Below are 47,698 nucleotides of genomic sequence, written 5' to 3'. Positions count from 1 at the left end.
GACGCCAACTGCGAGATCGAGAGGGTCGCAGTATTGGTGATGAAGATCGTTTCGGGCGGACAGAACTTATCCAGTCGTGCCAGCAAATCGCGCTTCAGTTCGATGCTTTCGGGAATGGCCTCGATCACGATACGCGCTTTCTTGACCATATTGATATCGGTGCTGGCTTTGACTCGCGAAAGAATAGCTTTTTTCTCGGATTTCGTGATACCCCACTTTTCGATTTCGCGGTTCAACGAGTCTGAGAGGGATTCAACTGAGTGTTTCAGGACTTCCTCGGAGATGTCGTTGAGGATGACTTCCGTACCGGTTTCCGCAATGGTTCGGGCGATGCCCTGACCCATAGTTCCGGCGCCAACGACCACGATTTTATCTAACGCCATTTTATCCTCTTTCCATCACGCGCCCATGGCCGGGCAAAGTTCTCATACAATGGATATCGGCCAAAACATTGTCGTGAATATAACCCAGGCAGTATTCTTTCGCAACGACTTTGTGAAATTTGTAACTATCTTGGCTTCAAAGTCTTGACGAGACAGGCGGGACGCGAAATCATTTTCGAATTCCGAGGATCTGCCGCACTGGTTTCCACTTGAGAGTTTCGAGCACGGCGACACTGGCGAGAGCAGCGATCAGACAGAGGATCAGGTCGGTAGCATGGAGTTTGTCGAAGCGGAAGAGATCCCGAAAGAATGGCACGAACAGCGCCAGCGACAGGAACACCGCCGTGCCGCCGACTACCCACCAGGTCGTGGGACTCGGCGTGGAGATCGTCTTGAGGATTGACTGAGATTGCGACCGGTTGGTGAGAATCAGGCCGAGGTTGCAGACGACCAGCGTCGTAAAGGCGAGAGCGCGCGCGGCGTTTTCGGTGTGGGAGTTTAGCGCCAAGCCATAGACCACGAGCACTGAAGTCAGGATAATCAGCCCTTCAAGCAAGCTAACGAGGACTGCTTTGCGGCCAAACAGCGGTTCGTTGAGCTTGCGAGGTGGCCGATCCATGACGTTCGTCTCGGCGGCCTCCGCTTCAAACACGATCGAGCACGCCGGATCGATGATCAGCTCCAGGAACACGATATGCACCGGAAACAGCGCCAGCGGCCACTTGAGGATCACCGGAATCAATGAGAAGCCGGCAATGGGCACGTGCACTGAGAAGATGAACATCATGGCCTTCTTGAGATTGTCGAAGATCCGACGCCCCATTTTGACCGCCTGCACGATTGAGCCGAAGTCGTCTTCGAGCAGTACAAGCGCTGCCGATTCGCGAGCCACGTCGGTGCCGCGGCCGCCCATGGCAATACCGATGTGAGCCGATTTCAGGGCCGGGGCATCGTTCACGCCATCGCCAGTCATAGCCACAACCTCCCCCATCTCCTTGAGGACTTTCACAAGCCGGAGTTTCTGTTCCGGGACCATCCGGGCGAAGAGATTGACGTGCTTGAGGCGCGCGCTGAGTTCCTGATCGCCGAGCGATTGCAATTCGGCGCCGGTGATGACCTCCCCGGGGTTTCTCAGCCCGATTTGATGAGCGATGTTCTGCGCCGTACCGGGATAGTCGCCGGTGATCATGATTGTCCGGATACCGGCGGCATAGCACTCCTTGATCGCCTCCTTGACCAGCGGCCGGACGGGATCTTCGAGTCCCAGCAATCCCACGAATTCGAATTCGAAGTCGTGCTGGCCCGGTGGCAATCCAACCGTATGGAATTGCGCCCGGGCAACGCCGATGACGCGCAGGCCGCGACTGCTCATATTGTCGATCACGCGCGCGAGGCCGTTGGTCTTGTCGATCGAGAAGTGGCAGAGATTGGCAATGGCTTCGGGGGCGCCCTTGGCCGCGACCACGTAGTCTTGCTTGTCGGGCGAGCGCCAGACCCGGGTCATGGCCAGGAGTTCGTCCGTCAGCGGGTATTCGCGCTCGAAGGTCCAGTCATCATGGAGGTGTTCCGTGTTGGCCAGTTTCCGTTGGCCGAGTTCGCGCATGGCGCGTTCCATCGGATCAAACGGATCGGCGGGGCTGGCGAGGATGGCGTATTCGACGACCTCGTGGAAGACTTCGGGAATATCAGACTTGGCCAGCTTCAGGTCGTGGTACTCGCCGTCGGCGTACAGTTCGCGCACCGACATGCGGTTCATGGTCAGAGTACCCGTTTTGTCGACGCAGAGGACGGTGGCGGAACCGAGTGTTTCGACCGCCGGAACTTTGCGGGTCAGCACGTTGGCGCGCGAGATGCGCCAGGCGCCGAGAGCGAGGAAGATCGTAAGCACCACCGGGAATTCTTCGGGGAGCATCGCCATGGCCAGGGACAGACCGGCGAGAAAGCCCTGCAACCAGTCATTGCGGGTGAGACCATAGACAACGACGACTGCACTGCAGAGCGCGATTCCCAGGAAGGCGAAGGTGCGCACGAGACGGCCGGTTTCTTTCTGCAAAGGCGTGCCCTCGGTATCGACCGACTGTAAAGCCCTCCCGATCTTCCCGATTTCGGTATTCAGACCGATCCCGACCACGCGGGCAATTCCCTGCCCTTTCACAACCAGGGTGCCGGAAAATACGAAGGGCAAGTCATCGCCGCCCGGAGCAGCGATGGGCGCATCGCCGGCGCCCGATTTCTTTCGCACCGGAATCGATTCGCCAGTCAGCAGGGATTCGTCGATGGTCAGGTTGTTGGCCTCGAGCAGAATTGCGTCGGCGGGGACGCGGTCGCCCTCGGCCAATAGCAGAAGATCGTCGCGCACGACGTCGCGGCCGGCGATGCGCTGCTTGGCGCCATCGCGAATGACAAGCGCCCGGGGGCTGGATAGATCGCGCAACGCCTCCAGCGCGCGCTCGGTCTTACGTTCTTGATAGAGGGTGATGCCCATGATGACGAAGACGAAGCCGAGCAGGAGGAGCGATTCGGTGATATCGCCGGAGATGAAATAGAGGAAGCCGCAGGCCAGGAGCAGCAGGAACATCGGTTCGCTGACGACCTCGAAGGCGATTCGCCAGAAACTTCGATGTTTCGAGGAGGGCAGCGCGTTGGGACCGTCGGCCGCCAGGCGGCGCTGGGCTTCAGCACTGGTGAGGCCACTCAACTTTTCCGTGCCGTTTCGAAGCGTTTCGATCATTGGCTGCCCAGTTCTGTCGAGTTCAGGGATTCACGGGAGTAACCGGAGACACGACGGAACGCGAATGACTGCAGGTTTGAAAAAAGAAGGAGCAAATTTTGCAGACTGAAACCTCCAGCACGCCGTCGTTATTCTTGGACAAAATATTCAGAGTTCGGTCTTGTTTCAAAGGATTTCTTTCGTAAGCTTCGAGAAACCGCACTCCAATCGAACGAAGTCTGGAGATACATGATGAGCCGCAAACTCAAGCTTGCGATGATTATGACCTCGCAATGGACACTGCTCACGGCGTTGGGAGTCGCCGTCGTGTTGACGCGGCCGATACAGCGATTCTCATATCAGACACTTGTTGGCGCCGTGGTTGCACTGAGCGGGTTTGCGGTGATGGCGGCCGCGCTGATCGTCTATCATAGGGCTAACCGCGACTCGATTATTAACATAGTGCCAACCCCGCACCAGAGGGCTCGGCTAGTGACAAACGGGATCTATGCCTACGTGCGGCATCCGATCTATCTTGGAGTCGTATTGGTAACGGCAGGAATCCTGATTTGGTATGCCACTCTTCCAATAACGATCCTGTGGGTGTTGATCGTTGCATTTCTCCAGATCAAATCCCGACATGAGGAGTCGTTGTTGCTTGAACGCTACGACGAGTACGAGGGTTATCGGCAACGGTCTGGACGGATACTGCCTCGCCTGATTGCTCGTCGGCATCGCTGACTTCTATTTTCTGTCGAATTGCACAATCGCGTGTATAATCAGTGTTCTCTGCACGACGAACTGGTATCCGTCGTGCGAAGAATCGATCAAATGTAAAGGGCTTTGTCTGATCGAAACAACAACATATATCTTTATTCAAGGGGTGTTTCAACATGTTCAAGTTTCTACAATCCGGGCTCGGTGCCGATGGAGTGAATCGTCGGACCGACTGGGACATCACGAAATATGGAGGCGGCCATGCTCAACAATAGCGGCGGTGTCAGCAAGACGCTGTTGACCAGCATCATTGCGGTGCTATCGCTGATCATCATTGTGGGAGTCATCTACATCGGTACCAGTGGCACCGGCGGCGACACGGTCAAGGTTGAGGCCTTCAGTCCCAGTGGCGAGGTGCCGCAGACGACGAATTTCACGGTGACATTCTCCCGTGAGGTGGCGCCCGATTCGCTGCTCGATGTGGCGCTCGAAGCTTCGCCGATTGCATTTTCACCCAAACTCCCGGGGCGTTGCGAGTGGATCGCCCGCGACAAGTTGCGGTTTTATCCGGAAGTCAAGCTGGCACCGTCGACGCGCTACACGGCGGAGGTGACATCGAAGCTGACATCCGAGTTCGGATTCGTCTTGCGTGGGGAGCGGCGCTTTGCTTTTGTGACGCCGCAGTTTCGAGTGATCTCGGCGATATTGAGCTATGATCTCAAGCCGGAGACTGATCAGCAAGCGGACCTGGTGGCATCGGTTGAGTTCAACTACGCGGTGGATCCAAGCGAGGCCGGGAGGAATATTTCCATCGTCGATGCCAACGGCAGCAAGATTCCCTTCGAAGTCGAAACACAGGACAATTCCGCCTTCCTGAGCCTGAAGGCGAGCAATGCGGCGCGCGGGCAGGAGGCGCGGGAGATTTACCTCAAGATCGCGAAGGGACTCAAGTGCCTCGGCGGCGACAGCGGGTTGCTGGAAGACCATGTCACGCCGTTGAACCTGCCCGGGCGCACTGATTTGCTGGTGGAAAGCGTTCTGCCGACCCCCTATGATCCGGCGACGCGGGCAATTCGGATCGAATTCAATTTGCCGGTGAGTCCGGAAGTTGCGGGCCGGTATGTTGCGGTCGAGCCGCCGGTGGCGTACAAAATCAGCGGCACCCATCGTCACCTCGATTTGCGAGGCAACTTCGATGCCACTACCACCTATCAGGTCAAGGTCACAAAAGGGCTGCGCGCGATCGACGGTTCGGAGTTGAAGCGTGACTTCGCCGGCGCGGTGATCTTGGCACGCGAGAATATCCCGCCGCAGGTAGATTTTGTCGGCCAAGGTTTCTATCTCACCCGCACCGGTGACATGAATGTCGGCGTAGCGACGATCAATGTGGACAAGGTGTCGCTCGAGGTACAGCAGGTGTTTGCCAACAATCTGGTTTACCTTCTCAACGCCAATGACCTGGCCGAAAGCGGGCGGTGGTACGATTGGGTTTACAACATGGAGGCGATGGGGCGCACGGTCAAAGAATGGGATCAGCCGGTCGAGAACCGACCGAATGACGAGGTGGTCACGCCGGTCAATGTTCGGGACTATCTCGACGCCGAACGTCCCGGTATTTACCGGCTCACCGCGCGCGACGGACAGAACCGCTGGAACGTCGCCGCCAAATGGGTAGTTGCCACCGACCTGGGAATTCTCGTCAAAAAATCGGAGAACGAGCTGTGGGTTTGGGTCAATTCGCTGAGCAAGTTGCAGCCGCTCGCCAACGCGAAGGTGACGCTGCTCAGCCGCAACAATCAAAAGTTGGCAGAAGTAACGACCAACGGCGAAGGAATCGCCGTCTTCGGTGATCTCGCCGCGTTGGGCAAGGGGCTGGAACCCTACTTGATTCTCGCGTCCCTGGGGCAGGACCTGTCGTTCGTAGAGATTACGCGCCGCCTAATTCCGACGACCGACTTTGATGTTGACGGCGCGCCGTTCCTGGTCGGCGGTTACGAGGGCTATCTCTATCTGGAGCGGGACATCTATCGTCCCGGCGAAACGGCGCACTTTGCGGCGATTGTGCGTGGCGCCAACGCCGAGGTGCCCCAAGCGTTCCCGGTGCGATTCCGCGTGACCGCGCCGGACGGCAAAATCATCAATGAGCAGAAGGCGACGCTCAATTCGCAAGGCGGTGCCGAATTCAGCGCAACGATTCCCGACTACTTGCTGACCGGACGCTACTCGGCAACGCTGTTGATCGGCGAGAATCTCGAGATCGGGCGGGCGCGCTTCAGCGTCGAGGAGTTCATGCCGGATCGGATGAAGGTGACGCTGAAGACCGACAAGACGACGTACAGCGCGGGCGAGTCGATCAAGCTGGATGTCGACGCGGTCACGCTCTTCGGGCCGCCTGCTTCCGGCCGCGCCGTCCGAGGCGAGATCACGGTAGAGCCGTTCACCTTCACGCCCGAGAAGTTCAAGAGTTTCAATTTCGCGGATGCAACCAAGCAGTTCAAGGAGCAGAAGTCGCCGCTGGCGGAGGCGAAGCTCAATGATCAGGGGCGATTCACCTATACGATCCCGACCAGTGCGCCGGTGACGCCGCCGTCGGCACTGCGCGGAGTCATCTCAGTGACCGTGCTTGAACCGGGCGGGCGGGGAGTGACAGCCTACACCGGTGCGCCGATTAATCCCTATCCGGCGTACGTCGGCCTGCGGCAGACACAGGAGGGATACGGCCAGCCGAATCGCCCGACCAAGTTTGAATTTGTGGCGGTTGACCCGATCGGTTCACCGATGGGCGGCCGCACCGTGGAAGTAGTCTTGCAGCATATCTATTGGCAGAGCATTCTACGCAACGACCCATCGCGCGGCTACTATCGGTATGTTTCGGAGCAGGTGGTGCAGGAAGTCGACCGCTTCACGGTCACATCGACGGGGGGCATAGGCAACTTCGACGTAACACCGGACCAGTACGGCAAGTACCGCGTCATCGCGACCGACAGCAAAGGCGGCGGTTCGGCGTCGCTGGAATTTTACTCCTCCGGCTGGGGCTATTCGCCCTGGGCAATGGACAACCCTGACCGCATCGAGTTGGATTTGGATAAAGAGGCTTATTTCCCGGGCGAGACGGCGATCGTGCAAGTGCGAGCGCCGTTCAGCGGCAAGCTGCTGCTGACGGTTGAGCGGGAAAAAGTCTTCACCCACCAGATTGTGCAGTTGAAGGAAAACACAGCCACGTTGCGTCTGGCGATCGCCAAGGACTGGAAGCCGAACGTGTACGTCTCGGCACACCTGATTCGCTCGACTGATAAGCTCGAACGCGATACGCCGGTGCGCGCCTTCGGCGTGGTACCGCTCAAGATCAACACCGATGCCCAACGACTGGCGATTGACTTGCAGACGCCGTCCGAGATTCGCCCGAATTCGGACCTCACAATCAAATTCGACATCAATGACATGGTGCCGGCGGCGCCGTATGTCACGATCGCTGCGGTAGATGAGGGCATCTGCCAATTGACCGACATGAAGACGCCTGATCCGCACGGATTCTTCTTCAGCAAGAAGAAACTGGCGGTGGAGTCATATGATCTTTACAGCGCGATTTTGCCGGAGGTCCTGCTGAAGAAATCGCCGGCCGGCGATATCGAGGCCGCACGGCGGCGCCAATTGACACCTTCGAGTCTGACCCGCGTCAAGCCGGTTGCCTTCTGGTCGGGACTGGTCAAAGCGAATGCCGACGGTACCGGTTCAGTGACATTCAAGGTGCCGCAGTTTAATGGTCAGTTGCGGATTATGGCGGCGGCATTTGGCGGTGATCGCTTCGGCAGCACTGAGAAGCGTGTTTACGTTCGCGAACCGCTGGTGTTGACACCGACGTTTCCCCGCTTCCTCAGCTCGACTGATGAGTTGATTGTCCCGGTGGGAATCTACAACGGCACCGGCCGAGATGGGCGGTTCACGGTCAGCGTGAAAGCCGAGGGTCCGGCAACGGTCCTGGGAGAGGTGTCGCAGACCTTGCAGGTTAGCGGCGGCCGCGAGGCGCAGGCGTACTTCCGCATCAAGGCCGGCGACGGCATGGGGGCGGTGAAGTTCACGGTTGCCGCCGGCGGCAACGGCGTCGAGGCGAATGTGACCGAGGATGTGCCGCTGCGACCGCCGGTTCCCTTCGTGACGCTTGCCGGCCAAGGTTCGGTAACGGCAGCGGCACCGGCGCTGTTCAAGCTGCCGGCAGATTTCATTCCCGGCACCGGTGACTACGCGTTGACCGTCTCATCATTCCCGGCTGTGCGGTTCGCCGGCAGCCTGCAATATCTGCTGAGCTATCCGCATGGTTGCCTGGAGCAGACAACCTCGAAGCTGTTTCCAATGCTCTACTTTGACGATCTGGCGCGACTGGCCGAGCCGGAATTGTTCAATAAGAACAGCGTTGATTACTTTATTGAGGAAGGCATCGCGAAACTGGCCAATATGCAGTTGACCTCGGGTGCGTTCATGTACTGGCCGCAAGGCAGCTACCAGCACAATTGGAGTTCAGTGTATGCGACGCATTTTTTGGTGGAAGCGCGCCGTGCCGGGTATACGGTGCCGGATCGTGTCTACGATCGCGCATTGAACGCGCTGCAGATCTTCGCGCGCAACTACCCGGCGCACAGCCCGGGACGACGCGAGCGTGACTACGGCGATGACAGCGGCGAATACTATTCCGACGCGCGCCAAGCCTCGTACGAGACGGCAACCTACGCCAATTATGTCCTGGCGTTAGCGGGCAAGCCGGATCGATCGACGATGAATTTCCTTCGTGCGGCGGCATTGGAGCGCTTGTCGCAGTACTCGCAATACCAACTGGCCGGCGCCTATGCCTTGCTGGGGGATTTGGTGACTGCGCGCACACTGATGCCGAACACGCTGGCGCCGCGCGACACCAGCGACCGCTGGGAGTCGGGCGGCAACTTCAATTCGCCGGTTCGGGCGCAGGCGATCATGCTCGACATCCTCGCCGAGGTGGAGCCGGCCAGTCCGTTGGTGCCGAAGCTGGTTGAGAGCCTGATGAAATCGGCCAACGACCGCTCGTGCTGGCACACGACGCAGGAAAACGCTTTCGCGCTGATGGCGCTGGGCAAGATCTTCCGCAAACAAGGAGATGCGAATTACACGGGCACGGTCAAAGTCGACGGAGCCATCATCGGCAGACTGACACCCGACCAGCACGATTTTCGCGCCAAGGACTGGGCCGGGAAGACGATCGAGATCACGCTGACCGGAAGCGGCACTGCTTATTTCTATTGGAGAGCGGACGGACTCCCGGCCGGTCTCAAGGTTGATGAGTATGACCGTGACCTGCAGGTGCGGCGGCGGTTCCTCGATGAGGACGGAAATCCGCTGACGGGCGGGAATTTCCGGCAAGGCGATCTGATCATCGCCGAATTGACGATCAAGGCGCCGACGGAGGCGGTGGAAAATGTGGCGATCGTCGATCTGCTGCCGAGCGCATTTGAGATTGAGAATCCACGCCTGCAATCGCGGCAGGCGATCAAATGGATGGGCGAAAAGGTGTATCAGCCGCGCTACATGGATATTCGCGACGACCGGATGATCATCTATGGGGACTTCGCCACCGGTCGGGAAGAAAAGATCTACTACGGCCTGCGCGTGGTGAGTGCCGGCACGTTTGTCCTGCCATCGGTGCGCGCCGAGGCGATGTATGCACCGATGATCAGCTCGGTGGCGTCCAGCGGGAAGATCACGGTGACGCAGCCCTGAGGAGCGAGCGGTGATAAAGAAACAGTGGCGGCGGGCGGCGGGCCGCGCGGGAATCGTGTTATTGGCGGCGGCAATCGTCTTGGTCGCGCTTGACCTGTGCTTTCCGCTGCCGCACGACCGTCTTTTCCCGAAATCCTCGACTCTCGTCCTTGACAACCAGGGCGAGCTACTGCGCGCATTTCTGGCGCCGGACGATATGTGGCGGTTGCGGGTGCGCCGTGACGAGATCGCACCGGCGCTAGTTGATGCCGTTCTGGCTTACGAAGATCGCCACTTCTTCCATCATCCAGGTGTCAATCTGGCAGCGCTGGTTCGGGCGGCAATCGCGAATCTTCGGGCCGGCCATGTCGTTCAAGGCGGCTCGACGATAACGATGCAGGTAGCGCGCATGATCGAGCCGAAAGAGCGCACGTTGATGAGCAAGCTGATCGAGATTTTCCGGGCGTTGCAGTTGGAGTTGCACTACTCCAAGGATGAGATACTCACCCTGTATTTCAACCATGCACCCTACGGCGGCAATATCGTCGGCGTCGGCGCCGCATCATGGGCGTACTTCGGCAAGGCACCGGCGCAACTCAGTCGCGGGGAAGCGGCGCTGCTGGCGGCGATTCCCAATTCGCCGAATCGGCATCGACCGGACGTAAACCCACAAGGAGCGCGGCGGGCGCGCGATCGGGTGCTCAAACTGCAGCAGAACAGCGGTGACCTGACTGCGGCAGAAGTGCTCGCGGCAGAGAGCGAGAGCCTCCCGGAGCGGCGGCGTGATCTTCCTTTCGGCACACCGCACCTGGCGGAATACCTGCGCCGGATCTATCCTGATCGCGAGCGGTTGGCGACCACGATCGACCGCCACGTGCAGGAACTCGCCGAGACAGCACTGCTGCAGCATGTCGCCGGCTTGAAAGGGCGCGACATCAACAATGGCGCCGTGGTGATCATTGACAATCGTTCCCACCAGCTGTTGGCGCTGGCCGGATCGCATGACTTCTTCGACTCAACGGCCTTCGGCCAGGTCAACGGTGCCCTGTCGCCGCGGTCACCGGGATCGGCGCTCAAGCCGTTCGTCTATGCCCTGGCGCTGGGCCGCGGCGTGATTTCTCCGCGCACTCTGCTGAATGATGTGCCGGTGGAGTTCGGAGGTTACAAGCCGGTCAACTATGACGAGAGTTACAGCGGTGTCGTCAGCGCGGAGGAAGCGTTGATTCGATCGCTCAATGTGCCGGCGATCAACCTGGCGGCGGCTGTCGGTGGCGAGGAGTTCTTCAAGCTCCTCAAGAACGGCGGCGTTTCGACACTCAACAAGCCGTGGACGCAATACGGTTTGCCGATCGTGTTGGGCGGGTGCGAAGTCACGCTGCTGGAGTTGACGAATCTCTACTCGGCATTAGCGGACACCGGCGTCTTCACTCCCTGCCGGGCGCTACTCGACCAGCCCGAGGTTGCCGGGAGAGTCCTGTTCGCCCCGGAAGCCACATACATTGTCACTGAGATACTGGCGGAACTGAGGCGGCCCGAGCTTCCAAGCGTCTGGGATGCCGCCGTGAATATCCCCAAGGTTGCCTGGAAGACCGGCACATCGCTGGGCAAGCGCGATGCCTGGTCGATTGGCTATAATCGCAACTACACGGTCGGTGTCTGGATCGGCAACTTTGACGGCCGCGGAAGTCCGGGGTTGGTCGGGGCCGAGGTTGCCGCACCGTTGTTGTTCACGCTTTTCGAATCACTGAACACCGGTATGCAGGTTGAGTGGTTTGCGCGACCGGACCGCGTGTCGGTGCGCCAGGTTTGCGCAGTGTCCGGGATGCCGCCCACGGCGCTGTGTGTTGCGACGGAGCAGGAATTGTTCATTGAGGGCATCTCGCCGAATCGCACCTGCGATGTTCACGAACAGATTCTGGTCGATGCCCGATCGGGAGTGCGGTTGTGCAATCACTGTCGCGCCGGACACGAGATCGAAGAGCGGCTCATCTCGCGCTGGCCCGCTGACATTGCCACGTGGCTGGCGCGGCACGGTCACGCGATTGACAAGATCCCAGCACACAATCCGCAATGTCCAACGGTTGCCGAGGGCAGCGGACCGGTGATCGTGTCGCCCGCAGCGGATGCCGAATTCAAGATTCGGCCCGAGGTGGCGCGGGAGTACCAGAAGCTGCTGTTGGATGCTTCGGTCGCCAACGAGACACGGACGATCTACTGGTTTCAGAATCGCAAGCTGATCTTCTCGGGCGATCCGGCAAGTCGCGTCTTCATCACACTGACGCCGGGCCGGCACAAGTTGATCTGCATGGATGATGCCGGGCGCTCGTCACAAATCACGATCACGATTCGATGATGCAGTCAGCCAACTGATAACACTACGCCCTCCCGCTCTTGGCGGGAGGGCGTTCCCACAACACGATCAGATCACACTGAGGAGAAGTGATCAGCAGGCAACTCGCAACCAAGCGACGCTGTCGCGGCGCGAGCCGACTCTTTGCGTTAATGCCGTTGCATCCTGACCTTCATGCCGGGCGGAGCCGTTTCGGCGGTACGGCCGTCATCATGGCAGTCCTCGCAGACCGGGTCGACTTCATACTTGCGGTCTTTGTGACAATCGGTGCAATCCAGTTCCGCGTGGATTTCGTCCAGCTTGATACCGGTAATGGCGTGCTTGAAATTCTCGCTGTTCCAGCCGCTGTGGCAATTGACGCACATTCGACTCAGCTTGGAGATGCGTTTGCCGGTCGGATGGCAGGCCCAACAATCCAAGTTGGTATGATAAGGGTTGAGCGGCCAGCCGGTAGTATTGTGCGTGAAACCCGGCCGTTCGACGGTGTCGTGGCACTTGGCGCACTGGTCTTGCTTGTGGCAGTCATTGCACACGGCGTGGACTTGTTCCTGGGTTTTCTGGCCTTTCGCCGGCTGCTGGATATCATGACAGTTGCCGCAGTTCTCTTTCTCGTGGCAATCGACGCAGCGGAAGCCGAACAGATCGATATGTTCCTTGTGCTGGAAGGTGACGATCGGCGCCTGCTTGTACGGCGTGTCATAGACCTTCTTCGCCGGTACGGTGATCACCGGGTGTGGGATACCCATGATGTCGGTCGGGTCCGATACTTCTCCGGCCAGCGCCCCTCCAACCTTGGGGAGGTGGCAGACAATGCATTGGGTGTCATGGCTCCATTCGCGGTGGCATGACAAGCACTGGCGGTGGTAAGCGCCCTTGAGGTTGGGTTTGGCCAGATCGCGTGATTCGGCGGCGGTCGAATGGCACTCCTTGCAGGGCGGGATGCGTCCCGGCGGGCTGTAGTGATGACAGGTCGCGCACTCGGCCCCCATTTCGGCCATGGAAGCGTGGAGTTTGTGGCCGAAGCGCACCGGCTGGTAGAGATCGGCCAACTCGTCGATCAACATCGAGTCGGGTGCTTCGGTGACATCGTGGCGTCCCTGTTGATGCACCATCGTGGTGCGCGGGCACGATTTCAGGCAAGGTTCGGAGAGAGTCGGCACGGCACACGTATGACATTCGGAGCAGTCCACTTGCGGCGCGGCCGGCATAGTTGATTTTTGTGCGGTCAGCGGCAATGCGAGGCCAATCGCCAAGACGACAATCACGAAACCCCAGACTGCCGCGTGATGCTTGTTCATGAAACTGAGTCCTTTCATCAAGCCGCTTTCACCGCATGCGGCCGTTCGCGTTCGGCGGCTTGATCGGCCGGCTGCGCGATGACCGGGAAATTCAACGCGAAGAAGCGGTATACCAAAACGAGAGCCGCCACCAAACCAACGGTTACGGCAATCTCGAAGATCGACGGGAAGTAGGTATTTTCGGGATACAGCGGCTCGTAGGCGATCAGGAAGACGTTGATGCGATTCAGGAGCACTCCGAAGATCACCAGCGAGGCCGACACGAAGAGGCCGCTGACCGAGTGCCGGATTTTGCTCGACGATAGGAGCAGGATCGGCGCGACGACACCCAGCAGGATTTCAATCAAGAACATCGTGGATTCGACGCTGCCTTCGAAGAGATAGGGCCACGCGTTGCGCAGAGTCAGGTCACCAACTTTGACGGCGAGATAAGCACCGAGCAGCACGGGAGTATAGGTCGCGATCGAGGAGAGCACTTTGGTCTCCGGCGGCAATTTGAACGAGCGCGAGGCCAGCAGCGATTCGAAGATCACCATCGGGAAACCGACCGCGATCGCCGACATCAGGAACATCAACGGGGAGATCGGGGAATACCAGAGCGGGTGCATCTTGGTCGGCGCGATGACCATGAGTGTCCCCAGCGACGACTGGTGCAGGCACGAGAGCACCACGCCCATGATGATGAAGATCGAAATGAATTTGCCCAAGAACGTGCGGCAGATGCGCAACCAGCCGTCGATCAGCTTGTTAAAGACGCGCAGCGGGCCGGGCAGGTTGACCCGGCCGATGAACCGCTCCGATACGATCGGCAGAAACTCAATGTAAAGCACGGTCAAATAGACCATGACGCACATGCCGACTTCGAAGAGCACCGAATTGCCCTGCCACATACTCGGCAGCATCGGATGCCAGACATTGTAGTAGCGTCCGAGGTCGGCCAGCAGACCGATCACCACGAACGTATAGCCCAGCATCGCCGTCAGGAGTGCCGGCCGCGTGATCAAGTGGTAGCGTTCCTTATGGAAGATGTCAGCCAAGGCGGCGGTCGTGAATCCGCCGGCAGCGAGAGCGACGCCGGAGGCGACGTCGATGGCAATCCAGATCCCCCAGGGATACTGGTTATCAAGATTGGTGGCGGCCTCCAGGCCGAAGATCAGGCGGTAGATATAGGCAGCGATGCCAAAAGCCGCAACGGCCGCGACAATGATCGTGCCCTTGGTGAAGAACGGCACCCGGGTTACCGGCGCGGGGATTTCATGAGCGGTCATTTTCCGACTCCTTGTCTTCCTTATTGTCGCGCATCGAATACATGATCAGGCCGAGAAATCCGTACAGCGCCAGCGGCGGAACGAAGGACTTGAAGATACCGTGCTGGATGGTTTCAGTCGTTTCCGGAATGGGCCGGCTGTTGAGCTTGGGCAACTCGGTGTGGACGAAGTCGACCGGCGCGAGGTACATCCAACTGGTGCCGCCGGCTTCCGTTTCGCCGTAAATATGATTGTAGTAACGATCCGGCTTGGCCTTGATGCGTTCCTTGGCGACTTCGATCAATTCTTGTCGGGTACCGAAGGTCAAGGCCTCGTTGGGACAGATGCCGACGCAGGCCGGCATCTTACCCTCTTCCAGCCGGTGAGCGCAGAATGTACATTTCATCACGCGCGGCTTGAGGGCTTCACGGTACTCGTAAGCTGGAATTTGGAACGGGCAGGCAACCATGCAATAGCGACAGCCGATGCATTTCCACGCGTCGTAATCGACCGAGCCGCTCTTGTTCTTCTGGAGTGCGCCGACGATGCAGGCGGAGACGCAGGCCGGGCGATTGCAGTGCATGCACTGCACTTTCATAGTGAAGGCCTTTGATGTCTGCGGGTCGTGGAACTCATTGACGACAGTATAGGCATTGTCATTCGGGCGACGGTGCCCCTGAAATACCGATTTGTCGTCAAAAGCTGTCAGTGGTTTATTCGCGAGTTTGTGTTCATTATTGCAGGCCCACTCGCATTTGCGACAGCCGATGCAGACAACGGTGTCAACGAGCACGCCATAAGTCTGACTGCAATCAAGCGCAAACTCATCCTGTTTTGCTTCAAGCTTCCCTGCCAGGACGGAGACACTTCCCGCAGCAGCCAGCTTAAAGAGATCCCGACGTGTAAATGCCATACTGTATCACCTCTATTCCTGTAATCGTACGACACCGAACCAATACTATTTGTGAAATAATTCACATGATCGGCGCTTCTTCTCCTGTTTCTGCTCGCATAAATAGCTTCTGGGCATATCAATGTCAAGCAAAAAGTAGACAAATCATCCTATTTTGCTATTAGTGTCTATCGGCTCAGATCGTGAAAAATATAACAAATAGTATCAGATTTGGAGGGTAAAGAATGAACCTTGAAAGACGTCAAAAGCTATCGGAATTTGTCCAATAATGGCGAGGGCGGAGAACCATGATTCTCCGCCCATTCGTCGAAATAGTGAGGCAACAAGTCGTTAGCTGCAATTTGGACAGGCCGGTGCCGGGCCGCCGGCGAAGATGTAGTTAATGAGGTACACGGCATCGGAGATTGAGACTGAGCCGCTGACATCGGCGTCGCCGTTTAGCGGGGAGCACGGCGCCGGGCCGCCGGCAAAAATGTAGTTGATGAGGTAGACCGCATCGGAGATCGAGTATGCACCGCTGCAGTCGGCATCGCCGCACTTTCCGCTGACGGCCGGACCTTCATTGAGGTAGTCGGCAAACCAGAGATTTGTCCAGTTCATCATCCAATTGTTGGTGGCATTGAACGCCCCGGCATACGGTGCGGATTGGAACCAAGGATCTTCGGCCGGCGCGTCCTTTAGTCCAATCGAAAATGCCGGTCCGCCGACGGCCGGGCGCGGGTCCAGAGCGTTTTGTCCAGAGAAGCGGCTCTTGGCCCGATTATTGCCGGCGAAGATCGGGTTTTCGATGACGTTGTCCCAAGCTCCGCCGGGGACACCGGCGATAGCGCCACCGAGTGACGGATAATCAGTGAAGAGGCGCTGTTCGGTCCAGGATTGCGAACTGGCCACGAGGGTGGGCGTGATCGCCGCGCTGTTAATCGCACACCAGATGGTACCGAAGACATCGAAGTTGGACACTGCGAAGACTGGATTCTGATTGCTGTAACCCCCGACCCAATTCGGGTTGGTGAACGGGCCGGTGAGACAGCGGCTGTGATATTCGGCGTCGATCTGGCCACCGAGGATCGAGCAGTCGGGAATCGGATTCAGGCTGAACGACGGGCCGGATTGATCTTCGATGAAGATGCCATTACGCGGCCATTCGTAGAAGATCGAGTTTCGGAAGTGACCGGCATTGTTCTCTTTGGAATGAATGGCGGCATTTTGGTTAGACGGCGCGGTCGTGAGCACTTCCCCGCGACCGAACGCGGTCACATTGTAGACGGTCGGGCGGGCGTACGGCTGCGTATCGGCGTTGCCATCATCACTGTCGATTTCGAAGGCGCGATCGCCGTTGGTCGAGTCGTAGATGCAGAACAAGAATTGCAACTTGCCGGAGTAGCCTTGGTCCCAATCGAAAGCATCGTCGTCGTTGAAAGCCGAGATGAGATAACGGCAATTCACGGTTCCGCCGAAGAACTCGAAGCCGTCATCCAGATTGGCGAAGACTTCAACGTACTCGATCGTCGTTCCGGAGCCGACGCCGCCGAGGGTGAGGCCGTTGATTTCATTGGCGGCGCCGATGATCGAACCGCCGTGCTTGAGTTGCACGTAGCGCAGGATGCCGGAATTGTCGAAGGCATCGCAGCCACCATATTCGGTTTTTGGCGATGGTGGGATGCCTTCGATGAAGTTGGTCGCGCACGTATTCGGCGGGGTGACCGTGCCATTGATCGGGGCGTTGCCGAGGATGATCAGCGAGCCCCAGAGACCGCGATTGGAGCGATCCAGATCGGTCGGATCGTTCAGGTCGTCGGTGCAGGCGGTGAAGATGATCGGCGCTTGCTCGGTGCCATTGGCGATAATCTGCGCGCCGCGCTCGATGATGAGCGAGGCGACTGATCCGGCCGGCAGACCGGTGATGCCCTTGATCACGGTACCGGGCTGGATGGTTAGCGTGACGCCGGAGACCACGTAGGTCGGCCCTTGCAGCACGTAGACGTTGCCGGCAGTCCAGGTTTGATCGGTCGTGATGTCGCCGATCGGTACTAAGACCTGGGTTTTACCGGGCTCGATTATGCACTGTCCGAAGGCCCAACTCGCCATCATGAGGAGCAGAGTCAGTGGCAACAAGAACAGACGATACACGGATTTCCTCCTGTTCATAATTTTCCTTTCTTGGTTCGCAACTTGGGTCACAAATCGAAATCGAGTGGATGCGCGCGGCACCCGGAGATTCTTGAGCGGCGAGGTCGCCGGGAGCTCGCGGAGAAGCATACGTGCGGGTTTTGCGCTGGTGTAACGTTCAACCATATCCGCAAGAAGAATGGCGCCTCTCGGTTAGGATGCGATGAGGTGCCGATTAGTTCTCGGAGTGCGGCTATAGCGAGTAGGACAAGCCGATTGTATAAGTTCGGCCTTCGCGGCTGAGCGAGCGGATGTACTCCTTGCCGGCGGCCGTCTGAATGAGCTTGCGGTCTTCATTGAAGAGGTTCTTGGCGGCAAATCGTGCGGTCAGCGGACCAAAGACGCGCTGCATGATCGACAGATCCGCCTGCTGGCGAGACTTCTCGAAGATATCGGGCGCTTGATAGCCGACCTCGGCCAGGCGGTCGCCGAAGATGTTGTAGAAGAAAGCGATCTCGGTGGTCGCGCCCGGACTGGTGTAAGCGATGTCGAAGTTAAGGACATATGGTGACTGGCCGCCGAACGGGCGCTTGGTTTCGGTGGAGTCGGTCAAGCCGTTGCTCAGACGGTACGCGAGTTCGCGGGCGTCGATGTCAACCTCGGACTGGACAATCGTCAGGTTGGCGCCGAGCTGCAAGTTCCGGAGCGGGGCGATGCCGGTATGATCCAGGCGGCGGCGAACCTCGAACTCCGCACCGTAGACGAGTGCGCGCGAGACATTCAGGAAGCTGATATCGCCGTTCTCGGAGAGATTGAAGCGCTCGATCGGGTCGGAGAAGTGTTTGTAGAAGCCACTGACAGCGATCACTTCGCCCGGCCGCGTAAACCACTCCCAGCGCAAATCCCAGTTGCGAATCAGGGTACGGGTGAGGCGCGGGTTGCCGATGTTGTTATTGCCGGTCAGGAATTCGTAGCTGTAGAAGGGGGCCATCTCGCGAATCGTCGGGCGCGCGGTGGTGATGCTGAAGGCGCCGCGCAAATTCATGTCGGGCTGGGCGTGATAGACGAGATTGACGGAGGGCAACCAATCGGAGACGTTATAGGCGCCACGGAAATCGAGCGATGTCGTGTCAATGGTTTCAACCCACTGGTCGGTGTGCTCGAGCCGTGCTCCGGCAATCAGATCAAAGCGCGAGGTCAATTTCCAGTCGAGCATGCCGTAGAAGGCGAGGATATCCTGGTCACCGCGATAGACATCCGCTTTCTGGGTCAGATTCTCCGGCACAATGCCCCAGAGGTAATTCCACGAATTGGTGTAGCTGTTGAAAGTGGAATCAATCTTGCCGATCTTGTCGTCGGTCAGGATGGAGCCGGGATCGCCGTTGTAGGACGAGAACAGGTCGGGTCGCTCGGAGGGATTCAGTCGGATCAACCAGTTGTCCTGGCTGCGCGACTTGTCAAAGATTGCTGTTCCGAAGCGCAGTTTCGAACCGGGATTGGCAAATTCGATCGGAACCGAAAAGTCAACTTTGTACTCGCGATTGGTTTCCGTGAGGTAGCGGAAGAAGTGAGTCGGGTAAGGAAACCCGGTAACGATGCCGGCCGAGATCAGGCTGTCATTTTCGTCATAGTTGGCGATATCGGTCCAGAAGCGCAGGTCAGGGTCGTCCTGCCGGTTGCGGCTCGTCGAGGCACTCCATTCGATGCGGGTGCGGTTCAAGAGCGGGAGTTTGACCGAGTGCTCGCCGCCGTACTGCAGGGCCTGCATGGAGCGCTCGGTGTACTGCCAGACATGGCTGCGCAGCCGCTGACCGGCTTCCACGGTGTAACTGGTGTAGATGCCTTCCACCTGGCGCGAAATCTTCTCGCCGTGCTGGTTGCGATTGAAGCTGAAGCGCAGTCGGTGGTTGGGACTGAGCAGCAGGTTGGCGGTCAGCAGACCGCCCCAGAGTACTTCCTCGGAAGCTTTTCGATCGGCGTAGTCAAGATAGGTGCCGAGCCCGGTCACTTCGGTGCCGATCCGCTCAACTTCATAACGCCGGTAGATGCCGTCACCGCTGTAGCTGTTATTGCGGCTGTAGGTGAGCGAACCGAGGACGCCGAGCGGGCGATTGAAGAGCTGGTAGAGATTTCCGAACGACAGGCCATAGCCTTGATTGAGCGGAGCCCGGCGCTCGGTGAAGGCGAAGTCGCGGCTCAGCGCCTTGGCAATGCGGTCGAGGTATTCGGCGCCGGCGGCGTTGCGACTGTCGCCGACGGTCGTGTAGCCGGGGGTACGGAAACTTGAGTCGACGATCTCCGCAGGTGCGCTGCGGAAACCATCGTCAAAGCCCAGCCACTCCTTGGGACCACTCGAGTGTGTCAGCACGCCGTCATGGAGTGAGACATTCGAATTGCAGGACACGGAAGAACTGAACTTGAGCGTCATCCGCTCGGGAAGATCCTTGGTGCTCAGATTGATGGCGCCGCCGGAGAAATTGCCCTGCCGGTCAGGGGTGAAGGTTTTCTGGACGGTGATATTGTCGAGCAATCCGGCCGGAATCAAGTCCAATTGGACGGCGGGCTTGTCCGGATCGGTGCTGGGGAGTTGCGCTCCGTTCAACTGGGTATTGGAGTAGCGACCCGACAGACCGCGAACCACGGCGGTGCGGCCATCGATCACGCTGGAACCGGTGACGCGCGTCAAAGCAGCGGCGGCATCACTGGCACCGGATCGCGACATGACTTCGGAGCTGATAGCATCCTGCGCCGCCGGGGCTTGCTGCCGCAGATTCAGCAAAGCGGCTTCGGTGTCTTTGACGCGGGCGGCTTCGACAACAACGTCCTGGCCGACGACGGCTTCCGACTTCAGGCCAAAATCCAGCTTGGCCGTCTGGCCGGCTTCGACCGTAACGCTGTCGATGATCGTTCGCGTATGACCGATCGCCGAGACAATCAGGCGGTGGACACCGAGCGGTACATTGTTAAGGATGTAGTTGCCGTCAAGATCGGCCATCGCGCCGAGTTTGGTGCCGTCGATCATGACACTGGCGCCGATGAGTGGCTCACCGGTGTCGCGGGTAACGACTTTTCCCATGATGCGACCGGTCGTTGGCGATTGCGCCGCGACGTTACTCCACCAGCCGCACAGCAGCAAGACGACAAACGTAGCGAATGCGATACTGAAGAATCGGCTGGCCCGGGGCCGCCGTGTGGTCGATAAGGTTGCTTCCATTCCTTCCCTCCGTTAGTCTTAGCCCAGCGCGACGGGCGCCGGACGAGCTGTCTTCTCCAGACAGACGGAGCAAAGGTAGAAGCGGCTGTTAGCGGGGTGTTAATACCGCGCTAATTCTCGGGCAGAACCCGGTTAGGGGGTCAGACGAACGCTTTGACGATTTCGCGCTGCAGCACCTGAAGTTCGGCATAGGCGCGGTTGATCTCGTCGATCTTTTCCTGCAGCTTTTTCATCAGCTTGTTGCGTTCGAGGCCGTTGCGCAGGACAATGAGGATATCGTCGTTATCCCACGGCTTTTCCAGGTACTGGAACAGGCCGACCTCGTTGATTGCTTTGATGGCGTTCTCCTTGTCGGCGTAGCCGGTCAGGATAATGCGCGGTACCTGCGGTTTGAGGTCGCGGACCTTGGCCAGAAACGTGATGCCGTCCATCTCCGGCATCAGATAGTCGGACATGACGAGATCGACATCATTGGCGCCGATGAATTCGAGCGCCTGTTGCACGGAAGTGAAAGCTTTGACGTTGTATTCCGTTTCCAGACTCAGGAAGGAGCTCAGGCTGGTAATGACCATCTCCTCGTCATCGACGATAACGATGGTCTCGCGTTTATCGAGAGCGGAAGAATCTTTGGCAGTATTCGACATAGTCAGACTCCGAATCCAATCAAATTGTCTCTATTGCAACAATGGTTGTGTCGTCAGGTTCCTGCGAGCCGTCGCAGAACTCGCGCGAGGACTGCAGCAGCCAATCGAGCAGTTGTTCCAGTGGAGTGGCGGCGTGTCGTTCGATTTCCTCGATCATGGTGGCATCGCCGAAGAAGCGGCCGTCCCGGCCGGGCACTTCGCTGAGGCCGTCGCTGTACAGCAGTAAACGATCACCCGGCCCGAGCGAGACGGTGGTCGCTTCGCTGGCGCAGTAGCTCAGGGGCAGGTCGATGCCGAGGAACAACCCGTTGGCGGCGACCCGCTCGACTGTGGTGGCGGCGCGCCGCCAGATCAGCGGATGCGGCAGCCCGGCGTTGATGATCTCGACCGACTTCTGCCGTTTGTCCAGAATCGCGACGATCGCCGCGACAAAGGAATTTTCCGGCAGGCCGCGCCCCAGGATCTCATTCATGCCGGTAACGATTTCCGGCAGCGATTGACCGGATTTGATCAACGTACTGAACGCGAATTTGAGCAACGCCGTACTGAGTGCCGCCTGGATGCCGTGGCCGGTGGCATCGGCAACCAGGATCCCGAGCCGACTCTCGTCGAGTTCCTGAATATCGTAGTAGTCGCCGCCGATTTCGAGCACCGGCTCGTACTTGGCGGCAATGCGCAATCCGTTGGCCTCCGGAAGTCGCCGCGGCAGCAGGTTTTGTTGCACCTGTCGCGCCAGATCGAGCTCCTGCCGCAGCATCCCTTCGCGGGTGGCGAGGGCATCGCGATGGCGCAGCACCTCGTCCAGCTCGCGCAATTTCTGTTGCAGTGTCTCCTCCAGCGACTTCGTCGCCAGGCTATTGCGCAGCACCAGCTTGATGTGATCGTTGTCCCATGGCTTCTCGATGTACTGATACAGACCCACTTCATTGATGGCATTAATTGCGTTGCCCTTGTCGGCATAGCCGGTCAGCAGGATGCGCGGCACGGAGGGATACAGGCGCTTGACCTCGGCGAGGAATTGCAGGCCGTTCATTTGCGGCATCAGAAAATCGGAGATGACGGCGTCAACCGGATGTTTCTGCAGCTCCGCCAGCGCCTCGACGGGCGAGCGAAAAGTGACGACGCGATAGTCGGTGTCCAGCCGCAGCAACGACTGCAGGCTGGTCAGGACGATTTCCTCGTCATCCACAATCATGACCGAAGGTGGATTAACTGGGTTCTTGATATCAGCCTTATCCTTCGACATTCCGTTTGAATTGGTAATGCTTGACGGGGCAAATGTCAAGCCGGACGGCGGCCATGCTCCAGTTGCAGGCGCTCCATAATGCTGCGCAGCCGCCGCGTCAGGGTCTTGAGGAGGAACTGGGCGATTTCGGCGTGGTCGGCAAGGATTTCGGCAAAGCTCTCACTTTCGATCCGCAACAGGCGCACAGTGGTGACGGTGGTGGCGGTGACCACGCGCCGCTCTTCGTCGAACAGTGCCCAGACGCCGAAACCCTGGTTGGCTTCCGCCACGGCAATTTCGTTGCCGTCGCGCTGCAGACTGACGCGGCCGTCGAGGACGAAGAACATGGCCGTCGCCGGATCACCTTCGCTGAAGATTGTCGTACCGGCCGCGAAGCTGACCTCTTCGGCAATGGCGGCGATATAGGCCAGATTGGCCGTGGGTACATCGGCGAAGACATCCACCGCCTGCAACAGAATCACTTTTTCGATCGTCGTCAGCATCACACCAACCGCAAATACTAATAACCAAGTTCAGCGGCAACCGCCAGCGCCGTTTCGCGGACAATCGCCGAATTGTCAAAGGCGGCGTCGCGGAGATGGGCGCGCAGGTCGGCGAATGGCACCCGCCGGGCGGCATACAGGCCGCAGGCTTTCAGCCAGTAGTCGGCGCTGCCGAGCATCAGGCGGTGAGCGTCGACCGGAGTCATCATTTGCCGGCGATAGACCGGCGCCGCCAGTTCGAGGATCGCCGCGGGAGTGTGACCTTCGATCAGCGGCAGAACATGGCCGCGGACCGCGCCGGTCAGGCGATTGCTCAGATACTCGACGGCGTTGATTTGATGCTCGCGCCGGTCGCTGCTGATGCGCAGGTACGCGCCGTAGATGTCCTGCGACGGATAGAGCAATCCAAGCAGCCGGAACACCAATTCCAGCGCGTCGCGGCGGCGTTCGTTGACGGCGCGCAGGCAGAGGCGATCGACCGCGTCGGTCGTTTCGCGTGACAGGATCATGCCGGCCTCCACCAGCAGGAGCGCGCGTCGCGCCTCGGCAACCACCAAGTCTGCGATCGCGGCTGGCGGAAAGCGTAGCCGCGGCGAAGCCTGCCGCAGTTTGTTGAGCGCGCGCACGATGGCGAATTTCTGATGGTCCGGCACCTGACCGGCGGCGACGATGAGCAGATCGACCGACTGTTGGTGGATGATGCGATGAATAACGCTCGGCACATTGCGCCGGATCACATCCGGGGTTGCCGGATCGAGGAGCAGAGTCTGCAAGCGGGGCAGGATTTCCGCCCCATACGCTGCCAGCGCCGGTTTAGCTGCGCCGCGGAAGCGCCGATCGGCCAATTTGTCGATCAGGGCTGGGATGAAGTTGGCGTCACGTCGACGACCGGCGGAGGCGATAGCTTCCCGCACGACCACCGGCGACTCATCGGCGAGCAACTGGGCAAGAAAGACGCCGAAGTGCTCGCCCGCCAGTACACCCAGGAGTTTGGCGGTTTCCAGTCGTCCGGTCTCGGCATCGCCATCCGTGCGAACGAGAAACGTCTCCAAGCGATCTTCGTCGAGCAAGTCGTGAGCTTCCGGTAATTGGTGCTCGGCCAGACATGCCACAACAGCCGTCTGCAAGCGCGGGTCGGCGTGGTTGAGAAACTGGCGGAGAAGTTCGGTTTTTGCCGCTCCAGCTTTGAGGTAAAGCAAGTAGATGGCCTCGCGCCGCACTCCCAGATCATCGTCGCCCAGGAGCGCTTCAATTTCACTTAACAAGCTCATGATATTCCTGCAAGACCTCGACCGCGCGCCGGCGGACCTCGGGTGAGGCGTGGCGCAGCAGCGAACTGATGCTCTCGACCAGACTCGGATCGCGAGCCGACTTGAGCAGATCGAGCGCATAGGTCACCTGGCGTTCATGGGGACTGGAAAGGTAGCCGGTCAGCATTTTCAGCGTTTGCGAATCATCAATCGCGGTACGAAGGTCGGAAATGTCGATATCGCGATGTTCGATTGCCAACCTGAAGGTTTCGACATATTCCCGGCGGACGACCAGCGCGATGAGCAGCCAGACCAGCGCCAGGACGGCGGCAATGACAGCCATCTGCCGGGCGCCAAAGGCGAAGACGCCGGTGGCGACCAGCAGCACGACGCCGGCCACGCCGCGAAAGAGCCGATCAACGAAGACATCGACAAAGACTTTCACGCGTTTCTTGAGATCCAGCGACAACGGCATGAACAGTAGTTCCCGGCCACTGCGATCAGCCGAGTACTCCAGCAGACCCTCCGAGCCTTTCAGCGCCAACGCCGGCAACAGGAGCGGCGCGACGATCACACCGAGCGAGGTACCGATCAGGGTCAGAGGCATGATCACGATGACTCCGCCGACCCCCAGCCGACGAACCAACGGATAGGTGAGCAGCAGCTGAATCACGAGCGCCAGCAGACTGACGCGTCCATAGAAGACGCCAAAGAAGGCCGTCAACTCCTGCTTGCTGCCCCCGTACGCGTTGAAGCAGATCTCCTTAAAGACAAAGTCGATGATGGTCGAAGTCATGACGGCGACAGCGATCAAGGCGACGATCGTCTGCAGGAGCCGGGACTTCCGCACGGTCTGCAAGACTTCGATCGTAGGCAGGGTCGAACCGTCTTCGGGCCTTGCGCTGCTCTCTCTTTCTCGGGTGGACTCGTGATGCAGCTTGGCCAACTGCGCGATGACCAGCGTGGCGAGAACCAGGATCGCGGCAGCGAGGATGATCAAGTTCTCCGTCGCCAGATGAACCCGATTGATCAACAGACTCGTCGCTTCACCGGCGCAGAACGCACCCAGGATTCCCGCGGCTCCGAGAAACGTGAACAGCCGCTTGGCTTGCTGGACGTCGAAAACGGCATTGGCCAGGAGCCAAAACAGCGCCGTTACCAGAATTCCGTATACTCCCACCCAGGCATAGAAAGCGTAAAAGACCCAGCTTGAGCCGACGGCGAGCAGATAGCGCAAGAGAACCAGACAGGCAATCAACACGAAGGAGGTGCCGACGATCAGATTGAGAAGAGAGAGCCGCCGCGAAGCTCTGATGTAGAACCCGGCGATCGGGATGGATGCCAAGGCCGAAACGATAAAGACCAACGGAAGTTGCTCCGGGGTCAGCTTGAAGAGAAACAGCGAATCGCGGGCCGATTTGAGGAAATAGAAAGTTGAGAGGAGCAGGAAGTAGCTGAGCGCCATCAAGGCTGTCAGCCGGCGCTCGCCGGGACGTATATCGAAGACGCGGGTCAGCGACCGGAGCATTGGCCGACTCCCGCGCGCAACCGCTCACGACTCATGAAGGGGCGCCTTCCAGAATCTCGTCCAGATTCATCGGCAGTGTGATGGTGAAGCGGGTCCCCTTGCCGACCTGGCTGGCGACCTGAATATCGCCGCGGTGATCCTGGATGATCTGATAACAGATCGAGAGTCCGAGCCCGGTCCCGACGCCGACACCCTTGGTTGTAAATCCGGGATCGAAGATGCGCGCGAGGTTTTCCTCCGGGATACCGACGCCGGTGTCGGCAATCTCGACGCACACCTTGCCATCGCGGACGAAGGTCGAGATCGTAATCTCCCCCTTGTCCTTGATCGCCTGCTTGGCATTAATCAAGATATTCAGAAAGACCTGATTGAGGCGACCCGGGAAACAGGAGATCGCGGGGATGTCGCCGAAGCGGCGGGTCAAGGTGATGTTATGCTTGATTTCGTGGTGAATCAGCGTCAGAGTGTCTTCGAGGCCCTCATGGATGTTCACTTTCTTGAGTTCCGCCTCATCCAGACGGGCGAAGCTGCGCAGCCGCCGGACGATGTTGACCACACGATCGGTGCCGGAGACGATGACGCGATTGGCATCCTGGATCAGCCTGAGGGTTTCATTGATCTTGGCCAGTTCATCCGGATCGTGCGCCGAGAATTGATTGATGAAGGCCGTGAGTTTCTCGATGGCGCGCACCAGGGTATTATGCATACTCGCGACGGCGCCGATCGGCGTGTTGATTTCGTGGGCAATTCCGGCAACCAGCATGCCGAGCGAAGCCATCTTCTCGGATTGCACCAATTGTCCCTGGGTCAGGCGCAGATTGCGATAGGCTTGCGCCAGTTCATCAAGTGTGAGCTTGCGTTCGGTGACATCGTGACCAATACCGATATAGTAGCGCACGTCACCGGTCTCGCTTTTGAGGGCGGAGATGCTGGAGTTCTGCCAGCGGATCGAACCATCGCGATGGAAGACGCGGTATTCGATGCCGCTCATCCGCTGTAACGATTGCATCATTTCGGTGAAGCAGTCCTCACAACGCGGCCGGTCATCGGGGTGGATCATTTCCATGAAGGGGTGGCCGAGGAGTTCACCCGGCTGATGTCCCAGTTGATTCGTCCAATTGGGCGAGATATAAGTGAAGCGTCCGGATTGATCCAGCAGATAGATGAGGTCGTTGGCGTTCTCGACGATACCGCGGAAGCGCTCCTCGCTGAAGCGCAGCGATTCCTCGGCGGCCCGTTGCTCGGTGATATCGATGCCGGTGCCGATCACGAATTCGACGCGACCGTCCTCGGTCAGCAATTCCGTGTTGTTCCAGGCAATCAACCGTTTGTCGCCGGAGCGCGAGATCCAGTAGTTCTCCACCCGGCCGATCAACCGCTCCGCCTTGATATCGGCAAAGGTTTGCTTGATACGATCGACGTCTTCCGGCAGCAGGAGGAAATCCCACACATGTCGGCCGAGGGTTTCCGAGGCATGATAGCCGCTGATCTGCTCGCAGGCGCGGTTGAACTGAACAATCCGGCCGTCAGCATCAAGCACGATCACCAGGGCGCCGGCGGTGTTGAGCACCGCCGTAATGAAGTTGCGCTCGCGGCGGACTTCTTCTTCCATCGCCTTACGTTGACTGATGTCATATAAACCGCCGATAATGACCTTGCGATCGCCCATGGTGGTCAAGTTCAGTGTGAAGATCATCCACTTCGAATCGCCCGTCGGGGTCTTGATGCGCACTTCCCGGTGCGCTCTGCCGCGCTCCGCAAGCATCCTGATGAGTTCGATCCGATCGCGCGGGTCGTGATAGAATTCGGGGGCCGGCCGGCCAACCATCTCTTCCGGCGTCAGGTTGACCAGCGCGCTCAGATGCTCGTTGGCATAGAGGATCTCGCCGTCGGGATAGCTGGAGATGATCAGCGGAATCGGTGCGGCGTTGATGATGGCATGCACTTGTTCGTCGGCGCGCTTCAATTGCGTGATGTCCGAGAATCCAAAGAACACGCCAAGGCGCTCGCCCTGGCGGCCGACTACGGGCACCGCCCAGGGCGCCAACGTTCGTACCGACGGCCGGAGGACTTCCAGCACGAAGGCATTCAGGCGGTGGATGTCGGCCCGAATCTCCTCGACCACGCGCGGCTGGGCGATCAGCTCGCCAAGAATGTGCCTGACGCGCTCGGCATCGATGCAGTTGTTGCTGATGATCTCGATGAAATCCTCGATGCCCTGTCCGGCAACCTTTTTCGGATCGAGGCCGAAGTAGTCGGTCACCCGGGGATTGCAGGCGGCGATGCGGTTGTTGATGTCGACAAAGATCAGGAGACTCAGCGAACTGTCGAAGACGGCCTGCAGCTCATTCCGGCTGCGCGACAACTCGGCCAACATCCGATGTGTTTGCACGTTCTTCAATTCCAGATCGGACTTGGCCGCCCGCAGTTCGGCATTGACCCGTTCCAACTCGCGCGTCTTCTCTTCCAGCGAGGCGGTCCGTTCCTGCACCTGCCGCCCCAGGGACTGAAAGGCGCGAATGTGATCAATGGTCAGGCTGACGATGTTGGCGAAGATCTCAAAACGGGCGATGTCCTGTTCGTCCATCGAGCGTTCGTGATGCTGCATGCTTCCCAGGAGCACGCCGATCGGACGCCCCGCTTCGCGCAGCGGCGTGAGAATCAGCGCCTTCGTCCGAGTCGGGCGCTCGGGATCGTGAATCCAGCGCGGATCGGTGTTCAGGTCGGCGATGAAGACGGTCTGGTTTTGATTCAGGCACTCGTAGAACGCCGGCGGGAATTTCCAACGTTCTTCCGCCACAGCCTGCAAGAAGTCCTGGACTAACTCGGGGTCGTCCTGGGCGAATGCCGAGCACTCGATCTGCAACTTGCCGTCGATGATGAGCATGATTCCGGCCCGGTCGAAGTCGAGAGTCTCCGTCAGGACCCGACACGATTCCAGCCAGAGGGTCTCTTCATCCAGCAGTCGCGTGAAGCGATTGGAGACCTCGGTCAGGGCCGCCATTTGCCGGTAGGCAAATTGAAGCCGCTCGGTGCGCTCGGCAACTTTGAGTTCGAGCGCAGCCGAATATTCGTGCAGCCGTTGCTGCAATCGGCTATTTTCCACCGCTTGCAGGATGGTGAGTTCGATATCCTCGATTTCGAAGGGCTTGAGCACAAAGTGGTAGGCGCCGCGACGAATCGCTTCCGCCGCCGTCTCAATCCCGCCGTGAGCGGTGAGAATGATGACCGGCACGGTCGGACGGCACTTGCGAATCTGCTCGAGGACCTCCAAGCCTTTGAGACCGGGGACCGCCAGATCGGTCAGAATGACGTGGTAGCGATTGCGCGCCGCCAGGGCCAGGCCGTGTTTGCCGGAGCGCGCCGTCGCCACCTTAAAACCGCGCCGTCGCAGAGCCTTTGCCAGCGCCTGCCGCTGGCGCATGTCATCCTCGATATAGAGAACCTGAATTGGCGTCATTTCCGTCACAACTGGACTCATAATAGTAGTGCGCCGGCGCGCAGACAAGCCGGAAACTCCGCCGGATTTTCCTATTGCTTGACGCGGGTTGCTGCTCCGGCTATATTCCCAGCGCTTCGAATCGGAATGTCTTGATACGTTAATCGTGGAGCGGAGTTTGCCCCAATTGCGAAAACTCATACCCGCCGGCTGTGTGCTTCTCCTTCTGTTTCTGCAGGTGACGCTGGCTGCGCAAACCGAGGCCGACTCGACGCTGAATCTTCGACCAGTTGCGCCGAAAAAGAATTTCGGTGATCGCCTGCTGGACGTGCCGGAGACGATCCTGAAGACGCCCATCTATGTCGGCAAGGGACTCAGCTGGGCGGCGATGAACGGCATCTACCGTAACCCCACGGTGCGGCGGTTCGCCAATTATGTGTTCTCGTTTCAGCCGTCGTTGGGCCCGGCACCGGTAGTGTCCTACAGTTCCAACGGCGGTGTCAGGCTTGGCCTCAGCTATACCAGGACGCAAGTCTTTTCACCGCACGATCGCTGGCGCATCGTCGGGACGCTCTCAACGCACCAGTATAAGCGCTTCGAAACCAGTTATGTCGCGCCGCAGCTATTCTCGAAACGATCCGGTCTGAGCTTGCGCGCTGCCTACCGCTGGCGACCGCGCGAAAACTTCTATGGCCTCGGATACACCAGTCGCGATGAGGACAAGGTTTCGTTTGCACTGGAGCAGACTGAATTCGCGGCCGTCAACAACTGGCGCGTCGGTCCGCAATGGCAGATTGATTTTGAAGCCGCGTTTGTTGCCAGCAATATCAGCGGTGGCAAGAACAAGACTCTGGTCACGGATCTGAATGAAATCCAAGACAAGTTCGGCATGGCGGCGGCCGATTTCCGCCGCAGTCGCTTGATCCGCGGCGGCGTGGCAATCGATCATGACTGGCGCGATGTCAAAGGCCAGCCGTCCGCCGGCGGACGCGAGCGGCTGGCGATTGCCTACAGCCACGGCGTCGGCCATTTCGATGACATCCGGTTCGTGGCGGTCTCCGGCGAGATCGCGCACTACTTCAATATCTACAAGAAACGAATCCTGGCGATACGCTTGCTCGCGGAGACCGTCGACGCCGACGAGGACGACGGTGTGCTTCCCTTCTACCTCAAGAGTCGGTTGGGCGGCCGCGACGACCTGCGCGGATTTCTCAGCAGCCGCTTCGTCGACAACGACCGCATGTTGGCGACACTGGAGTATCGCTATCCGATCTGGGACATGATTGATGCCTTCATCTTCGCCGAGGCGGGAAGGGTTTTTTCATCAGTGACCGAGGAGTTCACGCTGCGTAATTGGTCGGAAAGTCTCGGCACCGGCTTGCGAGTCTGGCGTAGCGAGGAGGTTGTCCTCAGCGCGCAAGTCGCCTATTCCGACGAAAGCTGGCGTCTTTACTTCGAACTCGGGAGCGACTGGTGAGAATTGGGTTTGGACTCCTGCTGATTGCGGCCGTGACGGTGGGCTGCAGCAGTCACAAGCTCGTCTATCATCCGGGGGGAGAACCGTCAAGCGAGCACGACAACCAGACGATTCCCGCGCCGAAACTGGCAGATCCGGTGCTTGCCTGGCAATCGCTGGACCGGTCGGTGTGGGAACAGGGCGAGCAGTTGCTGGACATGGATCGCAACTTCCGCAAGCTGATCGGTCGGCCACGTGAAGCTTACAACATGACGCGATTCGACGGAGTGGCCAACAGCAGCTGGTTCACAAACCGGATCGGCATCGATGCTATCGATCCGGCTGAAGTTGAGCGGGGTCCGAATGACGCTCCCGGCCCCGACACCACCGGTCCGTGGATTGTCTCCCGTCCAAAGATACAGGGTTTCACCATCGGGTTCTGGATCAAGGATGTGCGCGGCGATCAATACATCATGAAGTTTGATCCATCGGATAATCCGGAGATTGCCACGGCGGCCGCGGCCATGGGTTCACGCTACTTTCATGCCTGCGGTTATAATGTCCCGGAGGAGACCATTGTTTATTGGCGGCCGGAACAGCTCCAGATTCAGCCCGGAATTACCTTCACCGACCGCTCGGGGAAAACGCGCGAGTTTACGCAGGAATATCTTGACGACATGCTCAAGGACGTCTACCGGCTTCCTGATGGCCGCATTCGCTCATTGGCCTCAAAATTACTCCCCGGCAAGGTCGTGGGACCATTCAGCTATGACGGACGCAGGAAGGACGACCCCAATGATTGGTGTCCGCACGAGAATCGCCGCGAATTGCGCGGGCTGTATGTGATCGCTTCGCTCATCAATCACTATGACGCCAAGGACCAGAATACGCTCGACTTGTACGTGACCGAAGGCGAGCGCCGCTATGTCAAACACCATTTGATTGATTTCGGGTCGACCTTCGGGGCCAACAGCAATCGGCCGAAGGGGCCGAAGCAGGGATACTGCAACATATTCGACCTCCGCGATGTCTTGGTGTCATGGTTCACACTGGGGCTGAAGAAGTGGGGCTGGGAAGACGCCCAACCCTACCAATACAAGACAATCGGCTATTTCGAGTCGGAGATCTTTCAGCCGAACAAATGGGATGTTATTGTCCCCAACCCGGCCTTCGAAAATCTGACCGCGCGTGATGCTTATTGGGGCGCCAAGGTGGTCATGGCATGGCGTGAGGAGTATTTGCGCGCCCTCGTCGCCGCCGGTAAGTATTCCGATCCTGAAGCCGAAGCGTATCTGATCAAGACGCTCATGGAGCGGCGCGAGAAGATCGGCCGTTACTGGTTTGGTCGGGTCAATCCGCTGGACGACTTTACACTTGAAATATCGCCGGCCGGACCGCGACTGCGATTTGACGACCTGGCCGTGCGGTACAGTTTGGAGACAGCGTCGACAACCAAGTACCGCTGGACGTGTCGCGCACGAGATCGCGCTGTCTCCGAATGGACGCAGTTCACCGAGACTTCGATTGAGCTGAATCAGGATTTGATCGCGAAGGTTGCCGCCGCCTTCGCAGCGCACAAATCGCCTTCCGACCGCGATCACCTAGTCGAAATCCGTATCGAAACCAAACGCAGCGACAGCAGCTGGAGCAAACCGGCACTCGCGTGGCTATGGTTCCATCCCGAAACCGGGCAACTGGAGTTGGTCGGTATCGAGCATCTTGATTAAGAGAATGCGGTTTTACTCCAGACCCACTCTTCTGCTACCGTCGCTCGCGCTGGTCGCGTGGATTCTGATACTCCTGCCGGGCGACGGCACAGCGACAAGTTTACGGAAGACATATCTGACCGAACGCAAGAGCGTGTTGATCGGGGTAGGAGCGGCTGTGCCATTGATTGTGGAGCAATCCCTTCCCCCAAACGACAGCGCGCAACCGGCCTTGATCAATCGCCCGATCCTGCTTGACAACTGGGCGGCGCATGCGCTGGGCGGGCGATACTTTGCGGGCAAGTCCAATTTTCTGGATGGCGATATCGGTTCAGCGATCACGCCGGTTGCGGGTGCTCTGGGATTAGCTGCCGTCAATCTTACCTGGCCAGAACGGCGACCCGGCAAGGATGCTTTGCAGGATCTATACCTCTACAACTGCGGGATCTGGGCAACGGCCGGTGTGACCGGCATCGCCAAGCACCTCATCGCACGCCCACGACCTTTTCAATACTACTATCCGGACTCGGCGCGCAGGCACGAGCCGGACTATTCCGAGACGCGCAAGTCATTCTTTTCCGGGCACGCCTCCAGTTCCTTCTTCGCAATGACCTACCTGAACAAGCGGGTCCGCACCGCAATGCGGCAACGACTGTCTTCCAGCGACTACCACAACTGGCGATGGCTGCCGCCGACCGTTCTTTTCAGTTGGAGCAGCTACGTCGGTGTGACCCGGATTCGCTGCTACAAGCATTTTCTTTCCGATGTTGCAGTCGGCGCTGTTGCTGGAGCTCTGCTCGCCGAATTATTCTATCGTCTGGCCGACCAGGCCGAGGCCGTTTCGGATGCAAACGGTATTGAAAAGCCGATTTTCATGATTACATTGCCCCTGTGATGGCGCGGCAATTCATTCTGCCGCAGATCGAATCCGGCAGGAGGGTGCATCATTAGGATCAAACATCGATTGGCACGTCCGGCGGGGTTGGCGCTGGCGCTGTTCATCGCGCTTGTCATTGTCTGCATCGGCCAGATCATCTGGTGGGTGTACTTTCAAGTCATGATTTCCAAGGAACAGATCGAGTTCCACGAGCGACAGACGGCGGCGGCAGCACAACTGGCTTCGCTGATTCTGAACCGATCCTATGACCGGCTGGCGTATGAGGCGGAATCGTTCGTCAGCGTCGATAATATCGGACATCTGCGGGCAGCACTCGACCTGTTGCTGGCCGATCCGGCAGTGAGAGGTTACCAGTTGTTCGGTCCGACGGGAGCGCTGCTGATAACTTCCGGGGAGGTTGATTCCAGCTTCTACCTGAGCGTCGGCGCGAATCATCGGGCCGCGATCTTTCTGGATCCGACCTATCCTGCGCAGCTTACGACGGAGTTGAATGCCGATTTGCAGTTCACGGCCGCGCCGCGGCAGGGCGAGTATCGCAATCCGTGGTTTGAACCATCGATGTTCAGTGTCAAAGCGGGGGTAACCGCGGAAGTTCAGGAGCGCGCCCGCCGCCGCGTCGTCATGTTCGCCATGGAGGGATCATTCTTCGTATTGTTGACGCTATTGGGCGCCTTCATGATCTATCGCACCCTGCGGCAGTCGGAGAGCCTGAAGCATCAGCAGGAGAACTTCATCCATGCGGTTACGCACGAGCTGAAAATCCCGGTGGCTTCGATCAAGTTGTACCTGGAATCGATGGCCTCCGGCAAATTTGACCAGGAGAAGATCAAGGGATTCGTCCCGCGCATGCTTGACGACTGCGAAAGATTGGAAGGGCTGGTCGACAACGTTCTGGAGGCCGGGCGATTGTCCCAGCGCGGCCATCGGGCCAAGCTGGTTGAGACTAACCTGTCGAATGATCTGGTCGAGTATCTGGAGGGGTTGCAGGCTCTGATCGACCGTCATAAAATGAAGTTGACCCTCGATCTTGAGAAGGAACTGATCGTCAAGACCGACTATCACGCGTTACGGAGAGTCGTAACGGCATTGGTCGATAACGCGATCAAGTACTCGCCGGAGGTACGGCGCCGGCTGAGCATCAGCGCGCGCCGGCGCGGCGATCAAGCCGAATTGCTGTTCGTGGATGAAGGCGTTGGTGTGGAAAAACACGAGTTGAAGAAGGTCTTTGAGCGCTTCTATCGAACGGGTATGGAGAACACGCGTTCGGTCAAAGGAACCGGCATCGGCCTATTTCTCGTAAAACAAATCGTTACCGAGCACGGCGGGACGGTTGAGCTGTACTCAGAGGGTCGCGATCGCGGTTGTACCTTCCGCATCCGGCTGCCGTTGGAGAAGGTTGCATGAAACGCATATTAGTTGTCGAAGACGAAGAGCACATTGCCGAAGGGCTGCAGCTGAATCTTGAGGCGGAAGGCTACGAGGTTGCGGTCGCGGCCGACGGGATCGCCGCGCTCGACCTTTACCACAAAGGACAGTTTGACTTGATCATTCTGGACATCATGATCCCCGGCAAGGACGGGCTCACCGTTTGCAGGGAAATCCGCCAGGAAGGCGGGCGGCTGCCGGTGCTGTTCTTGACCGCCCGCGACCGCCAGTCGGATCGCATCGACGGTTTCCTCAGCGGCGGCGATGACTACATAACCAAGCCCTTCAATCTCCAGGAACTGTTGCTGCGCGTATCGGCGATTTTTCGTCGCCAGGTCTGGTACGGCACGGTGGAATTGGATCGCTCGCGTTTTGATTTTGCGGAGAACTGGGTGGATTTCCGTACGTACCGCGCCAAGGGCCCGACCGGTGAAGTGGAATTGTCGCAGAAGGAGTGTATGACGATGAAATTCCTCGTCGAACACGCCAACGAGGTCGTCTCGCGCGACATGATTCTCGACGCAGTGTGGGGTTATCACGTTTATCCCTCTTCGCGCACCATCGACAATTTCATCCTGCGCCTGCGCAAGATCTTCGAACCGGACCCGGCCAACCCCCGCTACATCCATACCCTGCGCGGCGCCGGCTACAAGTTCACGCCTGCCGGCGAAGTCGATTCGGAACTGTCCTGAGTACCTGCCAGTTTCGGCCAATCGTGGATGGATATGTTGCAGTTCGGAAAGCAATGTTTCCGGTGCGTGTAAAGCTGCGCCTGTTCAAATTTCTGTCGTTACCGAATCGCGAATCTGAGCCGAAGTAAGTAACTGCTATCTCTCCCCGTGTCGATATTCTGAGCGTGCAAACGCGTTCTGCCATTGCTCTGGGCACGCTGATCCTGTTGATCGGGCTGATCTATTTCGGCCGCTTGCTGCCCGACGGCTCCGCTGAGTCGAGTGCCCGCCATCCGCATCAAGACGTCGCTTGCCGGCAATGCCACGCGTACTCCAAGACGGCAGACCAGGAGGCTGAGCTGGATGGCGGATCTCAGGATTGCCGTGGATGCCACCGCGAAGCGACAGAGAAATCCCGATTATTCCACTCGGACTTAACGGAGAATTGCGGCAGATGCCACCTGTTTCACGCGCCGGAACTTCTGACAATCAGTGATGACACCTTGTCCCTCTCATTTGCACAGACTGCGATTCAGTTATGCCGGGACTGCCATGGTGTCGGCACGCGTCCAGCGATAAGTCCTGGGCATCGTGGCGCTGCAAGATTGATTCACTCTCAGCGTGATCTTGCCTTCGCAGAACAACCGTCCCAGTTTTGTCTATCTTGTCACGACGCGGATCGCAGGAACGCAGTCGTGGGCTCTGCAGGAAGCGGCCTGCCGCGGTTTCACGTCAGCGCCAGTCACGCTTTCGGGGTCCCTCTGGTTGCCGGATTTCGTAAGCCATCATCGTCCTTGAAGATAAACTCAGACATCCCAGAGTTTCTTGTCCTCATAGACGGTAATATCGAGTGTCAAACTTGTCATAGTCTTGTTTCAGAGAACGAGTTTCTACTTGCTCGACAGATAGCTGACGGAATGTGTACGGACTGTCACGACATGGGTCGAGTTAGTGGTAATTCACCAATTCTTACAGTCAAGCCATGATTATTCAATGCCATCTATTTTGTGATTAATCACTCACTTAGCTGATCTAAGCGATATCACCTGTCAATCTACTGACTCGCTCTTCACGATATCATGAACCGCTTCGAGCGATCTTCATTTGAAAAAAACTACAAAATCATCGAAGTTTTCCCTTGCCTATTTGGTCTTTCTTCTCTATAATCCCCCCAACGAGTTGGTTTTGCTCCGGTTTTGAGGTTACTGTTTTGACGAGTCTACCGAACTACCTCAGATTGTATTCGATGCAAGTATGTGAAAATAATCACATACAAGTTTACTTTTCTTTAGGCGAAGTGCCCGAAAGCTCGTGTTCTCGGGCTAATTTTGTTTCTTTTGTCGAAGATTGTGAAATAGTTCACATTTACTCCTGCTAATTGGCGGGTGCGGAGACTTCCGAATTGCCAGCGACGAATCGACAGAGTTGTATCGGGAAGAACATCCGGATTATAACTGCCCTAGTGGGCGTCGTTGTCTTAACGGCATTTCTCGTTGCTGTTCTGCTTCCTGCGGGTTTGCAGGCGCAGGCTGAGAAGTCGGTTCCGGCCGTGTTCCTGCGCAAGCTCGACCCTCCCGGAACCAACAATGGTCTCCTCCGTCCCCAGCAGGTCTTCATCGATCAGCGCTTCAATGAAGTGTTCATTGTCGATACCGGCAATAATCGTGTGGCGGTTTTCGACACCTCGGGAGTTTTCAAGTTCCAGTTCTCGGGGCGTGACGAATTCGGCAGCCCGACTGATCTGGTTGTCGATTCGCACGGATTCATCTACGTCGTCGGAACGCAGCGGCAGCGCGCCGGGTCGGTCTTCAAGTTTGACTACGACGGCACGCTGATGGGACGCCTGGAACTGATCGATTTCGCTGACTCCGACACTTTTGACGTGCGGTACATCGCGATCGACAGTCAGGACATTCTCTATCTGATGAGCGGCGCGTTTGACCGCATCGTCAAGATCGACGCTGAGGGGAAATATCAGGGTGAGTTCCCGCTCGTGACGGACATGACCGAGAAAGAGCGCCAGGAAGTTGTTATGGGCTCGCCGCGGATTGACGGTGAGCTGCTGTACCTGCCCGTGTCGATGTTTGGCGTTGTGTATGTCTACGACCTCTCCGGAACTCTGGTGCGGCGGATTGGGCTGCGCGGCAACAACATCGGCGAGCTGAACTTCCCGACGGCGGTGGACGTCATCGATCACGCTTTAGTCTTAGTTCTCGATAAACATCGTTTCAACGTGGTTTGCTTCACGACCGCAGGTCAATTTCTCGGTGAATTCGGCGGGATGGGAAATACGCTGGGGTGGTTCTACCATCCGGAGCGCATGGCAGTGGACAACCTGGGCCGCATTTATGTCAGCCAGATTTTTCTTAATCGGGTTCAGGTGTGCGAGTTGCCGGAGTTCATCGCGGAACAAGTGAAGTCGTTTGCGAAACCAACCTCATCAGCAACCCTTAAGCCTTGGAAGCGCGAAGCGCAGAAGGAGGAGGTGAGTCTGGAGTTTACTACCCCCTTGTTGAATTCACGTTCGTTTGTATCTGATTAGTCTTTCGGAGGTTTTTTACATGCGCAAGCTTTTGTTAGTCCTTGTCTCGATGTCGTTGGCGGCATTGTTGTCAAGCACTGCGTTTGCATTCCATGATGGCGGCGTGGCGTATTGCGGCGGTTGCCATACGATGCACAATATGAACAACGGCGTCCTGGTGGACCCGGCTCATCCGAACGGAAACGCCTACCTGCTGAAGTTCCAGTCGGCGAGCGACCTGTGCTTGTCGTGCCATGCCACCAGCCGCGGTGCAGTGTGGGGCACGGATCCGTTGAACCCGCCGGCCGAAAAGGGCGGCGGCAACTTCGTGTTCTTGACTGAGGACAATATTAATGACGGTCACGGCGGCGCGACCAGCCCGATTCCGGGCCGTGCAGCCGGTCACAATATCAATGCTCCTGGTCGTGGTGCCGGTCCGGACGGAACGTTGCTCGTTTCCCCGGGCGGTACGTTCCCGGCCAGCCAACTGGGTTGCACGTCGTGCCATGATCCGCACGGCAACCAGAATTTCCGTTTGCTGAACGGCGTTGGCCCGATCCAAGACGGTTTGGCCACGTTCACGGCTCCGGCTCCGGATGCCGAAGGCAATAGCTACAATACGGCTGAGACCAATGTCATGCACACTGCTTACAAGAGCGGCATGGGTGCGTGGTGCGGCAATTGCCACGGCGATTTCCACAACAACGCGACCAAGCTGATTCACCCGACCGGCCGCGCCATTGGCGGTACGATTGCCAACATCTACAATCTGTACAACGGCACCGACAACATGACGGGTGGGACCCAGGCGACCGCGTACATTGCGGCGGTTCCGTTTGAAGATCCGACCAACACGACGACCTCGACCAATGGTCCGTCGGCGACCAGCCAGGTGACCTGCATCACCTGTCATCGCGCCCATGCGACCTCGGCCCAGAACGCCGGCCGTTGGGACTTCAACATCACCTTCCTGCACGAAGACGGTGTCGAGTCCGGATCGTATGCGATTCCGAATCCGTATCCGAGTTTGAACCAGCGCTCGCTGTGCAACAAGTGCCATGCGAAGGATGCCGGCGACGCTCCGTTCGAGCCGTAATCGAAAAATCGGGTCATGATGAGTGACCTCGAAGCCCGCAAGGGCAAAACCAAACGCCCGATCGCGAGGTCGGGCGTTTTTTAGGGAGTGAGCGAAATGCGACAAAGCAGAGTCAATTTAGTCAGAGCCGCGGAGCGATTGCTTCTGGCGGCGCTGTTGGCGCTGATTTTGTCGCCATCCGCTCACGGGCGCATCTCGAATAATCTCACGGCGGACTTGCGGCTTGGCTATGGATCAACCAAGCAGGATCAGAACACGCAGGAAAGCGTTGATCAGGAATACAATGTCGGCTGGCAGAAGCGGTTCCTGCGCAGTCTGCTGACGCGCGCCAATGTCCGTTACTACAATTTCGGGCTGAGTCAGACCATCGGCGCCAACACGTGGCAAAGTGAGTTTCAGCCGTCGGGCGAAATGACGTGGGCGCAAAGCTGGGTTGCGGCCGCGGCACAGGTGATGCGCCGCGATTCCAAGAGCAATGACCGCCTGACCCACCTGATCAACGAGAGCGCAGGCGTGACCGTGCGCTCGCAGGTGGTCAACCGTCCCTGGGTGCGCTTGCGGCTGCTTCAGGAGAAGCTCTACAATGAAGCGAACCGACAGGATCGGGATACGCGGGATCGCCTGGCGATGCTTGGAGTCGGTTACACGGGTACGACGACGGCTGTTACCTCCAACTACTCGCACAAGCAGACGCTGAACCGGTCGCAGCACGTCGAGCAGACCAACAATCTTTTGGGGGCGCAATTCTCACATCTACAGATGATGATGGGCGGCCGGCTCCGGACGACGGTCAGCTACGACTTTACCTACAAGCATGAACAAGACAAGAACCTGGCCTTTGATCCGATTCCGATCGAGGTCCCCGTGCTGACCGGGCTTTATGCCAGCGACGCGACGCCGGACCAGGGCAGCTTGGACTCGGTCAGCGCCCTGATTGATGGAGACCTGACGGCGGCGACGTTGCCGCGCATCGACATCGGCGACAATCGTGTGAACCAGAATATCGGGGGCGATTTGGGATTCCAGCGGGAAGTCTCGCTGCTCTATATCTATACCGATCGTCCTTCGGGCAACAATGTGCGTTGGGATATCTACGGATCCGAGGACAACCTGCTGTGGACAGCCATCGCAGGGGCGACTTCCCAATACAGCCCGGGCTTCAGCCGCTATGAAGTGACCTTCCCGGAGACGGCGACACGATACATCAAAGCCGTCAACCAGGGCTTGAACGAAATCGACAGCGTGATGGTGACGGAGTTCTCCGCTTTGCTGCGTCTGGACGAAACGGGAGTCGCCAAGCGCACACAACAGGTCCATCTGGCAACATTGAACAACAGCCTCAATCTGAGCAAGAATTGGAGTGCATCGGCCAATGTCGCGTTGCGTCGCGATGGAGGCAGTTCCTTGAATCAAGGTCGCGACGAGACTTACTATACCTTCGGTCTGCACAATCAGACTAATGCGGCCTTGAGCCAAAATGCGCGCGTGCAGATCGGATTGATTGATTACGAATATTCGCGTGTGGACGTAGACCGCACGCTTGCGGCCAATTATGACCTGCAGTATCGGCCGTTGGAAACGCTAACGTTTTCGATGTCGCTGGCCCATCGGGACAATTATATTGCCGACGTGAAATCACAAGAGATGAACTTTGCGACGGCGCGCGTCCGCGGAGAAATCTTTCCACGACTGACGATTACGCAGGAGTTTGGAGGCGGTCGCAATACGGTCATGCTCAATAATACCGGCTTCGACAATTGGAATTATCGCGCCGCCGTGAACGGCCGGATAATCCCGGGCCTCGATGCCGAAGGCAGCTACTTTCATCAACGCACCAAGGATCAGGCGGGTAATGTGCGCAATCGCAATCAGTATACCGCCGATTTCGGCTTGCGCTTGACCGCAGCGATCCAGTTACGCGGCAACGTCGATCTGACGCGCGACAACCACACCCGATATCTGAATCAAGATTACTCAGTCAGTTGGCTGCTGTCGCGGAAACTGACAACGGCGGCCGCGGTCAATCTGTCGGATTATGAAAACGGCAACGACTCGCGCAGCGAGCGATACAGCGGGCAGGTCGAGTATGCCTTTTCGGGACGGACGGTGCTGACCGGGTCGTACAGCCGGAGTGATCTGACTTCGGCGGGCGGGGGCAAGAACCAATCCGTACACGTTGGGCTGAGAACCGGGCTTTGAAAGGGTACTAATCCGTGAGACAGCTTCGAATCCTTGCAGTCATGATCGCGGCTCTTGGCATTGGTGTCATCGCCGGGTGTGCCGGAATGGGCTCCACGGTCTTTATTCACCGCGACTATAACTTCGCGTTTGTCGAGAGGGTCGCCGTGTTGCCGTTCGAGAATCTTTCCAACGATCAGGGTGCGAGCGCACGCGTGACGCATTTGTTCATCACCGAGCTGCTGGCAACCGACGCCTTTGACATCGTCGAGCCGGGCGAGGTGTTGAGCGCGACGAGCCGGATGAATATCACCCGATTCGATCTGTTGACGGAAGAGCAGGCGAAGCAACTGGGACAAGCGCTGGGGGTTCAGGGGATTATTCTGGGGACGGTTAACGAGTCGTCCGGCGCCCGAGCCGCCGCCAACGAAGGCACGGTCGTGACGCTCGACGTCCGCATGATTGAAACCGAAAGCGCACAAACGGTGTGGTCGGCGACACATACCGAGGGCAGCCGCGGATTCTTTGCCTCGCTGTTCGGAACCGGCCAGCGATCGCAGAGCGAGGTTGCACGCAAGTGCGTGCGCAAGGTCATCAAGACGCTGGTGAAGTAGCTGCTATGTTGCCGAGCCGACTTGGATTCTCCGCAATTCCCGCAAAACTGATGATTTTGTGTCTGCTGGCTCTGCTTTCGACAGCGACTGCTATCGCCGCGACCTTGCCGCGACTGGCGCTGATCCCACTGGCAAACTACTCTGAGTCGATGCAAGGGGCAAAGGCGATTGAGGCGAGTCTGCGCGACCGGCTGACGGCGGCGGGATTCGACTTGGTGGCCGCCGACACGCTGCGGGGCTTGATGCGCAGTCATCGTCTCCGGCTGATCGGAGAATGCGACAGCAGCAGCGCCGCGCTGATTGCGGCGGCGACGGGCGCCGAAGTAATCCTGACCGGCGCAATTGAACTATATCTTGAGCAAGAGAACCCCGAAGTCGCGGTGAATTTGCGCGCCTACGACTGTAGAGACGGAGGAATTGTCTGGCTGAATCGCTGTGCACTCAGCGGCGAGGGCGAGGCGGGCGCATTCGGCATTGGCCGGATCAGCTTCGTGGAAACGCTGACAAGCAAAGTGCTCGACCGGTTGTTGAAGGACGCGGCCAAACTGATTGCGCAGCGGTCTGACGCCATTGAGGAACCGGCCAAGAAGGATCGCGCGCTGGCAGCGCGAGGGCGTGTCGCCGTCGTGGAGATTGACAACGCCTGCGATTTTGCCGGAGCCGGCGCCGCAGCGACGGGAGCGCTGATCTATGAATTGCACCGCCGCGGTTATCGACTGCTGGAACCCGGCGAGCTGACACGGTTGCAGCAGAAACTTGGGATCAATGTTCAGGGCGGCGCCGTGGCCCCTCTGCCGGACGTGTTGGCGGCCGAGCTTGGCGTCGGCACGATTGTCACCGGCATCGTAACGGAGTTCCTTCCCTCCCGAGGCGGTGATAGCGAAATCGGACCGCATGTCGAGCTGACGCTGAGAATGATCGACGCGCGGACCGGCGAGCTGACTGCGGCAACATCGGTTGTTCGCGATGGCGCCGATACCGAAACGCTGTTTGGTATTGGCCGGACGTATGCAATCGGCGAATTGACTTTGGCCGCGGTTCACCACGCTTGCAACAAGCTAATCGAGGAAGAACATCGGGATCTGGGCCCAAGCCGCACGGGAACCACGAGCATTGAGAAAGGAAACTGAAACCATGTCGGCGCGATCATTGATAGTACTTCTACTTGGAGTTTGGAAGATAGCGCTTGCGGGCAGCGCCGGTGCGGAACAGCCGGAGCGGGCGCTTCTGGCGGTCGTCAACAGTGACTCAATCTTCACAACGGATATCGATGCCATCTTCGCCGGCATTCATTCCGGAATGTCCGCCAGCCAGAAGGGCGACTTTGACTACCACAAACTGCTGAAGAAGCTCGTTAACGACCGTTTGATCATTCAGGAGGCCAAGGCATTGGGAATTCCGGACGAAGACTACTTCCGGGAATTTCTGGATGAGCAAAAGCGTGAACTCGTGTCACGGCTTTACGTCCGCAAGAACCTTCCGCCGATTGACAGTATCGGCGAGGACAGCATCGCGGCATATTTTCGCGACAACTATCACAAGGTGCGGGTCCGTACGATCGCGGTCGAGACCGTGGCGGCGGCAGAATCGCTCGTGGCGCAGGTCAAGGCCGGCGCGGATATGGACAGCCTGGCCAAAGAGCGCTCGCTGGACGTTCATCGCTATATGGGCGGGCTACACTCGTTCAAGTATTGGGCCAATGTCGAATTGGACTTGCGCGATTATCTGCAGGGTGCGACCAAAGGTCAGCTGATCGGTCCGTTCCCCTATCGACAAGTGAGCGCCATCATGCGGGTGGAAGATACCGCGCCGGCGAATCCGGAAGAGTTGCCGGCGTTACGAGGCCTGATCAGAGAGGCACTGCGGACACAGAGCGCAGGGGCGGCCTGGAAGCGGTTTGTCGGAAGCCTGCGCGACCGCTACGCGGTCGTGATCGACAGCGGGGCAATCGCGACGATTGTGGCGAACACGACCTCGGTGCTGGATTCGACCTTCCAGTATGGCAGCGAGCGACCCGTCGCCACGATCGCCGGCCAGGCTTTAGTCGACGAGAATCGCCTGCGCCAGGCGACCGCGCACACGGCGATGTCGAATGCCACCGCTCCGGTGGCAACGCTCCTTTATCAGGCGCTGGACGGACTGCTGCAGGAAGCCGTCCTCTATCGCGCGGGTATCGACGCCGGGTTGGATACGGACGAGCGCATAGTCCGGCAATTGGTCACAGCGAGCGACAGCGCGCTGATCGAGATCTACTTGAAGGAGACGATTGTCGCCGCGATCAAATTCAATCACGACGAGTTTCAGCAGTACTATAGCGAGCACGAAGCTGATTTTCGCGATCCGGATCAGATCAACATTCGCGAAGTGACGGTGGCGGCGGCAGCGGCCGCGGATAGCGCGGTGGCGTTGCTGCGCGAGGGCGCGGATTTCGAATACGTGGCCGGGCGATTCCGCAAAGATGCCAAGGAACTGGCCGAACGGGTCCAGTGGGTTTCGTTGGCGGCATTTCCGCCGTCGATCCGTGCCGATCTCGAGCAGCTCAAGGTGGGTGGCAGTTCGCAGGCTTATCCGACGGAAGATGGGTGGGTCATCTTCAAGATTCTGGACCGGCGGCAGGGGGAACTGAAGAAGATGGACGAAGTTGAGATGAAGATTCGCGAAGCGATGTTCCAGGCCAAGTTTACGAAATTGTTGGATGCGGCGCTGGAGCGGTTGCGTGCGAATTCTACCGTAGTGCTGTTCGACGAGGCGATTGAGAATTATCTCGGCGCCGGGAATTAGACGACGCGGGAGCGGGCAGACTGAGAGGATTGGAGTGAAGCCGGGAATGGACGCAACACGCCGCGCAAGGATTCAAAGACGCCGAATCGTAGCGCTGGTGCTGGCGGTCGCCGTGTTAGCGGCGGTTACGGCGAATGCGCAGGTCAAGCGCGGCAAGCGATTTTCAGCGGAAGGCAACTGCCTGGAGTGCCATTCAATCGGGGACTTCAAGGGGAAGTACAAGCACCAGCCGTTCGCGGACAAGGACTGCCAATCGTGCCATAAGCCGCACGGACTGGTGGGAATGTTGCGACTCAAGGAAACGGGAGCGGCCCTGTGTTACCAGTGTCACAGCAAAACGGAACTGGGAATGGAGCGGGCGTATTTGCACGCGCCGGCGAAGCAGGGCGAGTGTTCCAAGTGTCACAACCCCCATGCCGGCGATCAGCCCGGGATGCTGGTGGCCAAATCCCGCGAGGTGTGCTTCACCTGTCACGACCGCACGGAGCACGAGAAGCAATTTGTCCATAGCCCGGCGAAGCAGGACTGCTCGGCGTGCCACGAAGTTCACGGCAGCGATCATCCGGCACTGCTGAAGAAGGGGCAAGGCGAACTCTGCGCCGAGTGTCACAGTCCCACTGCCCCGGCTTTCAAGACGGCACACGGCGCCTTCGCCGTTGAAACGAAGGATTGCGGGCTATGCCACTCGCCGCATTCTTCGGAATCGCCCAAGTTGTTCGCCAATTCGATCCATGCGCCGGTTGAAGGCGGCGAATGCACAACGTGCCACCAGGAGCCGGGTACGGGCGAGCCATTCGCACTTCAGGGTGACGGGAACGAGTTGTGTTTGTCGTGCCATGACCGTGGCGAAGTGGCTCCGGCCGGCAGTCATCCGCCGGTCGCCGAGGCTGAATGTCTGACGTGCCACAATCCGCACGGATCGCGCGAACCAAAGCTGCTGGCAAAGAAGGAATCCGCGCTGTGCATGGAGTGTCACGACGATGTGCAGTCGCAATTGACCGGCGTGTCGGCGCATCAACCGGTTCGGGAGAATTGCGCACAGTGCCACGCCGCCCACGGTAAGACCAAACAGCATCTGCTTACGAAGGACACGAACACCCTTTGTCTCGACTGCCATTCGGACCTCGGGGCCTTGATGACGGCCGCCAGCCAACACGCGCCGTTCAGCGACGGTCTGTGCACGGACTGCCACGCTCCGCATGGGTCGGTTCACGAGAAGCTGTTGAGTAAGAGTGAAGGTGACCTGTGCACCGAATGTCATAGTGATGTCAATAGCTGGATGGGACAGACCAGCGTCCATTTGCCGATTAAGGCGGGCGAGTGCACCAAGTGCCACAATCCGCACGGCGCCGCGATCAAGCCGCTGCTGGCTGCCGCGCCGGACCGGCTCTGCGGCAGTTGCCATCAGGCCGTAATTGCGGACAGCAGCAACACCGTCGTCCATCCCCCCTTTGCGGAGGGCAGTTGCAGTTCCTGCCATGCTCCGCACGCCACCAACTTCAAGGGGCTGTTGACGCAGGCTCCGGCGCAGTTGTGTGGCGAGTGCCATTCCGACGTGATTGACGCCAATGCCGTCAGCATGCATCAACCAGTGACGAACGGAGATTGCGCCGCCTGTCACAAGCCGCACGCCGGTAAGATCAAGAATCTTCTGCTCGACAAGGAGCCGCGGCTGTGCTTGAACTGCCACAAAGATATCGACGAAGTCTTGACCAAGGGTGTCGCGCACGCTCCGGCGAAGGATGAATGCGGCAGTTGTCACAAGCCGCACACGAGCGAGTTGACCTCCCTTCTGAGTGAACCGGTCCCCATGGCCTGCTTGACCTGCCATGACGGCGACGATCAAGAATTCAGGAGCAAGCACCTGGGACTGGCGGGCAGCCAGATCGACTGCCGCAAGTGTCATGATCCCCACGGCGCCAAGGAAGCCACTTTGATGCTGAAAAACGGCCATGAACCGTTCTCCGGCGGAGCGTGCGACGCCTGCCACACGGAGACTCCGCAGAACGGAGGCAAGGAATGAAGACGCGTCTTGCGATACTGATGATCGTGGTGCTGGCCGCGGCTGCGCCGCTGATTGCGCAAGTCGTCAAGGTCGACGAACCGGGGGTGTGTCTTGCGTGCCACGACGATATCCAGGTTGAACTGAAGAAGAAGAGTCCGCATACGGCTTTTGCCGAGGGCAAGTGTTCCGACTGCCACAATCCGCATGCGTCGCGCCATGCGGCGCTGCTGAAGGAGAATTCAGGCGAATTGTGTCAGAGTTGCCACGAAGATCTGAAACAGGTCGCCACGCTACCTTCGAAGCACCAACCCGCCGCAAACGGCGAGTGTTTGTCGTGTCACGATCCGCACGCCTCCGATTTCCGCAATCAACTGGTGCAGTCGCAAGGCGAGCTGTGCCAGAGTTGCCACCCGGCGGTCGCTGACTGGCTGAAGCAGGCGCAGGTCCACTCCCCGGTGGCGAATCGCAACTGCTCGCAGTGCCATGCGCCGCACGGATCCGAGCATCAAGGGATTCTGGCCAAGGCCGTTCCGCAGTTGTGCTTTGATTGCCATCCGCAGAACCAGCAGTTCATGACTGTTCACAAAGGCTATGACCTGGCAGATGCCGATTGTTCAACCTGCCATGATCCCCATGCTTCGTCGCACCGCGGGCTGCTGATGGCCAATCAACATGCGCCGTTCGAAAGCGGAGAGTGCTCAGAGTGCCACGCCGGCGGCGGCAAGTCATTCGCGATTGGCGGTTCAGTAGCCGATATCTGTCTGAAGTGTCATGAAGACCAGGCCGGCGCGCGCAAAGCAGAATTTCACGCGCATATCGATGGCGATCGGTCGTGCACCAACTGCCACAATCCGCACGCTTCCAATGTCGGCGCTCTGATGGCCTCGAGCCAACAAACGTTGTGCACGCGCTGCCACTTCACCGACGTGCCGGCGAAGGACAAGCCGAAGTACATGACGCATCCGGGCCAGGAGTGCTCGAGTTGTCATGCGCCGCACGGCGCCGACAATGCGCGGTATCTCGTGAACAGCGACGTGATGACCATGTGCCGCACCTGCCATGCCGACGTCCACCGCAACTCGCATCCGATGGG

The 47,698-nt window shown here is 58.6% G+C and carries 29 protein-coding genes; 16 read left to right on the top strand and 13 right to left on the bottom strand.

Going from position 1 to position 47,698, the window contains the following annotated elements; translation table 11 throughout:
- Both IT585_03880 and IT585_03875 read right to left on the bottom strand, forming a co-directional pair.
- Nucleotides 1-383 (bottom strand): NAD(P)-binding domain-containing protein (locus IT585_03880; GenBank protein MCC6962370.1); only part of this gene is annotated, 383 nt, incomplete at its 3' end.
- Nucleotides 384-552: 169 nt separating this feature from the next.
- Nucleotides 553-3,114 (bottom strand): cation-translocating P-type ATPase, encoded by a 2,562-nt coding sequence (locus tag IT585_03875; GenBank protein ID MCC6962369.1) that lies wholly within the window; start codon nucleotides 3,112-3,114, stop codon nucleotides 553-555.
- Nucleotides 3,115-3,342: 228 nt separating this feature from the next.
- On the opposite strand from IT585_03875, the gene IT585_03870 reads away from it, so the two are divergent.
- The 3 genes from IT585_03870 to pbpC all read left to right on the top strand — a co-directional run bounded on the left by IT585_03870 (nucleotide 3,343) and on the right by pbpC (nucleotide 11,887).
- Nucleotides 3,343-3,834 (top strand): isoprenylcysteine carboxylmethyltransferase family protein, encoded by a 492-nt coding sequence (locus IT585_03870; protein ID MCC6962368.1) that lies wholly within the window; start codon nucleotides 3,343-3,345, stop codon nucleotides 3,832-3,834.
- Nucleotides 3,835-4,071: 237 nt separating this feature from the next.
- Nucleotides 4,072-9,555, top strand: coding sequence for a hypothetical protein (locus IT585_03865; protein ID MCC6962367.1), 5,484 nt, complete (start codon nucleotides 4,072-4,074; stop codon nucleotides 9,553-9,555).
- 10 nt (nucleotides 9,556-9,565) lie between these two features.
- Nucleotides 9,566-11,887 (top strand): penicillin-binding protein 1C, encoded by a 2,322-nt coding sequence (pbpC, locus tag IT585_03860; protein ID MCC6962366.1) that lies wholly within the window; start codon nucleotides 9,566-9,568, stop codon nucleotides 11,885-11,887.
- Between the two features lie 146 nt (nucleotides 11,888-12,033).
- Here pbpC and IT585_03855 read toward each other — a convergent pair whose 3' ends face one another.
- The 11 genes from IT585_03855 to IT585_03805 all read right to left on the bottom strand — a co-directional run bounded on the left by IT585_03855 (nucleotide 12,034) and on the right by IT585_03805 (nucleotide 29,296).
- Nucleotides 12,034-13,182 carry a hypothetical protein gene (locus IT585_03855; protein MCC6962365.1) on the bottom strand — a complete coding sequence of 383 codons (1,149 nt, stop codon included), beginning with the start codon at nucleotides 13,180-13,182 and terminating at the stop codon, nucleotides 12,034-12,036.
- A gap of 17 nt (nucleotides 13,183-13,199) precedes the next feature.
- Nucleotides 13,200-14,450 (bottom strand): Ni/Fe-hydrogenase cytochrome b subunit, encoded by a 1,251-nt coding sequence (gene hybB / locus IT585_03850; protein ID MCC6962364.1) that lies wholly within the window; start codon nucleotides 14,448-14,450, stop codon nucleotides 13,200-13,202.
- The gene (locus IT585_03845) at nucleotides 14,437-15,342 is read right to left on the bottom strand and encodes a 4Fe-4S dicluster domain-containing protein (GenBank protein ID MCC6962363.1); all 906 of its coding nucleotides are present in this window, start codon (nucleotides 15,340-15,342) and stop codon (nucleotides 14,437-14,439) included. Before IT585_03845 ends, hybB begins: the two co-directional genes overlap by 14 nt.
- A gap of 330 nt (nucleotides 15,343-15,672) precedes the next feature.
- The gene (locus tag IT585_03840; GenBank protein MCC6962362.1) at nucleotides 15,673-17,472 is read right to left on the bottom strand and encodes a hypothetical protein; all 1,800 of its coding nucleotides are present in this window, start codon (nucleotides 17,470-17,472) and stop codon (nucleotides 15,673-15,675) included.
- Between the two features lie 232 nt (nucleotides 17,473-17,704).
- A complete protein-coding gene (locus tag IT585_03835; protein MCC6962361.1) occupies nucleotides 17,705-20,665 on the bottom strand; it encodes a TonB-dependent receptor in 2,961 nt (986 codons plus the stop codon).
- 140 nt (nucleotides 20,666-20,805) lie between these two features.
- Nucleotides 20,806-21,309 (bottom strand): response regulator, encoded by a 504-nt coding sequence (locus tag IT585_03830; protein ID MCC6962360.1) that lies wholly within the window; start codon nucleotides 21,307-21,309, stop codon nucleotides 20,806-20,808.
- Between the two features lie 19 nt (nucleotides 21,310-21,328).
- A complete protein-coding gene (locus tag IT585_03825; GenBank protein MCC6962359.1) occupies nucleotides 21,329-22,555 on the bottom strand; it encodes a SpoIIE family protein phosphatase in 1,227 nt (408 codons plus the stop codon).
- 35 nt (nucleotides 22,556-22,590) lie between these two features.
- Nucleotides 22,591-23,037, bottom strand: coding sequence for a Crp/Fnr family transcriptional regulator (locus IT585_03820; GenBank protein ID MCC6962358.1), 447 nt, complete (start codon nucleotides 23,035-23,037; stop codon nucleotides 22,591-22,593).
- A gap of 17 nt (nucleotides 23,038-23,054) precedes the next feature.
- Nucleotides 23,055-24,308 carry a hypothetical protein gene (locus IT585_03815; protein MCC6962357.1) on the bottom strand — a complete coding sequence of 418 codons (1,254 nt, stop codon included), beginning with the start codon at nucleotides 24,306-24,308 and terminating at the stop codon, nucleotides 23,055-23,057.
- A complete protein-coding gene (locus IT585_03810; GenBank protein MCC6962356.1) occupies nucleotides 24,292-25,815 on the bottom strand; it encodes a hypothetical protein in 1,524 nt (507 codons plus the stop codon). The genes IT585_03815 and IT585_03810 overlap by 17 nt, the downstream gene beginning before the upstream one ends.
- 31 nt (nucleotides 25,816-25,846) lie before the next feature.
- Nucleotides 25,847-29,296 carry a PAS domain S-box protein gene (locus IT585_03805; protein MCC6962355.1) on the bottom strand — a complete coding sequence of 1,150 codons (3,450 nt, stop codon included), beginning with the start codon at nucleotides 29,294-29,296 and terminating at the stop codon, nucleotides 25,847-25,849.
- 145 nt (nucleotides 29,297-29,441) lie between these two features.
- On the opposite strand from IT585_03805, the gene IT585_03800 reads away from it, so the two are divergent.
- From IT585_03800 to IT585_03740, 13 genes are all read left to right on the top strand, one after another.
- A complete protein-coding gene (locus IT585_03800) occupies nucleotides 29,442-30,731 on the top strand; it encodes a BamA/TamA family outer membrane protein (protein MCC6962354.1) in 1,290 nt (429 codons plus the stop codon).
- Nucleotides 30,728-32,437 (top strand): hypothetical protein, encoded by a 1,710-nt coding sequence (locus IT585_03795; GenBank protein ID MCC6962353.1) that lies wholly within the window; start codon nucleotides 30,728-30,730, stop codon nucleotides 32,435-32,437. Before IT585_03800 ends, IT585_03795 begins: the two co-directional genes overlap by 4 nt.
- 4 nt (nucleotides 32,438-32,441) lie before the next feature.
- Nucleotides 32,442-33,311, top strand: coding sequence for a phosphatase PAP2 family protein (locus tag IT585_03790; protein ID MCC6962352.1), 870 nt, complete (start codon nucleotides 32,442-32,444; stop codon nucleotides 33,309-33,311).
- Nucleotides 33,312-33,380: 69 nt separating this feature from the next.
- Nucleotides 33,381-34,718, top strand: coding sequence for a HAMP domain-containing histidine kinase (locus IT585_03785; GenBank protein ID MCC6962351.1), 1,338 nt, complete (start codon nucleotides 33,381-33,383; stop codon nucleotides 34,716-34,718).
- Nucleotides 34,715-35,431 carry a response regulator transcription factor gene (locus tag IT585_03780; GenBank protein MCC6962350.1) on the top strand — a complete coding sequence of 239 codons (717 nt, stop codon included), beginning with the start codon at nucleotides 34,715-34,717 and terminating at the stop codon, nucleotides 35,429-35,431. The genes IT585_03785 and IT585_03780 overlap by 4 nt, the downstream gene beginning before the upstream one ends.
- 1,441 nt (nucleotides 35,432-36,872) lie before the next feature.
- Nucleotides 36,873-37,952 carry an NHL repeat-containing protein gene (locus IT585_03775; GenBank protein MCC6962349.1) on the top strand — a complete coding sequence of 360 codons (1,080 nt, stop codon included), beginning with the start codon at nucleotides 36,873-36,875 and terminating at the stop codon, nucleotides 37,950-37,952.
- 19 nt (nucleotides 37,953-37,971) lie between these two features.
- Nucleotides 37,972-39,027 carry a hypothetical protein gene (locus IT585_03770; GenBank protein MCC6962348.1) on the top strand — a complete coding sequence of 352 codons (1,056 nt, stop codon included), beginning with the start codon at nucleotides 37,972-37,974 and terminating at the stop codon, nucleotides 39,025-39,027.
- Nucleotides 39,028-39,123: 96 nt separating this feature from the next.
- Complete coding sequence (locus IT585_03765) at nucleotides 39,124-41,226, top strand: hypothetical protein (GenBank protein ID MCC6962347.1); 2,103 nt, start codon at nucleotides 39,124-39,126, stop codon at nucleotides 41,224-41,226.
- A gap of 41 nt (nucleotides 41,227-41,267) precedes the next feature.
- Nucleotides 41,268-41,819, top strand: a complete 552-nt coding sequence (locus tag IT585_03760; GenBank protein MCC6962346.1) for a hypothetical protein — start codon at nucleotides 41,268-41,270, stop codon at nucleotides 41,817-41,819.
- A 50-nt stretch (nucleotides 41,820-41,869) separates the two neighbouring features.
- Nucleotides 41,870-42,949, top strand: a complete 1,080-nt coding sequence (locus tag IT585_03755) for a hypothetical protein (protein MCC6962345.1) — start codon at nucleotides 41,870-41,872, stop codon at nucleotides 42,947-42,949.
- 4 nt (nucleotides 42,950-42,953) lie between these two features.
- Nucleotides 42,954-44,600, top strand: a complete 1,647-nt coding sequence (locus IT585_03750; protein MCC6962344.1) for a peptidyl-prolyl cis-trans isomerase — start codon at nucleotides 42,954-42,956, stop codon at nucleotides 44,598-44,600.
- Between the two features lie 46 nt (nucleotides 44,601-44,646).
- Nucleotides 44,647-46,623, top strand: coding sequence for a hypothetical protein (locus tag IT585_03745; GenBank protein ID MCC6962343.1), 1,977 nt, complete (start codon nucleotides 44,647-44,649; stop codon nucleotides 46,621-46,623).
- Nucleotides 46,620-47,698 (top strand): cytochrome c3 family protein (locus IT585_03740; GenBank protein MCC6962342.1); only part of this gene is annotated, 1,079 nt, incomplete at its 3' end. The genes IT585_03745 and IT585_03740, both read left to right, overlap by 4 nt.

Source organism: Candidatus Zixiibacteriota bacterium, assembly GCA_020853795.1.
Classification (GTDB): domain Bacteria; phylum Zixibacteria; class MSB-5A5; order CAIYYT01; family CAIYYT01; genus JADJGC01.
Note: the sequence above shows the minus strand (reverse complement) of the source record. Positions and strands in the feature narration are given on the sequence as shown.

Excerpts from the sequence above, each read along its gene's own strand:
- IT585_03760 (MCC6962346.1), top strand. The coding sequence starts at position 41,268 with ATGATCGCGGCTCTTGGCATTGGTGTCATCGCCGGGTGTGCCGGAATG.
- IT585_03770 (MCC6962348.1), top strand. The coding sequence starts at position 37,972 with ATGCGCAAGCTTTTGTTAGTCCTTGTCTCGATGTCGTTGGCGGCATTG.
- IT585_03875 (MCC6962369.1), bottom strand. The coding sequence starts at position 3,114 with ATGATCGAAACGCTTCGAAACGGCACGGAAAAGTTGAGTGGCCTCACC.
- IT585_03865 (MCC6962367.1), top strand. The coding sequence starts at position 4,072 with ATGCTCAACAATAGCGGCGGTGTCAGCAAGACGCTGTTGACCAGCATC.
- IT585_03780 (MCC6962350.1), top strand. The coding sequence starts at position 34,715 with ATGAAACGCATATTAGTTGTCGAAGACGAAGAGCACATTGCCGAAGGG.
- hybB (MCC6962364.1), bottom strand. The coding sequence starts at position 14,450 with ATGACCGCTCATGAAATCCCCGCGCCGGTAACCCGGGTGCCGTTCTTC.
- IT585_03750 (MCC6962344.1), top strand. The coding sequence starts at position 42,954 with ATGTCGGCGCGATCATTGATAGTACTTCTACTTGGAGTTTGGAAGATA.
- IT585_03825 (MCC6962359.1), bottom strand. The coding sequence starts at position 22,555 with ATGTCGAAGGATAAGGCTGATATCAAGAACCCAGTTAATCCACCTTCG.
- IT585_03820 (MCC6962358.1), bottom strand. The coding sequence starts at position 23,037 with ATGCTGACGACGATCGAAAAAGTGATTCTGTTGCAGGCGGTGGATGTC.
- IT585_03745 (MCC6962343.1), top strand. The coding sequence starts at position 44,647 with ATGGACGCAACACGCCGCGCAAGGATTCAAAGACGCCGAATCGTAGCG.
- IT585_03810 (MCC6962356.1), bottom strand. The coding sequence starts at position 25,815 with ATGCTCCGGTCGCTGACCCGCGTCTTCGATATACGTCCCGGCGAGCGC.
- IT585_03835 (MCC6962361.1), bottom strand. The coding sequence starts at position 20,665 with ATGGAAGCAACCTTATCGACCACACGGCGGCCCCGGGCCAGCCGATTC.
- IT585_03790 (MCC6962352.1), top strand. The coding sequence starts at position 32,442 with ATGCGGTTTTACTCCAGACCCACTCTTCTGCTACCGTCGCTCGCGCTG.
- IT585_03755 (MCC6962345.1), top strand. The coding sequence starts at position 41,870 with ATGATTTTGTGTCTGCTGGCTCTGCTTTCGACAGCGACTGCTATCGCC.
- IT585_03870 (MCC6962368.1), top strand. The coding sequence starts at position 3,343 with ATGATGAGCCGCAAACTCAAGCTTGCGATGATTATGACCTCGCAATGG.
- IT585_03855 (MCC6962365.1), bottom strand. The coding sequence starts at position 13,182 with ATGAACAAGCATCACGCGGCAGTCTGGGGTTTCGTGATTGTCGTCTTG.
- IT585_03805 (MCC6962355.1), bottom strand. The coding sequence starts at position 29,296 with ATGAGTCCAGTTGTGACGGAAATGACGCCAATTCAGGTTCTCTATATC.
- IT585_03765 (MCC6962347.1), top strand. The coding sequence starts at position 39,124 with ATGCGACAAAGCAGAGTCAATTTAGTCAGAGCCGCGGAGCGATTGCTT.
- IT585_03815 (MCC6962357.1), bottom strand. The coding sequence starts at position 24,308 with ATGAGCTTGTTAAGTGAAATTGAAGCGCTCCTGGGCGACGATGATCTG.
- IT585_03845 (MCC6962363.1), bottom strand. The coding sequence starts at position 15,342 with ATGGCATTTACACGTCGGGATCTCTTTAAGCTGGCTGCTGCGGGAAGT.
- IT585_03830 (MCC6962360.1), bottom strand. The coding sequence starts at position 21,309 with ATGTCGAATACTGCCAAAGATTCTTCCGCTCTCGATAAACGCGAGACC.